The sequence below is a fragment of the Leifsonia sp. 2MCAF36 genome, assembly GCF_052115525.1.
In the GTDB taxonomy this organism is placed as follows: domain Bacteria; phylum Actinomycetota; class Actinomycetes; order Actinomycetales; family Microbacteriaceae; genus Leifsonia.
The window spans coordinates 1-56519 of sequence record NZ_JBFRGV010000002.1 but is presented as its reverse complement, the minus strand read 5'-3'; the positions used below and the strand labels follow the sequence as shown (position 1 = coordinate 56519).

The window sequence follows — 56519 nt, the reverse complement described above, 5'->3', positions numbered from 1 at the left end:
CGCCTCCAACTCGTCCGCGGTGATGCTGCCGGCCCAGAACGCCTCGACGGCCTTCTTGAGTTCGCGGCGGCGCCCGATGCGGGGGTAGCCGATGATCGTGCCCGCGGGGAAGGCGGGGCGCGCAGTGGTGTCGGTCATGCTGTTTCCTTCTGGGTGGTGGGGCGGTCGTGGTCGCCGGCCGGCAGGGCGCCGATCCGGTCCAGCACCGAGAGAACGGCCTCGTGCTGGTTGAACGTGTACAGGTGGAGTCCTGGGGCGCCGCCGTCGAGCAGGCGCTGACCGAGGCGGGCGGCCCAGGCGATGCCGATCTCGCGGCGGCCCTCGTCGGTCGGTTCGACCTCCAGCTCGATGGCGAGGTCGCTGGGCAGGTCCTCGCCGCTCAGCTCCAGCATCCGCTTCAGTCGGGCGGGGCTGGTGACGGGCATGATGCCCGGCAGGATGGGGAAATCGACCCCGGCCTCGGCGGCGCGCTGCGCGAAATGCAGGTAGTCCTCGGCGTGGAAGAACAGCTGGGTGATCCCCAGGTTCGCGCCCGCCGCCTGCTTCGCGAGCAGCGCGTCGATGTCCTGCGAGACGGAGTGCGACGACGGGTGGCCGTTCGGGAACGCCGCGACCGCGATCTGGACGTGCTCGCGGTGCTGCAGCACCGCGTGGGCGCGCAGCTCGGGCACGGACAGCTCGCCGTACGGCACCCGCTCGGCCTGGACGCGGTGGATGAGCTGCACGAGCTCTGCGGTCGTGCGGATGTCGCCGATCGGGTCCGCGCCCTCCGGAAGGTCGACCGGCGGATCGCCCCGGATCGCCAGGAAGCGGCGCACGCCGGCATCCAGGAACTCCCGGATCAGCCGGTTGGCCTCCTCGTGGGACGACCCAACGCACGTGAGGTGGGCCATCGGGCTGACGTCGGTGTGCTGCAGGATGTAGCGGAGCACGTCGAGGGATGCCGTACGCGAGGAGCCGCCGGCGCCGAACGTCACCGAGATGAAATCGGGGCGCACCGCCGCCAGCCGGTCGATGGTGGCCGGGAGCGCGGCCGCGGCGCGCTCGTTGCGCGGCGGGTACAACTCGAAGGAGTACCGGGACTCGGTACAGCTCATGGGATCCTCGGATGGTCGGACAGCGGCACGGGACACCCCGCCCCGCGCTCCAGGCACGGGGAGGGTTTCACGGGCGGGTGCCGGGCTCGGCTGTCGCACCACGTCAGCGGATCGCCCGCTTCGGTTGAGAGGAATCTAGCAACACGGAAGGCCGGACGGAATCGCCTGCGTCATGCTTCGACACAGTCGCTCCGTCCGGCCTCCCGGATCGGCCCCCCGCCGGCGGGCGGGCGCCGGCGGTTACGCGGTCGTGCCCACCTCGAACGGTTCGAACGCCGCGTGGTACTCCGGCATGATCCGCGCCGTCACGCGCGTCCCCTCCTCCACATACTCGGTCGAGATGACCCGGCCGCGCTCGTGCAGGGCGGAGATCAGGTCGCCGCGGTCGTACGGCACCACGAGCTCCACCTCCAGGGACGGGTCGGGCAGCAGCCGCGCGATGGCGGCGAGCACCTCATCGATGCCTTCGCCGGTGCGGGCGGAGGCGAAGATGGCGCCCGGCTCCAGGCCGCGCAGCACCAGGCGGTCGTCCTCGGCGATCAGGTCGGCCTTGTTGAAGACCACGATCTCCGGGATGTCGCGCGCACCGACCTCGCCGATGACATCGCGGACCGTCGCCAGCTGCGACGCCGGGTCGGGGTGCGAACCGTCGACCACGTGGACGATGACGTCGGAATCGGCGACCTCCTCCAGCGTCGAACGGAACGCCTCCACCAGCTGGTGCGGCAGGTTGCGCACGAAGCCGACCGTGTCGGCCAGTGTGTAGAGCCGGCCGTCGGCCGTCACACTGCGGCGGACAGTCGCATCCAGCGTCGCGAACAGCGCGTTCTCGACCAGCACACCGGCCTTCGTCACGCGGTTCAGCAGGCTCGACTTGCCGGCGTTCGTGTAGCCGGCGATCGCCACGGACGGCACCGAGTTGCGGTTCCGGTTCGCGCGCTTCGCCTCGCGCGCCGGCTTGAAGCCGGCGATCTGCTTGCGCAGACGGGCCATGCGCGTGTGGATACGACGACGGTCCAGCTCGATCTTCGTCTCACCGGGACCACGCGAACCCATACCGGCGCCCGCGCCACCCACCTGGCCACCGGCCTGGCGGGACATCGACTCGCCCCAACCGCGCAGGCGCGGCAGCAGGTACTCGAGCTGTGCGAGCTCGACCTGCGCCTTGCCCTCACGGCTCTTGGCGTGCTGGCTGAAGATGTCGAGGATCACCGCGGTGCGGTCGATGACCTTCACCTTCACCACGTCCTCCAGCGCACGACGCTGGCTCGGCGCCAGCTCGGTGTCGGCGATGACGGTGTCGGCGCCCAGGGCCGCGACGAGGCCGGCGAGCTCCTCCGCCTTGCCGCGTCCGAGGTAGGTGCTGGCGTCGGGATGCGGTCGCCGTTGCAGCAGTCCGTCGAGCACCGCCGCACCGGCGGTCTCGGCGAGCGCCGCCAGCTCGCGCATCGAGTTCTCCGCATCCTGAAGCGAACCCTGCGAGTACACGCCGATCAGCACCACGTTCTCGAGGCGCAGCTGCCGGTACTCGACCTCGGTGACGTCCTGCAGCTCGGTCGACAGCCCGGACACGCGGCGGAGCGCTGCGCGCTCCTCGCGGTCGAACTGCTCGCCGTCGTGCGAGCCGCCGTCGGCGCCCTCCGCCTGCAGCGCCTGGGCCCGGGAGCCGAGGCTCCCGCCGAACAGCGTCACCGACGCGCGGTTCTGCTCGGTCGCGAGCACGCGCGCGACCACGTCGTCAGCGTCGTGTTCGCGGATATCGGTCTTATCAGTCATTCAGTTCCTCTGATCTGGGTTAACCCTAGTTTGTTCGTGTCCTGTACGGTCTCGTTATGGCCAGCGGAGATCACTACTTTTCCCCGGCGCCCGAAAGCGAAGTCAACCTGCGGCCGTTCACCGCGCGCCTGGACGGACAGACGTACGAACTGGTGACGGCCAACGGGATCTTCAGCCCCGAGCGCATCGATGCGGGTACGAGAGTGCTGCTGGACCATGTCCCATCAGCGCCGCCCGGCGGGAATCTCCTCGACCTGGGCTGCGGCTGGGGACCGCTGGCTCTCACACTTGCTCTCGAATCCCCTCATGCGACGGTGTGGGCCGTCGACGTCAACAACCGAGCGCTGGATGTGGTGCGCAGGAATGCGCAGAAGCTCGGCCTCACTAATGTAAACCCGGTCACTCCGGATAATGTTCCCGACGACGTGCAATTCACGACGATCTGGTCCAACCCGCCGATCCGCGTCGGCAAGAACGAGCTGCACGCGATCCTGGAGCAGTGGCTGCCGCGACTGGAGCCCGGCTCGGACGCCTGGCTCGTCGTCCAGCGGAACCTCGGAAGCGACTCCCTGCACCGCTGGATCCAGTCGACCCTGCCCCAACTGACCACGACCCGCGTGGCCACCGCCAAGGGCTACCGCGTCCTCCGCGCCCGCGCCCACCCCTGACCGCGCGCCCTCCGCGCCGCACCTCCGCCCCTCCGCCCCACAGCCCCACCGTCGAGTACACACTTTGTGCACGCTCCGACGGCGTGGCGCGTGTAGAAAGTGTGGACTCGACGCTGGGGCGGATGGCGCTGGGGGGTGGGTCAGGTTAGGCGAGGTCCAGGGTTCCGGTGAAGGTGAGGGCGGCGGGGCCGGAGAGGCCGACGTGCTCGCCGTCCTCGGTCGGGAACATACGGACGCCGACCGTGCCGCCGGGCACATCCACGCGCCATTGGTTCGGTGCTCCCTCACCGGCCCAGTAGCGGACAGCGAGCGCCGCGGCAGCCGCCCCGGTGCCGCAGGAGAGCGTCTCGCCGCTGCCGCGCTCGTGCACGCGCATCCGGATGCGGCCGACGCCGTCCGTCACGAGGGGCTCGTGCGGGACGACGAACTCGACGTTCGCGCCGTGCTCGGGCTCGGGCTCCAGGTGCGGGATGTACGACAGGTCGGCGGCATCGAGCTCGGAGTCGTCGGCCACCGCGACCACCACGTGGGGGTTGCCCATGTCGATGCCGAGTCCCGGGCGAGCGACCGGGAGTTCCTTCGCGCGGACCAGGGGTTCGCCGCCGGCGAGGTCCCAGCGGCCGAGGTCGACCTGGAAGCCGTTCGTGCTGCGCTGCACGTCGCGGACGCCGGAGCGGGTGCCGATCGCGATCGTCCCGCCCTCCGGCAGCTCGGCGAGACCGGTCTCCAGCAGGTAGCGGACGTACACGCGGATGCCGTTCCCGCACATCTCGGCGGGCGACCCGTCGGCATTGTAATAGTCCATGAACCAGGTGGCTCCGTCGTCCTCGGCCAGGGCGGCCTCCCCCGCCGGCAGGTGCGCGGACCGGACCGCGCGGATGACGCCGTCGGCGCCGACGCCGAAGTGCCGGTCGCATATCTCCGCGATCTGGGCGGCGGTGAGCGGCAGCCGGCCCTCGGGGTCGGAGTACAGCACGAAGTCGTTGCCCGTGCCCTGACCCTTGGTGAAGTGGATGGTCGCCATGCTCCCCAGCCTATCGATTCGGATCCGACGCTTCGTCGACCAGCTCGAGCGCAGCATCCACAAGCCCGGCGTCGTCGTAGTCGAGCCAGTGGATGTCGGGGTAGCGCTTGAACCAGCTGACCTGCCGCCGGGCGTAGCGCCGGGTCAGCTGCTGGGTCTGCGCGATCGCCCCGTCGCGCGTGAGCTCACTGCGCAGCTCGGCGAGCGCCTGCGCGTAGCCGATCGCCCGTCGGGCGGTGACGCCGCGGTCGATCCCGTTCGGGATGAGCTCGGTCACCTCGGCGAGCAGGCCCTCCGCCCACATGCGCTCCACCCGGGCGTCGAGGCGCTCGACGAGTTCGTCGCGCGGTGCGGCCAGGCCGATGATGACCGTCGGGTCGTGCCAGGGTGCCGGTTCGTCCGGGAGCGCGCCGGTCACGGACGTTCCGGTGAGCTGGGCGACCTCCAGGGCGCGGACGAGACGGCGGCCGTTGCGGGAGCCGATGCGCCGCGCCGCCTCCGGGTCCACCTCGGCGAGTCGCTGAAACAGCATCCCCGGGCCGTGCTCGGTCAACTCGGCCTCGAGCCGGGCCCGCAGTTCCGGGTCGGTGCCCGGGAAGCGGAGGTCGAACAGGACGCTGGAGACGTAGAGCCCGGAGCCGCCGACGAGGATCGGCACCGCGCCGCGCTGCAGGATGTCTGCGATCGTCTCGCGGGCGACCGGCTGGTAGCGGGCGACGGTGGCCTCGTCGGTGACGTCGAGCACGTCGAACAGGTGGTGCGGGATGCCGCGCCAGTCGGCCGGATCGATCTTGGCGGTGCCGATGTCCATGCCCCGGTACAGCTGCATCGCGTCGGCGTTGACCACCTCGGCGGACCGTCCGCGGGCTCGCATCGCCTCGGCCAGCGCGAGCGACAGGTCTGTCTTGCCGGTCCCGGTCGGACCGACGATGGCGACCAGCGGAGGGGCCGGCGTCGCGCTCAGCGCTGCCCGTCCGTCGGGTCGTAGATCGGCATCGTGCCTACGCCGGGCGACGTGAGCGGCTCGCGAGTGCGGAGCGTCGGCAGCCCGAGCAGCACCGGGCCGGCGCCGGCGGTGGATGTCGCGCCTCCGTGAGCCGGGACGGCGCACGACTCGGCCTCGGCGCGGTCCCACGCCTCCCCCGCTCGTGTGCGCCGGATGCGCAACGGCGCGCCGTCGTCGGCGTCGGCGATCAGGTAGTGGGGTGCCGCCTGCGTGATGCGCACGGTCACGACATCACCGGGCCGCGGCAGCTCCGAGCCGGCCGGTACCTCGAAGTGGACAAGCCGGCTGTCTCGGGCGCGACCGCTGAGACGGTGGGTGTCCGCGTCTTTCCTGCCCTCGCCGTTGGCGACGAGGAGCTCGACCTCGCGGCCGATGAGTGTGTGGTTCTCTTCGAGGGAGATCCGCTCCTGGAGTGCGGTGAGGCGCTCGTAGCGGTCTTGCACGACCTCCTTCGGCACCTGGTCTGCCATGGTGGCCGCCGGTGTGCCCGGGCGGATCGAGTACTGGAACGTGAACGCCGACGCGAAGCGCGCCGCCTCCACCACTCGCAGTGTCTCCTGGAAGTCGTCCTCGGTCTCACCGGGGAACCCGACGATGATGTCGGTGCTGATGGCCGCGTCCGGGAGCTTGGCGCGGACGCGGTCGAGGATGCCGAGGAACTTGTCCGATCGGTAGGAACGACGCATGAAGCGCAGGATGCGGTCGGAGCCGGACTGAAGGGGCATGTGCAGCTGCGGCATCACGTTGGGCGTCTCGGCCATCGCGTCGATCACGTCGTCGGTGAACGCCGCCGGGTGCGGGCTGGTGAAGCGGATGCGCTCCAGCCCCTCGATCTGACCTGCCGCACGCAGCAGCTTGCTGAAGGCCTGACGGTCGCCGAACTCGACCCCGTACGAGTTCACGTTCTGACCGAGCAGCGTCACCTCGATGGCGCCGTCGTCCACGAGGGCCTGGATCTCGGCGAGGATGTCGCCGGGACGGCGGTCCTTCTCTTTGCCGCGGAGGGAGGGGACGATGCAGAAGGTGCAGGTGTTGTTGCAGCCGACCGAGATGGAGACCCAGCCGGAGTAGGACGAGTCGCGCTTCGTGGGCAGCGTCGACGGGAAGGTCTCGAGCGATTCCAGGATTTCGATCTCGGCAGCGTCGTTGTGGCGGGCACGCTCGAGGAGGCTGGGCAGCGACCCCATGTTGTGCGTGCCGAACACGACATCGACCCAGGGCGCCTTCTCGAGGATGACGTTCTTGTCTTTCTGGGCGAGGCACCCGCCGACGGCGATCTGCATGCCGTGGTGTCGTCGTTTGACGCTGGCCAGGTGCCCGAGGTTGCCGTAGAGCTTGTTGTCGGCGTTCTCGCGCACCGCGCATGTGTTGATCACGACGATGTCAGCCTCTTCGCCGTTCGCGGGCACATAGCCGGCCGCCTCGAGGGACCCGCTGAGTCGCTCCGAGTCGTGCACGTTCATCTGACAGCCGAATGTCCGCACCTCGTACGTGCGCGGCCGTCCATCGGCGCTGACCGCCGCCTCGGACGGCTCGATGACGCTGCGCTGTTCCAGGATGCTCATGATGGCGTCCAGTCTACGTTTCTCGTGCGCCGCTCTTGGAAGCCGCTATTGGGAGCCGCTCTTGCAAACCGCTATTGGAAACGGACGCCGGAGCCTCCGCGCGACCGGCGCCCGGCGAAGGCGGCGTCCATCGCCTTGCGGACGACGTCGGAGGCGTAGCCCTTCCGGGACAGAAACCCGTGCAAGCGTCGGCGAGCCGTCTCGTCGTCGTACGACGACAGCTGGCCCATCCGCTTGACCGCGAGTTCCGTCGCCCGCTCGAGTTCGTCGTCGTCGCCGATGTCGGACAGAGCCGTCTCGATCAGCAGAGGATCGATATGCCGACGCTTGAGCTCCTGCTCGATCGCCGTGCGCCCGAGTCCCTTGCGGCTGTGCTGGGTGAACGCCAGCGACGTCGCGAGCGACGCATCGTCGATCACGCCCATCGCCTCGAGCCGGTCGAGCTCCGGGGCGTATACCTCGGGGTCGATCTCCCGCTTGTTCAGGAGCTGTTCGAGCTCCCAGCGCGACATCCCACGGCGCGCGAGCTGTCGGATGGCCACTCCCGTCGTCTTGCGCGTCTGTCGTTCGGTTTCTTCGTCGATCTCGTCACCGGTGCCGGCGCCGAGAGCCGACGCGGCAGATGCCGCGGGCTCCCCGCCCCACGTGTTGTTCCAGCCGCCGGCAGATGGCCTCTCGGCGCTCGCCAGTTCGACCACGGGGCGAGCAGCAGACCGCCGGGACGGGTGGTCTTCACCACCGCACCCACGATCGGGCGCCGCACGCCGCAGCGGCGTGACAGGAGCGAGCCGCTCCCCCTCTTCCCCCTCGGGCGACGACGGGAATCTCACCACCACGCGGAACTCCTCTGGGAGGCGACAGGCACGATCACGCGCCCTTGCGGGCCTTCAGCTTGTCTTCGATGGATCCGACGTTGGTCGGCTCTTCGGCCACGGCGTTCGGGTCGGCGATGATTCCGAGCTTGATCTTGATCTTCTGTTCGATCTCCGCTGCCACGTCGGGGTTCGCGATCAGGAAGTTGCGCGAGTTCTCCTTGCCCTGACCGAGTTGGTCGCCCTCGTAGGTGTACCAGGCGCCCGACTTCTTGACGATCGCGTGCTCCACACCGAAGTCGAGGAGGCTGCCCTCGCGGGAGATGCCGACCCCGTACAGGATGTCGAACTCAGCCTGCTTGAAGGGCGGCGCCATCTTGTTCTTGACGACCTTGACACGCGTCCGGTTACCGACCGCGTCGGTGCCGTCTTTCAGAGTCTCGATGCGACGGATGTCGAGGCGGACCGACGCGTAGAACTTGAGCGCCTTACCGCCGGCGGTCGTCTCGGGGCTTCCGAAGAACACACCGATCTTCTCTCGCAGCTGGTTGATGAAGATCATCGTGGTGTTGGTCTGGCTGAGACCGCCGGTGAGCTTGCGGAGAGCCTGGGACATCAGTCGGGCCTGGAGACCCACGTGGGAGTCACCCATCTCGCCCTCGATCTCAGCACGCGGCACGAGCGCTGCGACGGAGTCGATCACGATGAGGTCGATCGAGCCGCTTCTCACGAGCATGTCGGCGATCTCGAGCGCCTGCTCACCCGTGTCGGGCTGCGACACCAGGAGAGCGTCGATGTCGACGCCGAGCTTCCGGGCGTATTCCGGGTCGAGGGCGTGCTCCGCGTCGATGAAGGCGGCGATGCCACCGCCGCGCTGCGCGTTGGCGATCGCGTGCAGGGTCAGGGTCGTCTTACCCGACGACTCCGGGCCGTAGATCTCGATGATGCGGCCGCGCGGGAGACCCCCGATGCCGAGTGCGACGTCCAGTGCGATCGACCCGGTCGAGACGACCTCGACGGGGGCGCGCTCGTCGCTGCCCAGTCGCATGACCGAGCCCTTGCCGAACTGGCGGTCGATCTGCGCGAGGGCGGTCTCGAGCGCCTTTTCGCGGTCTGCGGGTGATGGCATGTGCGTTCTCCTTCGTGGGCTTCGGTACGGTTCGACTCTAGGAGTGACGTCCGACACTCGAAGCGGTGGACGCGCATTCTGTGGACAACCGGTTTTCGACTGCCGTTGTGAAGAAGTGTAGCCAGGTCCGAACATATCTTCGAGAGTTCGGAATCGGCGTGTCGCAGCTTGTCAGCGCTGCGGAGCTTCGGTTCAGCGCTGCGGAGCAGGCTTCCCGGCTCCGTACCAGCGCGAGGACGGCACGCCCGTCTCGCGACAGAGGGCGAGCCACACCTCGCGGGGAGGTAGCCCTGCTGCGATCGCCTCATTCCCGGTGCGCCCGCCGAGTTCGGCGAGGACGAGGTCGGTCAGCAACGTCTGGCCGTACGAGCTGCCGAACTCATCCGAGACGGCGCGCTGGAACTCGCTGAGCTTCATGGTTCCTTATTTCGAGAGAACAGCTGGATGGGAAAACGAAGGACGCCCCGCGAACCGCGGGGCGTCCTCAAGAGTGTTCGGAATCAGCGGGCGACCAGGTCCGAGTCCAGAGCGGAGACGAACTCGTCCGGAATGGTGTCCGGAATCACCGGCTCGAGGCCTTCGAGGACCGCGATGCGGTCACCGACCTCGCGCATGATGACCGAGACCGGGGTCTCGAGCGCGTCTGCCACCGAGGCGAGGATTTCGCTCGACGCCTCTTTCTGTCCGCGCTCGACCTCGCTGAGGTACCCGAGCGCCACGCTCGCCTTGCTGGCGACCTGGCGAAGCGTACGACCCTTCTGCAGGCGGAAGTCCCTGAGCACGTCGCCGATTTCCTGACGTACAAGAATCATTCGGAGCCTCCCTCTCTTTGCCCTGCCGACGTATCGATGGGATACGAATGTACCGCATCCCTGTCCTCCACGATATCGAGGACCACTGGGCTTTTCTTGTGAATGCAACAGGTGTAACCAGACCGAAACACCGCGTATTCCCGCGGTAACCCGGGATCTTCACCCAACCGTTATGTCGAGCTCCGACGCGAGCGCCCGGACCGCCTCCGCGACGGTCCGGCGACGGATGGTGTCCCGGTCGCCGGAGAGCTCGAGCGTCACCGCGCGGGTCCCCTGCGCCGACGACACGCCGACGTACACGGTGCCGACGGGGCGCCCGCCCTGTGGGTCCGGACCGGCCACTCCTGTGGTCGAGACGCCGACGTCCGCCGGCCGTCCGCCGACCGCCAGCCGGCTCCGCACTCCGTCCGCGAGCTGCCGCGCCACCTCGGGGTGAACAGGCCCTTCGGTGGCCAGGACGTCCGCATCCACCCCGACCAGTGTGTGCTTCAGCTCGGTCGCGTAGACCACCGCGCCACCGAGGACGACCGCGGAGGCGCCGGGAACGCTGGTCAACTCGGCGGTGAGCAGGCCGCCGGTCAGGGACTCGGCGACCGCGATGGTCAGCTGCCGCTCGATGAGTTCCCTGACGACGTCGACGGTCGCTGAGGACGCCACCGGAGCCCGGTCAGGCGAGGGCACGCTTCGCCCTCCGCCCCTTCCACGCCTGCCAGAGGTAGTCGATCCCGGTCCAGACGGTCAGGATCACGGCGGCGGTCATCAGGATGCCGTTCGCCCAGAAGACCCAGTCGCCGAATACGGTCCACAGCGGCAGCAGTGCGGCGGAGATGGCCACCGACTGGACGATGGTCTTGATCTTCCCGCCACGCGAAGCCGCGATGACGCCCTGCCGGATCACGGCGAAGCGGTACACGGTGATGCCGACCTCGCGGACGAGGATGACGACCGTCACCCACCAGGGCAGCTCGCCGAGGATGGACAGCGCGATGAGGGCACCGCCGGTGAGCACCTTGTCGGCGATCGGGTCGAGGAGCTTGCCGAGATCGGTGACCATCCCGTTCCGGCGCGCCAGAGCTCCGTCGACGCCGTCCGTCGCGATGGCCAGGATGAACAGCACGGCCGCAGCCCAGCGCAACCAGCCGTCGTCACCGCCGTCGGACAGCAGCATCCAGACGAAGAGCGGGGCGAGAAGGATGCGCACCACCGTGATGGCGTTGGGCAGGTTCCAGTTGCTCACGCGCTTCGCTCCGCCATCCGAGGCGGCGGGCGGAGGCGTGTGGGGCACCGACATCGCGGTCTTCACTCCCTGTCGGTCAGCTGCCAGGCGTCCTCGTCCGAGTCGCCCTCGACCTCAGGATAGCCCGCCGTCATCTCGGCGACGGGGTCGGCGCCGTAGCGGTCCTCACTGTCGCCGAACGCCGCGCCCGCCTGCGGAGCAGGCAACCCGACGGCCGGACCAGCGCCTACACCGGCTGCGGCAGGAGCAGCCGCCGGTGCCGCGGCGGCCGACGGCGGCTCTTCGCCGCGCAAGCGTGCGATGACCTGCGGCAGCTGCTCCGCCGTCACGAGCACGTCACGGGCCTTCGAGCCCTCCGACGGCCCGACGATCTCCCGGGACTCCAGCAGGTCCATCAGGCGGCCCGCCTTGGCGAAACCGACGCGCAGCTTGCGCTGCAGCATGGACGTCGATCCGAACTGCGACGACACGACCAACTCGGCGGCGGCGAGCAACAGCTCGAGGTCGTCGCCGATGTCGGAGTCGATCTGCTTCCGCTCGGCCCCGACCGTGACATCCTGCCGGTACTCGGGCCGCGCCTGCCGGGTCACGTGCGCGACGACCTTCTGGATCTCGTCCTCGTTCACCCACGCGCCCTGGACGCGCACCGCTTTGGAGGCGCCCATCGGCAGGAAGAGGCCGTCGCCCTGGCCGATGAGCTTGTCCGCTCCCGGCTGGTCGAGGATGACGCGGGAGTCGGTGACGCTGGTGACCGCGAAGGCGAGGCGCGACGGCACGTTCGCCTTGATCAGACCGGTGACCACGTCGACCGACGGACGCTGCGTCGCGAGCACCAGGTGGATGCCGGACGCACGGGCCAGCTGCGTGATGCGGACGATCGAGTCTTCGACGTCGCGTGGCGCCACCATCATCAGGTCGGCGAGCTCGTCCACCACGACGAGGAGGTAGGGGTAGGGCTTGAGCGTGCGCTCACTGCCGGCGGGGAGGACGATCTCGTTGTTGACCACCGCGCGGTTGAAGTCGTCGATGTGGCGGAAGCCGAAGCTCGCCAGGTCGTCGTACCGCATGTCCATCTCTTTCACGACCCACTGCAAGGCCTCCGCGGCCTTCTTGGGGTTCGTGATGATGGGGGTGATCAGGTGCGGGACTCCGCCGTAGATCGTGAGCTCGACGCGCTTCGGGTCGATGAGCACCATCCGCACCTCCGACGGCTTGGCGCGCATCAGGAGGCTCGTGATCATCGAGTTGACGAAGCTCGACTTGCCGGAGCCCGTGGAACCGGCGACCAGCAGGTGGGGCATCTTCGCCAGGTTCGCGACCACGAACCCGCCGCCGACGTCTTTGCCGACGCCGATGGTCATCGGGTGCGTGCTCTTGGCCGCGGCCGGGGAGCGCAGGATGTCGCCCAGCGACACGATCTCGCGGTCCGAATTCGGAATCTCGACGCCGATCGCGCTCTTCCCCGGGATGGGCGAGAGGATGCGGACCTCGTTGCTCGCCACCGCGTAGGAGAGGTTCTTGCTCAGAGCCGTGACACGCTCCACCTTCACGCCCGGACCCAGCTCGATCTCGTACTGCGTGACCGTCGGTCCGCGCGAGTAGCCGGTGACCTTCGCGTCGACGCCGAACTGGGTCAGCACCTCGGTGATGGCGGCGACGATCTCGTCGTTTGCACCCGAACGCGTCTTCGCGGGCGTGCCGGCGGAGAGCATGGATGCCGACGGCAGGTTGTAGGGCGCGGTCGGCTGCGGCAGGGCAGGAGGCTCGGCGGCGTCTTCGTCGAAGTCGCCCACTCCGGCCTGGAAACCGGGCAGCACCGCGCCCGCCCCGGGGATCCCGCCCGCGGTCGGAAGGGGCGCGAGGGCGGTCGGCGGTTGCTCACCGGTGAACCGCTGCAAGGCGTCTTCAGCGTGCGCGAGCTCGCTGAGCACCTCGGTGTTGTAATGATCGCTGGCCGGGTCCGGCTCGAGGGCGCTGTCGAACTCGCCCTTCCCGCGCTGCGGAGCTCCGAAGACCTCGCTGAGGCCGTCCCGGGCGGAAGAGTCGTAGTCCGGGTCTTCCTCGCGCTGCGACTTGTTGCGACGCCACCACGGCAGGTTCGCCTCGGTCTCGGGCTGGTCGTCCACTCCGTCGAGTTCGACCTGCTTGGACTTCGCCCCTTTGGCCGCCTCCTTCGCCTCGAGGCGTTCGTCTTCGGTCGGGAGTTGGGCGCCGAACAGGTAGGCGTACAGCTCACGGATGCGTTCGGGCAGCTTGTTCGGCGGGGTCTTCGTGATGATGAAGAGACTCAGGATGAGCAGCAGGATGACGACCGCACCGGCCCCGTATGGCGTGATCACGAGCGAGAGCGGAGCCGCGATCAGCCAGCCCAGGACGCCGCCGGCCTGCGCCAGTGCGATCATGCCGTCGCTGGGCGACGGGTGCGGGCTGAACAGATGGCAGAGCCCGGAGACCGTCAGCAGCAGGATGCTGAGCCCGATCCCGATACGCGTGTTGTCGTGCACCGAGCTGGGATGCCGGAACAGCCAGGCGGCGAACAGCACCATCACGACCGGCAGCGCGAACGCGACCCGGCCGAACAGGCCGCCGAAGGTCCAGGCGTCGAGGGTGCGTGCGACCTGGTCATTGATGAGGAACCACTCGACCACGGCCCCGGCGATCGCCAGGAGGACCAGGAAGAACGGAAAACCGTCGCGCCGCTCCTCTTTGCTGAACTTCTCCGGTCCGAGCGCGCGGAAGGCAGCGCCGGTGAGGTGCGCCAGACCCATCCAGGCTCGGATGAGCGGACTGGGTCCCGCATCGGCGGCCGGGTAGGCGACCGTCTTCTGCTGCGCGGTCTTCGACGCCGGCTTGCGCGCGGTCGACCCGCCGCGACCGGAGCCCCGGGCGCGAGAATTCGACTTGGTGCTCGTGGCCATGGGCACAACGGTACGTCGTGCCCCCGTCATCGTGCGGCTCCCGCGCCTGGATTGTGGAAAATCCGGCGTGTCAGCGAACTGTGCGAACCATCGTGTCGGCGTCGTCGCGCGAGGCGACCGTGACGTACCCCTCGCTCACATACAGTCGCTGAGCGAAGTTGCCGCGCTGGACGCTCAGACTCACTCGGGCATGCCCTCGGGCCGCCGCCGTCGTCGCGAGCTCACGCAGCAGCGCCCGCCCGGCTCCGCGAGCGCGCCACTGCGGATAGACGCCCAGGATGAGCTCCGGCACGCCGACCGCGACGAAGCCGTGGCCGGGCGCATTCGCCGGAAAGAGCCGCGCCCAGCACGCGCCGACGGGAACGCCTCCGGCGTCCTCCGCGACGCAGCCGAAGTCACCCGGCCGTTGCCAGCCGGCGACGTACCGCGTCACCGCGCGATCCTCCAGCACCGTCACGCGGCTGCGCGAGAGGACCGGGTTCCAGTTCGCCGCCTCCACCAGCATGTCGGCCAGGACGCGTGCGTCCTGGCCGGTCGCTGGACGGATGCGGAACGGGTACATGCGCAAACGCTACCCGCCGCGGTGTTTCCGGGAGGTTACGATCCGGCCCCCGTGCCTATGCCTCGCGCTTATGCCTCGATGACGAGCGGCACGATCATCGGCCGGCGGCGGTAGCTGGTGTTCACCCAGCGGCCGACCGTGCGCCGGACGATCTGCGACAGCGCGTGCGAGTCGCGGACCCCGTTCTGCGCCGCCTCCGCGAGCGCGGCGGCGATCTTCGGCTTCACGTCGTCGAAGATCGCGTCGTCTTCAGCGAACCCGCGGGCGTGGACTTCCGGCCCCGTGACGATCCGGCCGCTGGCGGCCTCCACCACGACGATGATCGAGATGAAGCCCTCTTCGCCGAGGATGCGGCGGTCCTTGAGGTCGGCGTCCGTGATTTCGCCGACACTTGAACCGTCGACGTACACGAACCCGAGGTCGAGCTGGCCGACGATGCGGGCGACGCCGTCGCGCAGGTCGATGACCGAGCCGTCCTCTGCCAGGATCGTGTTCTTCTCGGGTACGCCGGTATCCATCGCGAGGCGCGCGTTGGCGACCAGGTGGCGGTACTCGCCGTGCACTGGCATCACGTTCTTGGGCTTCAGGATGTTGTAGCAGTACAGCAGCTCGCCGGCGGCCGCGTGCCCCGAGACGTGCACCTTCGCGTTGCCCTTGTGGACGACGTTCGCGCCCAGCTTGGTGAGCCCGTCGATGACCCGGTACACCGCGTTCTCGTTGCCCGGGATGAGACTCGAGGCGAGGATCACGGTGTCACCCGAGCCGACCTCGATCTGGTGATCCATGTTCGCCATGCGCGCCAGGACGGCCATCGGCTCGCCCTGCGAACCGGTCGACATGTAGACGATCCGGTCGTCGGGCAGGTCGGAGGCCTTCTTGTAGTCGATCAGCACACCCTCCGGCACCTTGAGGTACCCGAGCTCGGCCGCGATCGTCATGTTGCGGACCATCGAACGGCCCAGCAGGGCGACCCGGCGGCCGTTGGCGGCGGCCGCGTCGAGCACCTGCTGCACGCGGTGCACGTGGCTCGAGAAACTCGCGACGATCACCCGGCGCGGTGCCCGCGCGATGACCGAGTCGAGCACCGGACCGATCGACCGCTCGAGCGGCGTAAAGCCGGGGACGTCCGCGTTTGTCGAGTCGGCGAGGAACAGGTCGACGCCCTTCTCGCCCAACCGCGCGAAGGCGCGCAGGTCGGTGAGACGGTCGTCGAGGGGCAGCTGGTCCATCTTGAAGTCGCCGGTGTGGAGCACGACGCCGGCGGGCGTGGTGATCGCGACGGCGAGCGCATCCGGGATGGAGTGGTTGACGGCCACGAACTCCAGCGAGAACGGCCCGAGCTGTTCGACCTGGCCCTCCTTGACGGTGAGCGAGTACGGCTGGATGCGGTGCTCCTTGAGCTTCGCCTCCACCAGCGCCAGCGTCAGACCGGAGCCGATCAGCGGGATGTCGCGCCGCAGCTTGAGCAGATACGGGACGGCGCCGATGTGGTCTTCGTGGCCGTGCGTGAGCACGACGCCGACGACGTCGTCGAGCCGGTCGCGGACCGGTGCGAAGTCGGGGAGGATGAGGTCGACGCCGGGCTGGTCCTGCTCCGGGAAGAGCACACCGCAGTCGACGATGAGGAGCTTGCCCTCGTACTCGAAGACGGTCATGTTGCGGCCGATCTCACCCAGTCCGCCCGTCGGGATGACGCGGAGCGTTCCGGGTTCGAGCGCGGGTGGCTGGGAAACGGGGTTGGGCATCTGCCCTCTCTTTCTCTTTCGGATGCGGGGCTTCTCGCGCCCGCGGATGTCTTCGTCCGCCGCCTGGGCGGCCGTCAGCGTGTGGTCCCGGCGATCTTCGGGAGCGCTCCGCCCGCGGCCGCATTGCGGTCGGGACGGAAGTTGGAGAAGTCGACGCCGGGGATGTCTTTCACGAGGTCGAGCTCGTCCTCGATCTGGGCGGCCTCCCACTCCTCCGGGCCGACGAGCGGCAGGCGCACGCGCGGGCTGGAGATGCGGCCGAGGCCGTGCAGGATGTACTTCGCCGCCACGGTGCCGGGCACGTGGGTCATCACCGCGCGCACCAGCGGTTCGAGCTTCTTATGGGCAGCGGTCGCCGTCGCCAGGTCGCCGGCGTTGACCGCATCGACGATCTGCCGATACGGCGTGGCGGCGACGTTCGCCGTCACGCCGATGAGTCCGCTCGCTCCGATCGCGAGGTGCGGGAGCACGTTCGCGTCGTCGCCCGAGAAGTACATGAGGTCGGTCTGGTTCAGCACCCGGCTGACCTCGCTGAAGTCGCCCTTCGCGTCTTTGATCGCGAGCACGTTGGGGTGCTTGGCGATGCGCAGGATCGTCTCGTACTTGATCGGGACGCCCGTGCGACCGGGGATGTCGTACAGGATGACGGGGAGATCGGTCGAGTCGGCGATCATCCGGAAGTGGGTCAGGATGCCCGCCTGCGTCGGCTTGTTGTAGTACGGCGTGACGATCATCACGCCGTCGGCGCCCGCCTTCTCGCTCTGCTTGTAGAGCTGGATGGCGTGCGCGGTCTCGTTCGAGCCTCCGCCGGTGATGATCTTGGCGCGACCGTCGGCGACCGACTTGCCGACCTCGACCAGCCGCAGCTTCTCGTGGTCGGTCAGTGTGGAGGTCTCGCCCGTGGTCCCGGTGACCACGATGCCGTCCGCCCCGGCCTGGATGACGTCGTCGATGTGCTTCTCGACGCCGGTCCAGTCCACTTCGCCGTCGGCGGTGAAGGGGGTGACCAGGGCGACGAGCACCTGGCCGAACGGGTTCGCGGAGGATGGCATGCAACCAGGCTATCGGGTCGTCGTCACGCGGTGTCACATTCTAGGCGCTGTGCACAACCCGGGCGTAGCGTCCGGTGCTGTGAACGGATTCGCGGCGCTCGGCATCCTGCTCGGCCTCGTGGCGGTCGCCACGGCAGCGGGCCTCGTCTGGCGCGCCACCACGGGTCGCGCCCGTTCCACGCGCGGCGACCAGGTGGTCGCGGCCGAGGACGTCGGAGCCGACGCGTTCGGAAGACGTGCCACGCTCCTCCAGTTCTCCACCGAATTCTGTGCGCCCTGCCGCCCCGCCGCCCGGGTACTGGGCGCACTCGCGGACGACTTCGCCGGCGTCAGGCACGTGGAGGTGGACCTCACCGACCACCCGGAGCTGGCGGACCGCTTCGGCATCCTGCAGACCCCGACGACCCTCGTGCTCGACGACGCCGGCGTGGTCCGCGCACGAATCGGCGGCGCCCCTCGCACGGACGATCTCCGCACCACCCTCCACCGCATCCTCGGGAGCGACCATGCCTCAGCCTGACCAGACCCCAGCCGGCGCACCTGCCGGCGCACCACGACCCGGGGCTCGCGGCATCGATCCGCGCTCGCCCCGCTTCGGTGCAGGCATCACCGCCGTGCTCCTGCTGGCCGACATCTTCCTCTCCCTGGTCGGAGCGACGGCCGCCGCCGCCATCCTGCTGCTCGCCATCGCGCTCCTCTTCGCGTGGGGCGCCGTCGCCGGCGTGCAGCGGCACCCGTACGGCGCTCTCTTCCGGGCGCTGATCCGCCCTCGACTCGCGGCTCCCACGGAACTCGAGGACCCGGCCCCGCCGACCTTCGCGCAGGCGGTCGGTCTCCTGGTCACCGGCGTCGGTCTCGTGGTGTTCGCCGCAGGGGTTCCCCTCGCGCTGCCCGTCGCAGCCGCGCTCGCGTTTGTCGCCGCGTTCCTCAACGCGGTCTTCGGGTACTGCCTCGGCTGCCAGCTCTATCTCCTGCTGGTCCGGGTGCGCGGCAGCCGATCGCGCGGCGCAGCCGGGAATCCGCCGAATGCCGGGTGAGCGTGTCGGAGCTCCTCAGTAGGGTGGACCGAGCCCGGCCGCGCACGGCGGCGGCGCGTCCCGAGGAGGCCTCCATGGCAGTCACCAGCGAATCCACCACCGTCTGGAACGGCGATCTGAAGACCGGCTCCGGCGTCGTCACGCTCGATTCCTCGCACGCCGCCGAGCTGTCGGTGAACTGGAAGGCACGCTCCGAGGGCGGCGCCGAGGTCACCACGCCGGAGGAGCTGCTCGGCGCGGCGCACGCTGCCTGCTTCTCGATGGCGTTCTCCAACGTCCTCGCCCAGTTCGGCCACGCGCCGGAGAGCATCCAGACGACCGCGGCGGTCACCTTCGACCCGGCGCAGGGCATCACCGGCAGTCACCTGCGGGTCGGGGCCACCGTTCCCGGGCTGTCCGAGGACGACTTCCAGCGTCTGGCGGAGGAGGCGAAGAGCACGTGCCCCGTCTCGCGTGCGCTGGTCGGCATCCCGATCACCCTCGACGCCACCCTCGCCTGAGCGGCGGCGCATCGACATGAGGGTGCTCCTGGCGGGCGCCTCCGGGATGATCGGCAGTGAGTTGCGGGCGCAGCTGGCCGCCGCGGGACATACGACGCGCCGACTGGTGCGGCGTGAGCCCACCGGGCCGGATGAGTTCCGCTGGGACCCGGCCGAACGGTCGGTCGCGGCCGAACTCTTCGACTGGGCGGACGGTGTGATCAACCTCTCCGGATCGTCGCTGCAGCGCCTGCCGTGGACCCGATCGACCAAGCGCCGCATCCTCTCGTCCCGACTGCAGGCCACAGGCACGCTCGCCGAGGGGATGCGGCGTGCCGCGGATCCCCCTGCCGTCTTCGTCAGCGGGTCGGCGGTCGGCTACTACGGCGACCGTCCGGGCCAGAGGCTGACCGAGGCGGCGACCAAGGGCACCGGCTTCCTGACGGACGTCGTCGACGCGTGGGAGGCTGCGGCCCGACTGGCGCCGTCCGCGACCCGCGTGGCCCTGGCCCGCACCGGCGTCGTCGTCGGCCGCGGCGGTGCGCTCGCGCCTCTCCTGCCGCTCGCGAGAGCAGGACTCGCCGGTCCGCTGGGCGGCGGACGGCAGCACTGGCCCTGGATCAGCCTCCACGACGAAGCGGCGGCGCTCATCCATCTGCTCGACTCGACACTCGACGGGCCGGTAAACCTGGCGGCACCGCACCCGGCGACGGCCGGCGAGCTGGTGAAGGCGCTCGCCCAGGCGGTGCGGCGACCCTACTTCTTCCCGGTTCCGCGCTTCGCGATCGAGCTGGCCTTGCAGGATGCCGGACGCGAGCTCCTGCTCGCCGATCAGCTCGTCGTGCCGGAGAAGCTGCTCGGCGACGGGTTCGTTTTCCGGGACGCCACCGTCCAGGATGCGATGGACCGGCTGATGGAAGTGCGCGCCGCCTAACGCGCGGGCTGGCCGCCGGTCTTCGCCGCTGCGCGCTCCAGCCGGATCGCCTGCCGGAGCGCCTCACGCGCCCGACGGCGATCCCCCGACGCGTCGTACGCCAGGCCGAGCCGGAACCACGCACGCCAGCTCTCGGGCGCGGCGTCCACCTCTGCGCGGTACTGCGGGAACTGCTCGTCGGCCGCATCCCGCAGGGGCCGCCCGCTGGCCCGGGTCGGGAGGTCCTCCACGGGGAGGTTGCCCTCGGCGTGCAGTTGCCGCACCAAGCGCTCGGTCCGAGCACCGAAGAGCAGTTCACGACCGATCGCCCACGCCGCGATCAGCGGCAGCACGAAGAGTGCGACACCCATCGCGATCCCCACGGGCTGCCCGGTGGCGACCAGCAGCACGGCGCGCTGGGTCACCAGGACCAGGTACACCAGCAGGAGCAGCGCCATGAAAATGGCGGCCAAACGGTTCCTCATCGTGCGTGCCTCACCTGGCCGGGTCTGTGCCGTCATCGCCGGCGTCACGCACGGTCCGCCGGGGCGGCTCGCCGCTCGGCTCCGCGATCCCGAGGTCGATCAGCTTGTCGAGGCCAACGGTCACACCCGTCGTGGAGGCGGCCGCGCGCACGGCGAGCAGGATGCCGGTCTCGTACGCCTCCTGACCGATCGTGTCATGGCGGATGGTGAGCTGCTCCCCCGGACCACCGAGGATCACCTGCTGCTGCGCCGCGACGCCGCGCATCCGGAGGCTGTGGATCGGGACGCTCGCGACCTGCTGCCCCCTGGCGCGCTGGTCCGAGTGCGGTGCCTCCACGGGGCCCATGGCGGCGCGCGTGGCGCCGATCAGCTCCGCCGTGCGGACGGCCGTGCCGGAGGGCGAGTCCACCTTGCCCGCGCCGTGGGCCTCGATGATCTCGATGGAGTCGAAGAAGCGGGCAGCCACGGAGGCGAAGGCCGTTCCGAGGGCGGAGCCGAGCGAGAAGTTGGGGATGACCACCGCGCCGCTGCCCTCGTGCTGGGCGACGCGCCGCTCCAGGTCGAGGATGCGGTCCGCCGACCATCCCGACGTCCCGACCAGCACCTTCAGACCGTTGTCGACCGCGAAGGCGACGATCAGCGGACTCACCTGCGGCAGCGTCATATCCACCAGCACGTCGGCGCCGAGCATGTCCTCCAGCGGCGAGCGGGAGTCCAGTCGAGCCACCAGCTCCAGGTCGTCCGCCTGCTCGATGAGGCGCACCGCCACACTTCCCAGTTTTCCGGTCGCCCCGGCGACGGCCACGCGAATGCTCACTCACCCACCCTACCTGCGGCGCTGCCGCAACCGGCGGTCGATCGGCCGCGCCGATCCGCGGGGCTACGCTGGGTCGATGGTGTCTTTCGCAGACGTCGCCGTCACCGACGCGACCGCCCACCGGATGCTCTCCGACTACTTCGCCGAGCGGGCGGAGACCTTCCCGTCCGCGCAGGGTGCGTACCGCACGTCGTTCCCGGACCCCGGCCAGTTCGTCGCACCCAACGGCGTCTTCCTCCTCGCGTACGACGACGGGGTCGAGGTCGGCTGCGGAGGCGTCCGCGAGCTGCGCGTCCCGCTCGACGAGAGCGAGGACGGACCGGTCGTGCGTTACGAGATCAAGCACCTGTGGGTCTCGCCCTCGCGCCGCGGCAGCGGTTACGGGCGGGCCATCCTGGCGGAGCTGGAGCTGCGGGCCCGCGGTTTCGGTGCGACCGAGGTCGTGCTCGACACCAATGAGAGCCTCGAGGCGGCCGGCGGCCTCTACCGGTCGCACGGCTACGAGAGCATCCAGCCGTACAACGACAACCCGAACGCGACCGACTGGTTCCGTAAGCCGCTCGAGCCGCTCAGCTGACGGCGCCCGTCGCGCGAGCTAGACCGGCTGCAGCTCGGGAAGCCCGGTGCGCAACTCCACCGGCAGATGCCCGAGGTCGTTGTGCACGACCAGAACCGGGGGCTTCGCCGACCGCACGCGGATGATCGTCAGACCGCAGTTGGCCTGGTTGAGCCCCAGCCAGCGCCAATCCGGAGCGTCGAAGACGTGCCGAACGAACCATCCGATCACGAAGTTATGGGTCACCAGCAGGTCGTGACGGTCGCCCATCGCCGGCGTCAGGAACTCGTGCACCGCGTCGTCCATCTGGGCATGCCCGGCCTCGATCTCGGCCTCCGTCACCGGGCCGAAGAACGACTCGAACGCCTTCGGCATGTCCGGCGTCGGGCCCGACGGGATGCAGTCGAACAGCAGGCTGGACGGCTGGGGCTTCAGCGCCGGCATCCGCTCCGCCATGATCGCGGCGGTCTCCGTCGCGCGATTGAGCGGCGAGTGGTACATCGACGTGAAGGGGATGCCGCTCAGCCGTTCCGCGATCAGCTGCGCCTGGCGCTTGCCGCGCGGCGAGAGGGGGCCGTCCGGCATCCCGTGCTCGGCGTCCTGCTGCTCGCCGTGGCGCACCAGGTAGATGTAGTGGGGCACGAAGGTGGACCTTTCGGTGATGGAGCGGAAGAGGGCGGATCAGGGAGCGAGACCGGCGAACGTGTCGTCGGTGACGCTCCCCACCGCAGCGATGGAGATCGGTCGCCCCGCCAGGTCGGTGGCGAGGTCTCGCACGTCGTCGGCGGTGACGAGGTGCAGGCGGCGGAGGCTCTCATCGAGGTCGGCGAACTCGCCGAGCGTGATCTCGGCACGGCCGAGGCGGGACATCCGGGTGTCGGAGTCCTCCAGCGCGAGGGCCGCGCCGCCGGAGAGCTGGCCGACCGCGCGACGCAGTTCGTCCGCGGTCACGCCGTCCGATGCCAGTCTGCGCAGCTCGTCGAGCATGAGCTCGGTGACCTGTCGCGCCTTGGCGGGCGCGCATCCTGCGTACAGGCCGAACACGCCGGCGTCCGAGTACGAGCCGGAGAAGGAGTACACGGCGTAGGCCAGGCCGCGGCGCTCGCGCACCTCCTGGAACAGCCGGCTCGACATCCCGCCGCCGAGGATGGAGTTGAGGACGCTCATCGTCGTCCGGCGCTCGTCGGTGGCGACGATGCCCGGCATCCCGATGAAGAGGTTGGCCTGCTCGGTGGGGCGCTGCACGGTCATGACCGCGCTGCCACGCTCGATGGTCGCGAGGGAGCCGGCGCGACGGTCCACGGGCCGGGCGGCGAGCTCGAGGTCCCAGCCGGCGGCGACCAGCGCACGCTCCACACCGGCGACGAGCAGGTCGTGGTCGACAGCCCCCGCGGCCGTGACGACGAGATCCTGCGGACGGTAGTTCGCGCGGTAGTGCTCCCAGACCCCGTCGCGCGTTGCGGCGCGGATGGTGTCGGGGCGTCCGCCGATCGGACGGCCGAGGGGATGATCTCCCAGGACGGCCTGGAACATCCGCTCATTCGCAACATCGCCCGGGTCGTCCTCCGCCATCGACAGTTCTTCGAGGATGACGCCGCGCTCGTTCTCGAACTCGGCCGGGTCGAGGACCGACGACGTGAGCATGTCGCCGATGACGTCGACAGCCATCGCGAGGTCGCGATCCTGCACCTTGGCGTAGTAGCAGGTGTACTCCTTGGCGGTCATCGCGTTGTGCTCGCCGCCGACCGAGTCGAAGGACACCGCGATGTCGAGCGCCGTGCGTGTGCGCGTTCCCTTGAAGAGCAGATGCTCAAGGAAGTGCGTTGAGCCGAGTGAGCCGGGATGGCCGGGCTGCCCATCGCTCTCGTCGCGGGACCCGACGGCGACCCAGTAGCCGAGGGTGGCGCTGCGCGCACCGGGAACCTGCTCGCTGAGGATGCGGACGCCGCTGGGGAGTACTGTGCGGCGGACGAGGGCTTCACCGGAAGCGGCGAAGGTGAGGTCGGCCAAACCGAGCGGAAGGTCGACTGCGCTGTTCATCCCCTCCACCCTACGCCAGGCCGGTCCGAACTCTGTGACTGAGAAAACGAGGACAAACAGACTCGTCTGTCTACTGCTATACTGCTGAAAGCAAGCAGTCGGAGGCGGTCCCTCGCCTCCCGAGCAGAAGGAGTCGTGCCGGATGGTCGTAAGTGCCCGAGCGACCATCCGGCCGCCCGCACCGTCGAAGGTCAAGATCCTCGCCACCGCAGATGAGCTCTTCTACCAGGAGGGCATCCACACCGTGGGCGTCGACCGCATCATCGCGGGTGCGCGCGTCACGAAGGCCACCTTCTACAAGCACTACCGGTCGAAGGACCTGCTCATCATCGCGTACGTCGAAGGCCGCGACCGGCAGGTCCGCGAGTGGTTCGCCGAGCAGGAGGCCAAGAACGGCGACCCGCGCGACATCGCCCGCGCCCTCGTCGACGCGATCAACGAGGACGCGGTGAACCCCGACTTCCACGGCGACCCCTTCATCAACGCGGCCGCGCAGTTCTCGGACGAGAACGACCCGGTGCGTGTGGCCGTGACCGCGCACCGCGACTGGTACGCCGACCACATCGAGGAGCTGTTCCGCCAGATCGGCCACCCGCGCCCCGGCGACGCGGCCGACGACCTCATCCTGGCGCGGGACGGAGCCCTCGCCGGCGGCTACGTGGGCGACCCGATCGCCGCGGGCGCCGCGCTGCACCGCGCGCTCGACCGCATCCTCGCCGAGGCGTAGCCCGCCCGCCCGCGAGGCGGCGCGGGGAGTTGACGCGACACGCCGCGCGTCAGCGGCGTGGGGCGGCGTGTCGTGTCAAGTAGACGCGACGGGACCGCGCGCGGTCGCCGCGCCCACCCGCGGTCGCGCCCGGCACCCGCACGGGAACTATGGGACGCAACACGCCGCAAACCGTGACGGAAAACGGCGTGTTGCGTCCCATGGATGGCGGTCACGGTCCCACCCGCCTGACCGGGCGCGGAGTTGACGCGACGCGCCGTGCGCGCGACGCGTGTGGCGGCGTGTCGTGTCAACCAGACAGCGGCGGGCGCCGCGGGCTACTCGGAGACGCGGTCGAGGTCGAGCATCTGCGCGCGGGTGAGGCGGATGCCGGCAGCGGCCATGAGCGCATCCACCTGGTCGGGGCGGCTGGCACTGGCGACGGGTGCGACGATCGTGCGCTTCGCCAGCAGCCACGCGAGAGCGATGCTGGCCGGCGCCACCCGGTGCTCCCCCGCGATGCGGTCGAGCACGGCCAGCACACGCTGGCCGCGACGGTTGACGTACGCGGACGCGCGCACGCTCCGCGCTCCCGCGGTGAGGTCGCTCTTGCTGCGGTACTTGCCGGTGAGGAAACCGTTCGCCAGCGCGTAGTACGGCATGACCGCGAGCCCCTGGGCGGCCGCGACGATGCGCGGCGCGCTCTCGAACTCGGTGCGGTGCATGAGGTTGTACTGGTTCTGGATGCCGACGAACTTGGGCAGCCCCGAGGAGGCGAGGATGCGTGCCTCGATCAGGCGGTCCGCACTGAAGTTGGACGCGGCCAGGTAACGCACCTTGCCGCTCTCGATCAGCCACTCGGCCGTGGCCAGGCTGTCCTCCAGAGGCGTCTCCGGGTCGTCGTCGTGGAAGTACAGGACGTCGATGTAGTCGGTCTTCAGCCGTTCGAGCGACGCCTCGACGGCGCGGACGATGCTCACGGCCCCGAGGCCGGGGTTCTCGTGGTGGCGGCCGACTTTCGTCGCGACGACCACGCGGTCACGGTTGGCGCGCTCGCGCATCCAAGTGCCGATCAGCAGTTCGCTGCGGCCGCCGACGTAGCTGTCGGCGGTGTCGATGAAGTTGCCGCCCAGCTCGGTGAAACGATCGAGGATGGCGAGCGACGTGTCGCCGTCGGCCGTCCAGCCGAAGACGCTCGCGCCGAGCGACAGCGGGTACACCGTCAGATCGCTCTCGCCGATTCGGCGCGGGGCGATGATGGACAGCGGACCGGTGCTCTCGATCGCCGGATCGATGTCGACCACGCCGGTCGGCGGCTGGGCCGAGCCGGCCCGCGCGAGCTCGCGCGCGGAAGGACGCTCGGTCGTGCGAGCGGCGGGTGCGGCAGCGGCCGAGGCGGGAGCGGTGGACGCCGGAGCAGACGACGCCGGAGCAGACGACGCGGGAGCGGTCGAGGCCGGAGCGGACGAGGCCGGAGCGGACGAAGCTGCAGCGGCCGCCGCAGCCGCAGCGGCTTGGCGGGCAGCGCCGGAGCTGCGGAGTCCGACCGTTTCGAGCAGGCGCAGGGGAAGCAGCTGTGGCATTTCTCCCCCTCCCCGTGGTGCGACTCGACGCATTCCGTTGCGAGTCGTTCACCCGGAGCCACCGACCCTCGAATCGTTTCGAGAACCTTCAACTTCCTAGTGAACACTTGAAGATTACGGCATGCCTCCGACACCAAGACGACGAAACGGGTGAACCCCAGCGGAATCCTAGGTCACAGTTTCATCACGAACGACGGAGCACTGCCCGAGCGTGTGCGAGCACCGGTCCGTCGACCATCCGCCCGGCGTAGCGGAAGGCTCCGCCACCCGCCGCTTCGGCCGCCGCGAGCAGCTCGCGCGCCGCCTCAACCTCGGCCCGATCGGGCCGGTAGGCGGCCCGGATCGTCTCCACCTGACCGGGGTGGATGCACGCGGTCGCGGCGAATCCGACGGCGGCCGCATCCTCCGCTTCGGCGGCCAGACCGTCGAGGTCCGCGATGTCGAGATGCACGGTGTCGATGGCGTGCACCCCCGCGGCGCCCGCGGCCAGCAGCACCGCCGAGCGGGCGAACCGGGCGACGTCGCGGTAACGGCGATCGGGATGTCTGCTGGAGGTTCCTCCGAGCGAGGCGACCAGATCCTCGGCACCCCACATCAGGCCGAGGACGCCGGGCGCGTTCGCCAGGTCGGGCGCGGCGAGCACACCGGCAGCGGTCTCGCAGAGAGCGATGACGTCGTAGTCCGTGAGCCCGGCGAGGTCGGACGCGCGCTCCGCCTTGGGCAGCATCGCTGCGCTATAGGGTGTCGCGGCGAGTGCCGAGAGGTCAGCGTCGTGGTCGTCGCTTCCAGCAGGATTCACCCGGACGATGACCCGCGCGGGGTCGAGATCGGACGCGACCAGCGCCTCCCGCGCCGCCGTCCGCCGCGCAGGGTCGACCGCATCCTCCAGGTCGAGGATCACTGCATCCGCCCGTTCCAGCGCCTTCGCGTACCGCTCGGGCCGGTCGGCCGGGCAGAACAGCAGCGCAGGGCCCCACGGGAAGGCCTCCGGTGTGCGCTCGCTCACAGGATGCCGTCCGCCGCGTCCCGGCACCACACCATCACCTGGCGGGTCGCCGTCGCGACGACGACGCCGTCCTGATTGCGGCCGGTGTGCGCGAGGGTGACGATCCCCTGGCCCGGGCGGGACGCGGACAGCCGCTTGCCGAGCACGACCGTCTCCGAATACAGCGTGTCGCCGTGGTGGAGCGGATGCGGGAACGCCACCTCGCTGAAGCCCAGGTTCGCGACGATCGTGCCCTGGGTGAGCTGCGTGACCGAGGCGCCGACGATGGTGGCGAGCGTGAACATGGAGTTGACGAGGCGCTCCCCGAACGGCTGGCCGGCGGACCAGGCCGCGTCGAGGTGCAGCGCCTGGGTGTTCATGGTGAGCGTGGTGAATAAGACGTTGTCCGCCTCCGTCACCGTACGGCCCGGCCGGTGCAGGTAGCGCGTCTCCGGCTCGAACTCCTCGTAGAAGAGCCCGCGCTGCACGACCTCCCTCACGACGCCGCCACCTCGACGGCGAGCGGGGCGCCGGTCGCCGCGACCACCTCGTCCACCGTCACACCGGGGGCGGTCTCGCGGAGCACCAGCCCGTCCGGCGTCACGTCGATGACCGCCAGGTCGGTGATGATGCGGTCGACGCATCCCGTTCCGGTCAGCGGGAGGGTGCACGCGCGGAGAATCTTCGGCCGGCCCTCCTTGTCCACGTGCTCCATCATGACGATGAGCCGCTTGGCGCCGAAGACGAGGTCCATCGCGCCGCCCATCCCCTTCACCATCTTGCCGGGGATCATCCAGTTGGCCAGGTCGCCCGTCTCTGACACCTCCATGGCGCCGAGCACGGCCAGGTCGACGTGGCCGCCGCGCACCATCCCGAACGACAGCGACGAGTCGAAGAAGGCGGCGCCGCGATTCACGGTCACCGTCTCCTTGCCCGCGTTGATGAGGTCGGGGTCGACGGCGTCGTCGCCGGGGTACGGCCCGACACCGAGAACGCCGTTCTCCGAGTGGAGGATCACCTCGACGCCCTCGGGGATGTAGTTCGGGATGAGCGTGGGCATCCCGATGCCGAGGTTGACGTACTGACCGTTCTCCAGCTCGCGGGCCACCCGGGCGGCGAGCTCCGTGCGTGTGAGGCTCATCGTGCGTTCCCTTCCCCGGAACCGGTTCCGGCACTGGCACCGGCCGCAGCGGCGGCCACCGTCCGGCGCTCGATCCGCTTCTCCACTCCCGGCGCGTGCACCACCCGCTGCACGAAGATGCCCGGGCAGTGCACCTGGCCGGGGTCCAGTTCGCCCGGTTCGACGAGCTCCTCGACCTCGGCGATCGTGATGCGGCCGGCCATCGCGGCGAGCGGGTTGAAGTTCATCGCGGCGGCATGGAAGACCAGGTTGCCGTGCCGGTCGCCCTTCGCCGCGTGGACGAGGGCGAAGTCGGGGCGCAGCGACCGTTCCAGCACGTACTCGGCGTCGTCGAACGTCCGCACCTCCTTGGGCTCGCTGGCCACGGCGACGGATCCGTCGGCCGCGTACCGGCGGGGCAGCCCACCGGTCGCGATCTGCGTTCCGACACCGGCCGGCGTGAAGAACGCGGGGATGCCGGCTCCGCCCGCGCGCAGCTTCTCGGCCAGCGTGCCCTGCGGCGTGAGCTCCACCTCCAACTCCCCCGACAGGAATTGGCGTGCGAACTCCTTGTTCTCGCCGACGTACGAGCTGATCATCTTGGCGATGCGGTGCTCGGCGAGCAGCAGCCCGAGCCCCCAGTCGTCGACGCCGCAGTTGTTGCTGACCACCTCGAGGTCGGTCGTCCCGTCGTCGAGCAGCGCCTGGATGAGCGCGCTCGGGATGCCGCACAGCCCGAAGCCGCCGACCGCGAGCGTGCTGCCGTCCGGGATGTCGGCGACCGCCTCCTTGGCTGTCGCCACCGTCTTGTCGATCATCCGTCCTCCTCTTCCTCGAGGTTGCCCGCCGCGTTCAGGTTAGGCGGTGAAGCCCAGCGCCCGCGAGATGACCATCAGCTGGACCTCGCTCGTGCCCTCGCCGATCTCCAGGATCTTCGAGTCGCGGTAGTGCCGGGCGACCGGGTTCTCGTTGAGGAAGCCGTAGCCGCCGAAGATCTGGGTCGCGTCGCGCGCGTTGTCCATCGCCGCCTCGCTTCCGACCAGCTTGGCGATGGAGGCCTCCATCTTGAACGGCTTGCCCGCCATCAGCTTGAAGCAGGCGTCGTAGTAGGCGAGCCGGGCGGTGTGCACGCGGGCCTGCATCCGGGCGAGCTTGAAGGCGATGTACTGGTTGGAGCCGATCGGCCGGCCGAACACGTTGCGGCTCTGCGCGTACCGGATGGACTCCTCCAGGCAGCCCTGGGCGGCACCGGTGCACAGGGCGGCGAACGCGACGCGGCCCTCGTCGAGCGTTGCGACGAAGTTGGCGTACCCGCGGCCGCGCTCCCCGAGCAGGTTCTTCTCGGGCACGCGCACGTCGGTCAGCGTCAGCGGGTGCGTGTCGGAGGTGTGCCAGCCGACCTTGTCGTAGACCGGCTCGGCGACGAAGCCGGGTGTGCCGGTCGGCACCATGATCGCCGAGAGCTCCTTCTTGACCGAGCCGTCGGCGCGCGTCGACTCGCCGGTGACCGCCGTGATGGTCACGAGCTTCGTGATCTCGGAACCGGAGTTCGTTATGAACTGCTTCGTCCCGTTGATCACCCACTCGCCGTCCCGGAGCTCGGCCGTCGTCTTGGTGCCGGACGCGTCCGAGCCGGCCTCGGCCTCCGTGAGCCCGAACCCGGCGAGCGCCTCGCCGCGTGCGAGCATCGGCAGCCACTCCTGCTTCTGCTCCTCGGTGCCGCTCCGGAAGATCGGCATGGCCCCGAGACCGACGCCGGCCTCCAGCGTGACGCCGATGGACTGGTCCACCCGTCCCAGCTGCTCCACGGCGAGGCAGAGCGAGAGGTAGTCCTTGCCCTGCCCGCCGTACTGCACCGGGAACGGGAGCCCGAACAGGCCCATCCGGCCCATCTCGGCGATGATGTCGTACGGCAGGCTGCGCTTGGTGTCGTACTCGTACGCGGCGGGCGCGACGACGGTGTCGGCGAAGTCGCGCACCTCGTCGCGGAGGCGGCGCTGCTCGTCGGTGAGCTCGAAGCCGGCGACGTCGGTGTCGGCGGGCCGGTCCATCTGCATGGTCATGCGGTTCCTGTCTTTCGTGTAGCGGCTCTCGTGGGGCCTATCGCTGTGCGGCGGCCGGTGGTGCCGGGGCCGCGTCCGCCTGGGGAGCCGGTACGTCGGCTCCGGGCGGCACATCTGTGGAGGGTGTGGACGCGTCGGCCGCGTCGGCCGCGTCGGCATCCACCCGGGCGACCAGCTGGTCGAGTCGCACCAGGTCCCCCGGCGCGACGTGCACGGTCACGGTGCCGGCGACGGGCGCGACCAGGCGGTGCTCCATCTTCATGGCCTCGACGACGACGAGCGTGTCGCCCGTCTCGACGCGCGCGCCGGGCTCCACGGGAACCGCGACGACGGTCCCCGGCATCGGCGAGCGGAGTTCGGGATGCGCGGCCGCGTCACCGCGGTCGAGCGCGGCGAGCCGGTCGGCGAGGCGTTCGGCGCGGTCGCGGAACCGGAGCGCGCGAGCACGGCCATCGCGTGCCAGCCACACGGTCGCACCGTCGCGGGCCAGGTCGAAGCGCAGCATCCGGCCGTCGTAGTCCAGGAGGGCGACGGTTGGCTCCCCGACAGACGCAGGCTCGCGAAGCCGCAGCGACGCGGGACTCGCGGCGCCGTCACCGATCGCGACCATCGCCCCCTCCGCCGGTCCGGCGACAGTCACCGTGACCCCGTCCACGTCGTAGCGCACCGGACGCGCGCGGCCGAGCCGCCATCCCGTCGGCGCCGCCCAGACCGGGCCCACCTGAGCGGGCGGTTGCTGCGCGCGGTCGAGGTGCGCCAGCAGCGCTGCGGCCGCCAACTCGTCCTCGGTGGCCGGCGTCGGCGTCCGCTCCGAGAACCGCCGGTCGATCAGCGTGGTGTCCATCCGGCCGGCGACCACGTCGTCGTCGGAGATGAGGTCGACCAGCCACGCGACGTTCGAGACCGACCCGAGGATGCTCGTGCCGGCCAGCGCGCCGCGCAACCGCGCCAGCGCCTCCGCACGGTCCTCGCCCCAGGCGATCACCTTGGCGAGCATCGGGTCGTAGTCGGTCACGATCGGGATGCCCGCCGCGATGCCGCTGTCCACGCGGACGCCCTCACCGACCGGCTCGCGCAGCGCAAGGACACGGCCCGCGGCCGGGAGGAAGCCGCGCTCGGGGTCCTCGGCGTAGACCCGGGCCTCGACCGCGTGGCCGCGCAACCGGACGTCGTCCTGCCCGAAGGCGAGCGGGTCGCCTGCGGCGATGCGCAGCTGCTGCTCCACGAGGTCCAGGCCGGTCACGAGTTCCGTGACGGGATGCTCCACCTGCAGCCGTGTGTTCATCTCCATGAAGAAGAACTCGTCCGGCGCCTCGGCGGAGACGAGGAACTCGACCGTCCCGGCGCCCGTGTAGCCCACGCTGGCCGCGACCCGGCAGGCCGCCGCGCCGATCCGCTCCCGCGTCGCCGCATCGAGCAGCGGCGACGGCGCCTCCTCGATCACCTTCTGGTGGCGGCGCTGCAGCGAGCACTCGCGCTCCCCCAGGTGCACGATCCCGCCGTGCCGGTCGGCGAGCACCTGCACCTCGATGTGGCGCGGGGAGGCGACGAGCCGCTCCAGGAACAGGGTGTCGTCGCCGAACGCCGCAGCAGCGACGCGCCGGGCCGTCCGCAGCGCTTCCGGAAGCTCCGCGGCGGAACGCACGGCCTGCATCCCCTTGCCGCCACCGCCCGCCGACGGCTTGACGAGCACCGGGAAGCCGATGTCGTCGGCCGCCGCGATCAGGTCGTCGTCGGTCAGGCCCGGCTCGGCGATCCCGGGGATGATGGGGACGTCGTACTCGGCCACCGCGTGCTTTGCGGTGATCTTGTCGCCCATCACCTCCAACGCGTGAACGCCCGGACCGACGAAGACGATACCGGCCTGCGCGCATGCCTCGGCGAGCGCAGGGTTCTCGGAGAGGAACCCGTACCCGGGGTGCACGGCCTCAGCTCCCGTGCTGCGCGCCGCCTCCACGATCGCCTCGATGCTGAGGTAGCTGTCGCGGGCGGGCGCGGGGCCCAGGCGGACGGCGACGTCGGCGAGCGCGACGTGCGGCGCATCCCGGTCGGCGTCGCTGTAGACGGCGACCGAGCGGATGCCGAGACGCGTGAGCGTGCGGATGACGCGGCAGGCGATCTCGCCACGGTTGGCGACCAGCACGGTGCGGAAGGGGACGCTGGAGGCGGAAGCGTGAGGAGCAGTGGCGTTCGAGGTCATGGCGGTCACATCCGGAAGAGCCCGAAGGCGGTGTCGGGGAGCGGCGAGCGGGAGACGACGTCGAGCGCGAGCCCGAGCACCGTGCGGGTCTCGGCGGGGTCGATGACGCCGTCGTCCCAGAGCCGCGCGGTCGAGTAGTACGGGTTGCCCTGCTCCTCGTACTGCGCCGTGACCGGTGCACGGAAGGCGGCCTCCTCGTCGGCGGGCCAGTCCTCCCCGCGCGCCTCCAGCTGGTCGCGCTTGACGGTGGCGAGCACGCTCGCCGCCTGCTGGCCGCCCATCACCGAGATGCGCGCTGCCGGCCACATCCACAGGAATCGCGGAGAGTACGCCCGGCCGCACATCGAGTAGTTGCCTGCCCCGAACGACCCGCCGATGACGACCGTGAGCTTGGGGACCCGGGTGGTCGCAACGGCGGTGACCATCTTCGCGCCGTTCTTGGCGATCCCACCGGCCTCATAGTCGCGGCCGACCATGAAGCCGGAGATGTTCTGCAGGAAGAGCAGCGGGATTCCGCGCTGGTCGCACAGCTCGATGAAGTGCGCGCCCTTCAGGGCGGACTCGCTGAACAGCACGCCGTTGTTGGCGACGATACCGACCGGATGCCCGTGGATGTGCGCGAAACCGGTCACCAGCGTGGTGCCGTACTCCGGCTTGAACTCGTCGAAGATGCTGCCGTCGACGATCCGCGCGATGACCTCGTGCACGTCGTAGGGCGCCTGGACGTCGACCGGGACGACGCCGTACAGCTCGGCGGGGTCGGCGGCCGGCACGACGCTGTCGAGCACCGGCCACGCCGGCGAGAGCGGGAGCGGCAGGGTCGCGACGATGTCGCGGACGATCGCGAGCGCGTGCTCGTCGTCTTCGGCGAGGTGGTCCACCACTCCGGACGTGCGGGCGTGCAGGTCGCCGCCGCCCAGCTCCTCGGCCGTGACGACCTCGCCGATCGCGGCCTTCACCAGCGGCGGTCCCCCGAGGAAGATCGTGCCCTGGTTGCGTACGATCACGGTCTCGTCGCTCATCGCAGGAACGTACGCGCCGCCCGCCGTGCACGAGCCGAGCACCGCAGCGATCTGCGGGATCTTCGCGGCGGACAGCCGGGCCTGGTTGTAGAAGATGCGCCCGAAGTGGTCGCGGTCGGGGAAGACCTCGTCCTGCATGGGCAGGAACGCTCCGCCCGAGTCCACCAGGTAGATGCAGGGCAGCCGGTTCTCGAGGGCCACCTCCTGCGCGCGCAGGTGCTTCTTCACCGTCATCGGGTAGTAGGTGCCGCCTTTGACGGTGGCATCGTTGCAGACGACCATCACGTGACGTCCGGCGACCAGGCCGATCCCGGCGATGACGCCGGCCGCCGGGCTCTCGTCGCCGTACATCCCGGTCGCCGCGAGCGGAGCCAGTTCGAGGAACGGGCTGCCCTCATCGAGCAGGGCGTCGATCCGGTCGCGCGGCAGGAGCTTGCCGCGGGCGACGTGTCGTTCCCTGGCGCGCTCCGGTCCTCCGGCCGCTGCCGTGGCGAGCCGTCGTCTCAGGTCCGCCACGAGCTCGCGCTGGGCTGCGTCGTTCTGCTCGAACCGGGCGTCCGTGGCGGGCGCCTCACTGGTCAGGGTCGGCATGCTGCTCCGTGTCGTCGTCGACAAGTCCCGGGCGGGACAAACCGGTTAGTGGTGACTAACTCGGTTTTAGGTTAGTGTTCATTAACCGAAAAGTCCAGCACCGCCGCCCGGACGGCCCGACGACATCGAGGACGATGACCCAGCTCGACCCCGCCGCTCCCCCCGAACTCTCCCTTGAGCACAGCCGCCCGACGCAGCGCAGCCAGGCGAAGGCCGACCGCCGCGCCGCCCTGCTGGAGGCCGCCGCCGGCCTGTTCGCCGAGCGCGGCTTCAACGGCGTCTCCATCGAAGACCTCGGCTCGGCCGTCGGCATCAGCGGTCCTGCGGTCTACCGTCACTTCCCGTCCAAGCAAGCGGTGCTGGAGGCGCTCCTGGTCGGCGTCAGCGAGGGCCTGCTCTCGGGCGGCCAGCAGGTGGAGGATGCGGCAGCGGACGCGGCGTCGGCCCTCCACTCCCTGATCGGCTTCCACGTCGACTTCGCCCTCAGCGAGCCCGACACCATCCGCGTGCAGGACCGAGACCTGGATGCGCTGACCGACGCCGCCCGCCGCGAGGTGCGACGCCTGCAGCGCCGGTACGTGGAGGTGTGGATACGCGTGCTCGGCGAGCTGCACCCCGCCCTCACCGAAGACGAACTCCGCGTGCGCGTGCAGGGCACCTTCGGCCTCCTGAACTCGACCCCGCACACCGCCCGCATCGGAGCGGCTCAGGTGGCGCCGGATGCGGTCCGCCCGGTCCTCGAGCGGATGGCCTGGTCTGCCCTGACCTCCCCCTGAGCCGCGGCCGCCCGTCCGTCCGCCGGTCACCGGCATGGGCTACAGTCCCAAGAAACGGCGGCACCGGCCCGACGAAGGAGCGACGTGGGCGACGACACCCCCCGGCTGAGGCGGCACCATCGGGTCCTGCGGGTGATCGGCGGCGTGCTCGCCGTGCTGCTCGTGCTGGTGGTGATCGCCGGCGGTGTCGGGGTGTGGACGGTGACGCGCTCGTTCCCGCAGACCGCAGGCTCCGTCGACGTCCCCGGGCTGACGAAGCCGGTGACGGTGTACCGGGATGCGGCCGGCATCCCGCAGCTGGAGGCATCCACCGCAGACGATCTGTTCCGCGCACAGGGGTACGTGCACGCGCAGGACCGGTTCTGGGAGATGGACTTCCGCCGTCACGTCACCGCGGGGCGGCTCTCGGAGATGTTCGGCGCGAGCCAGGTGCCGACGGACACCTTCATCCGCACCCTCGGCTGGCGGCAGGTCGCCGAGCAGGAGGTGAAGCTCCTCGACCCGACCGCGCTGCGCTACTACCAGGACTACGCGGACGGCGTGAACGCCTACCTGAAGAACCACTCCGGCGCCGAGCTGTCGCTGGAGTACGCCGTGCTGGGGCTGCAGAACCCGGCGTACCGGCCGGAGCCCTGGACGCCCGCCGACTCCGTCGCCTGGCTGAAGGCGATGGCCTGGGACCTCCGCTCCAACCTGGAAGACGAGATCGACCGCGCCCTGCTCGCCACGAAGCTGAAGCCGGAGCAGGTGGCCGAGCTGCACCCCGGCTATCCGTACACCGGACACCCGACCATCACCGATCAGGGCGGCGGGGAACCGCGGACCGTCACTCCGGATGCGGATCCGGGCGCGATCGCGTCGTCGGCCGGTGCCGCCTCCACCCCGTCCGTCGACCCGGCCGCCTACGCATCCCAGTTGGAGCAGGTGGCGGCGAACGTGGATGCGCTCCCCCGGCTGATCGGCCCGGCGGGCGACGGCATCGGCTCCAACTCCTGGGTGATCGGTGGCGCGCACACCGCGAGCGGGAAGCCGCTGCTCGCCAACGACCCGCACCTCGGCGCCGCGCTGCCGTCGGTCTGGTATCAGATGGGACTGCACTGCGCGACGGTGAGCGCTGCGTGCCCCTTCGACGTGGCCGGGTTCAGCTTCTCCGGCTTCCCCGGCATCATCATCGGGCACAACGACCGCATCTCGTGGGGCTTCACCAACCTCGGGCCGGACGTCGCCGACCTCTTCGTCGAGAAGGTCACCGGGAACACCTACGAGTACGACGGCAAGCAGGTGCCGCTGCAGAAGCGCACCGAGCACATCCACGTCGCCGGGGGCGCGGACGTGACGATCACCGTGCGGTCGACGCTCCACGGGCCAATCGTCACCGACATCGGCGACGCGTACGCCGTCATCGCCAAAGACCAGGCAGGCAAGATGGGTGTGCCCGCGCCGCAGTTCCAGCTGTCGCTGGCGTGGACCGCGCTGACGCCCGGCACCACCGCGAACGCCATCTTCGCCTTCGACACCGCACGCGACTGGGCGAGCTTCCGGGCGGCCGCGCAGTCCTTCCAGGTGCCGTCGCAGAACCTCGTCTACGCCGACGTCGACGGGAACATCGGCTACCAGGCGCCCGGGCTCATCCCGATCCGGGCGGCCGGCGACGGCACGGTTCCGGTACCGGGGTGGACCAGCCAGTACGGGTGGACGGGTGCCATCCCGTTCGAGCGATTGCCCTCGGACTACGACCCGCCCTCCGGCTACATCGTGACCGCGAACAATGCCGCGGTCGGTCCCGGCTTCCCCGCGCTCATCACGGCGGACTGGGACCAGGGCTACCGGGCGAACCAGATCGAGCTGCGCCTGTCACAGCTGTTCGGCGAGGGGAAGAAGGTGACGGCCGCCGACATGTCGGCGATCCAGTCCGACACCTACGACGCCAACGCCGCCAACCTGGTTCCGGTGCTGCGCGAGGTGGCGCGCAAACCGGACGCCAGCGCCAACCTGCAGCAGGCCGCGAGCCTGCTCGCCGACTGGAACTACCGCGACGATGCCAAGAGCGCAGGAGCCGCGTACTTCGCCGTGTTCTGGCGGGAACTGCTGAACGACATGTTCGCTCGGAAGCTGCCGGCGGCCACGGCGCCGACAGGAGGCGACCGCTGGTTCACGGTCGTCGGCTCGCTGCTGTCGGAGCCGGACTCCCCGTGGTGGGTCGACCGCCATCTGGGGACCACCGACCGTGACACGATGATCGCCTACGCGGCCGACCAGGCCTGGGGGAAGACCCGGGAACTCCTCGGCGGCGACCCGGCGTCGTGGCGGTGGGACCGCCTCCATACCCTGACCCTGGAGAACGCCAGCCTCGGCGAGTCGGGCGTGGCACCCATCGAGTGGCTGTTCAACCGCGGTCCCTGGCACGTCGGCGGCGGCACCAGCGTCGTGGACGCGACCGGGTGGGATGCGACGCTCGGCTACGAGGTCGGCCGGCTGCCGTCGATGCGCATGGTGGTCGACCTGGCGGACTTCGACGCGAGCACCTGGGTCAACCTGACCGGAGCATCCGGGCACGCCTTCGACGCGCACTACACCGACCAGACCGACCTGTGGGCCACCGGCCGGACGCGGCCGTGGCCGTTCTCGACGGCGGCCCTGAAGAAGGCGGCCGATCAGACGCTGACGCTGCGGCCCGCCCTCTGACGGCGACGAGTCGCGAGTCGTTGCTCGTATCCACGTCGAGTTGCGACCTGATGTCGCGACTCAACTGAGCGGCCGTCAGCGCCCGAGATCGCGCTCCGGCGATCCCACGTACAGCTGCTGCGGGCGACCGATCTTGGTCTGAACGCTCCGGACTCGGTGCTGTCGGCCGGCCGCTCGCCCACAGGCGCGATCAAGGTCGCCGGGGCACCGCTCCGCAGCGACGTGGCGTTCCCAAAGGGGTTCTACCTCCGAGTCGTCGATGGGCAGCGGTGGCTGCGCGGGTACCGCTGCGACGACGAGTATCGTTTCGCGCCCTGGGATCGGTTCGCCTTCCGGCGGCCGGCGGGCTGAGTCGTCGGCCGGGGAACCGCTGCAGAGGCCGCAGGTGGGCGGTCGTAAACAGGGCAGTGAACATCCGGACTGGGAAGACGGCGGCCTCAATGATGATGGCCTCAGGAGTCCGCTTCTCCGAACCGAGAAGAGCACCTCATCTAGACTGTGATCTCGCGATTTCGCGTGACAGTCGGCGTTCGTGCCTTGAGCAAGTAAGACCGAAAGGAACCTCATATGGGGCTGGCGGGCGTGGTCGTCGGCGCATTGCTGTTGCTGGTGCTGTTCATCGTTGCCATCATCTTTTGGGCCCTCGTCTCACCAGTACTGAAAGCCCGCAAGCATCACAATGAGGACAACGAAAAGTCGGACTTCGAGGGCATTTAGGTCACACCCGAACCGAGCTGTCTACCCATTCATTAGAGTCCAAGCGTCCGTCTGGGCACAACGACAAATGAATGGAGCAGCATGAAGCTGAAGAGTGTTCTGAGAATCGGAGTCGCGGCGGCGGTAATCGCGTTGGTGCCTGCGACCGTGGCGTCGGCACGGCTGGATCCGATGTCGCTGTCCTCCAGAGCTGCATCGCGACGATGACGGCCGGCGTGCTCGCATGCTTGTCTGGTGCGATCGGCGCGTTGGCCACTATCCGGGAAGACCGCCTTTTCGCCTACTTCAAGAATCGATAGACGCGGGAGGGGCCAACTAATGACCCGCGAAGCCGCCCACCGACGCGCTCAGCGGCCCAGGTCGCGCTCCGGCGATCCCACGTACAGCTGCTGCGGGCGGCCGATCTTGGTCTGCGGGTCGAGGTTCATCTCGCGCCAGTGCGCGATCCATCCCGGCAGCCGGCCGATCGCGAAGAGCACGGTGAACATCCGCGTCGGGAAGCCCATCGCCTTGTAGATCACACCCGTGTAGAAGTCGACGTTCGGGTACAGCTTGCGGTCGACGAAGTACTGGTCGCCGAGCGCGACCTCCTCCAGCTCCTTCGCGATGTCGAGCAGCGGGTCGTGCACGCCGAGGGCCTGGAGCACCTCGTCGGCCGACTGCTTCACGAGCTTCGCGCGCGGGTCGAAGTTCTTGTAGACGCGGTGACCGAAGCCCATGAGCTTGACGCCGGACTCCTTGTTCTTCACGCGCTCGACGAACTTCTGGACACTCTCGCCGGAGTCGCGGATGCCCGCGAGCATCTGCAGCACGGCCTCGTTGGCGCCGCCGTGCAGCGGGCCGTAGAGCGCGTTGATGCCGGCGGAGACCGAGGCGAACAGGTTGGCCTGCGTGGAGCCGACCAGCCGGACCGTCGACGTGGATGCGTTCTGCTCGTGGTCCTCGTGCAGGATCAGCAGCCGCTCCAGCGCGCGGGATAGCACCGGGTTCACCTCGTACGGCTCGGCCCGGGTGCCGAAGTTGAGGCGCAGGAAGTTGTCGACGAAACTCAGCGAGTTGTCCGGGTAGAGGAACGCCTGGCCGAGGCTCTTCTTGTGCGCGTACGCGGCGATGACCGGCAGCTTGGCCAGCAGGCGGATGGTGGAGAGCTCCACCTGCTCGGGGTCGCTCACGCTGAGCGAGTCCTGGTAGAAGGTCGACAGCGCGGAGACGGCGCTCGACAGCACCGACATCGGGTGTGCGTCGTGCGGCAGCGCGTCGAAGAAGCGGCGCAGGTCTTCGTGCAGCAGCGTGTGGCGACGGATGTTCTCGTCGAACTCGGAGAGCTCCGACTCCGACGGCAGCTCGCCGTGGATGAGCAGCCAGGCGACCTCGAGGAACGTGGACTTCGCGGCCAGCTGCTCGATCGGGTAGCCGCGGTAGCGCAGGATGCCCTGGTCACCATCGATGTACGTGATGGATGAGCGCGTGGCAGCCGTGTTGACGAAGCCGTAGTCGAGACTGGTGAGGCCCGTCTCGCGGGTCAGTGTCGAGAAGTCGATGCTCGAGGCGCCGTCGACGCTGGGCCGGATCGGGAACTCGGCGACGCCACCGGGGTACCGGAGCTGGGCTGTGGCCAACTCCGACTCCGCCTCCGCCTGGGCCTGCTCGGTGGCAGTGCTCTCGGTGCCAGTACTTTCGGTGCCGAGTCCGCTCACAACGCCTCCTGGTGGGATTATCCGGTCCTGGCACCGATCGTGGCGGCGCCGGTGAAAAACCGTGCCGGTACAGCCTAACGAACGCTGGCGACAACTGTCGCATCGGGCAAAGGCCGGGGCAAGCGGTTAGAGGGTCTCTCCAAAAGCCCGGAGGCGCACCGCCGCCGAGGCGACGCGTTCGTCCGTCGCGGTGAGCGACAGCCGGATGTGCTGCGGGAAGAAGTCGCCGTAGAAGTGCCCTGGTCCGGCCAGGATGCCGAGGTCGGCCAGCCGTCCGATGCTGTCCCAGGCGTCGCGTCCCTCGGTCGCCCAGAGGTACAGGCCGCCCTCGCTGCGGTCGACGCGGAAGCCGGCCGCCTCGAGCGCCGGCTTGAGGAGGTCGCGCCGGCCGCGGTACCGCTCCTTCTGCTCCCGCACATGCTCGTCGTCGCCGAGAGCCGTCACCATCGCCGCCTGCAGCGGCGCCGGCAGCATCAGCCCGGCGTGCTTCCGGACGTTGACCAGGCGGGTGACGATCGTGCGGCAGCCGGCGACGAAGGCGGCGCGGTAGCCGGCCAGGTTCGACTGCTTGCTCAGCGAGTAGACGGCGAGCACGTTCTCACGGTTCTGGCCGATGACGCGCGGGTCGAGGATGCTCGGGACGCGCTCCGCATCCCACGGCTCGTCCCAGCCCAGCTCGGCGTAGCACTCGTCGCTGGCGATGTAGGCGCCCAGTTCCCGCGCTCTGGCGACAGCGGCCCGCAGTTCGGGGACGGTCAGGATGCGGCCGTCCGGGTTGCCGGGCGAGTTCAGCCAGACCAGGCGGGTGCCCTCCGGCCACTCCCCCGGGTCGTCGCTCGCGACAGCGGTGGCGCCCGCGATCGCCGCGCCGATCGCGTAGGTCGGGTACGCGGCCCGTGGATGCACGACGATGTCGCCCTCGCCGAGGCCCAGCATGAACGGAAGCAGCGCGACGAGCTCTTTCGAGCCGATGGTCGGCAGGACATTCTCCACGGTCAGCCCGCGGACCCCGCGACGCCGCTCGAACCAGTCGACGATGGCCTCCCGCAGGGCCGGGGTGCCGACCGTCTGCGGGTAGGCGTGCGCGTCGGTGGCGCGGGCGAGCGCCTCCCGGATCAGGTCGGGCGTCGGGTCGACCGGCGAGCCGATCGACAGGTCGACGATGCCGTCACGGTGCGTCCGTGCGCGCTCGGCGTACGGCGCCATGAGGTCCCAGGGGTAGTCCGGGAGCTCCTGCAACGCCATCGTCAGTGGGCCTGCGGAGGCAGCGCGGCGATGACCGGGTGGTCCTTCTGGATCACGCCGACCTTCGAAGCGCCGCCGGGCGAGCCGATGTCGTCGAAGAACTCCACGTTGGCGCGGTAGTAGTCCTTCCACTCCTCGGGCAGGTCGTCCTCGTAGTAGATGGCCTCGACCGGGCAGACCGGCTCGCAGGCACCGCAGTCGACGCACTCGTCGGGGTGGATGTACAGCGACCGTTCGCCCTCGTAGATGCAGTCGACGGGGCACTCATCGATGCACGCCCGGTCCTTCACATCGACGCACGGGAGAGCGATGACATAGGTCACAGTGGTTCGGATCCCTTCACGAGAGCTACCCTGCTAGCTTATGCCGTCGCGGGACGCCCGTCGTCCGCGCACGTCCGGCCACGCGATCACGATGGCGGCGACGAGGATCGTGCCGACGAGCCACACCTGACCGGCGAGGTCGTTCGGGATGAGCACCGAGCCGCCCGCGCTCTGCTGGCTGAAGAGCAGGATGACCGCGATCGCGCCGAGCGCCGCCAGGAGGGCCGGGAGGCGGCTGTGGCCGAGCAGGCGCAGGCCGACGAGGAGGGCGGTGATCGCCAGCAGCGACGCGATCAGGCCGAGCGGTATGCCGATGCCCCAGGTGACCGAGATCTGGTGGGCGATCGTCCCGATGGCGCCGAACACGGCCCCGATGAGCACGAGCAGGATGGCGCTGACGATCCGGCTGAGCATTCTCGAATCCTAGCTGGACACTTTCCGGGTCGTGACATACGGTGGATGGGTAAGGTTAGCCTTACCAACATCCACCCCCCGATCGTCGACAAGGTCCCCTGTGCTCGCGAACTACCTGATCGGCCTCCGCGAAGGCCTCGAGATGGCGCTCATCGTCACCATCCTCATCGCCTACGTCGTGAAGGTCGGCCGGTCCGATGTGCTCTCCAAGCTGTGGATCGGCGTCGGCATCGCCCTCATCATCCCGCTCGGCATCGGCGCGGCGCTCACCTGGGGGCCCTACGGCATGAGCTTCGAGGCGCAGGAGATCCTGGGCGGCTCGCTCTCGCTCGTCGCGGTCGGCTTCGTGACCTGGATGGTGTTCTGGATGGGCAAGACCGCCCGCACCATGAAATCCACCCTCCACAACCGCCTCGACTCCGCCCTGGTCGGCGCCGGCTGGGGCGTCGTCCTGCTGGCCATGCTCAGTGTGGGCCGGGAGGGCATCGAGACCTCACTGTTCGTCTGGGCGACCGTCGCAAGCACCGGCGGCACGTGGGAGCCGGCGGTCGGCGCCCTGCTCGGCCTCCTCACCGCCGCCGTGCTCGGCTTCCTGCTGTACCGCGGCATGGTGAAGATCAACCTCGGCTCCTTCTTCACCTGGACCGGCGCCTTCCTCATCCTGGTCGCCGCCGGTGTGTTCGCGTACGGCCTGGGCGACCTGCAGGAGGCCGGCCTGATCCCGGGCGGCAGCGTCCACGCCTACGACATCAGCGGCGCCATTCCCTCCTCCAGCTGGTACGGCACACTGGCCGCCGGCATCGTCAACTTCAACCCGTCGCCGTCCTGGCTGCAGGTCGTCGGCTGGGCCGCGTACCTCGTCGTGGTCGGTTTCTTCTACATCCGCCAGCACCGTGCCACCGGCCGGCCCGCCGCCGCGAAGCCGGCGCCGGCGACCACCGCCGCCCCGCACGCGCCGATCGCCTCCTGACCCGTCCCACCACTCGAGAAAGCACAGCACACCCATGCCCCGACTCCGTCCGCTCGCTGCCGTCACCGGATCCCTGGCCGGCGCAGCCGCCCTCGCCGTCGCCCTGACCGGCTGTGTCCCGAACAAAGCGGACGCCACCGCCGAGGCGATCGCCGTCTCGCTGACGGACTCGAAGTGCACGGTCTCGACCAACACGGCGAAGGCCGGTCCGATCACCTTCCAGGTGACCAACAACGGCACGGATGTCAACGAGTTCGAGCTGCTGGCGACCGACAAGCTGCGGATCGTCGGCGAGAAGGAGAACATCGGACCCGGCACGACGGTCAACTACGTCGTCCAGCTCGCCGAGGGCGACTACTTCTCGGCCTGCCGCAAGGGGATGGTCGGCCAGCCCAACCATGTCGCCGCCTTCACCGTCACACCGGGCTCGGGCGCAGCCGTGTCGCAGAGCGAGAGCAAGCAGGTCGCCCAGGCGGTCAGCAACTACACCGGGTACGTCAAGGACCAGGCCGGTGCCCTCCTCACCGCCACCAAGGCGTTCGCCGCCGTCTACGCGGCAGGCGACGCCGACGCGGCCCGCGCGCAGTACGCCTCCGCGCGCGCCGACTACGAGCGGATCGAGCCGACTGCCGAGCAGTTCGGCGACCTCGACCCGGCGCTCGACCTCCGCGAGGCCGACCTCGAGCAGGGGCAGGAGTGGACCGGCTGGCACCGGATCGAGAAGGACCTCTGGGCCCCCGCCGGCTACACCGCGGCGGACGCAGCGACGCGCACCCAGCTCGCCGACGAGCTGGTCTCGGACACGCAGAAGCTGTACGACCTGGTCCACGCCAAGGGCTTCACGCTCACCATCGACCAGATCTCCAACGGCGCCATCGGGCTGATGGAGGAAGTCGCCGGCTCGAAGATCACCGGCGAGGAGGAGGCCTTCTCGCACACCGATCTGCAGGACTTCCAGGCGAACCTGGAGGGCGCGCAGGTGGCGTACGGGGTCGTCCGTGACCTCGCGTCCACCAAGGGCAGCAACGGCAAGGAGGTCGTCGCGAAACTGGACAGCGAGTTCGCCGCCGTCGAGAAGACCCTGGCCCAGTACAAGACCGGAGACGGCTTCGTCAGCTACACGCAGTTGAGCACCGACCAGGTCAAGGAACTCTCGGACCAGGTGAACGCGCTCAGCGAGCCGCTCAGCCACCTCACCTCGATCATCGTCAAGTAACGCCGTGACGGAAACCCCCTCGGACGACACCGCCTCGACCGACACCGACGCCCGTCCCGGTCTCTCCCGTCGCGGGATGCTCGGACTGGCCGGCGCGACCGTCGGTGCGGGCCTGGTCGGCATCGGCGCGGGGGTCGCGGCCGACCGCGCCGTGCTCGGCGCGGCCCCCGGCGGCTCCACGACCTACCCCTTCTACGGCGCGCACCAGGCCGGCATCACGACGCCGGCGCAGGACCGCCTCCACTTCGCCGCCTTCGACACCGTCGCCGGCCTCGACCGCGACGGTCTGGTCGAGCTGCTCCAGGACTGGACGACCGCTGCTGCGCACATGACGCAGGGCCGCCCTGCGGGCAAGTACGGGCCCGCCTCCGGCCCCACGGATGCGCCGCCCGACGACACCGGCGAGGCGCTCGACCTGCCGCCGGGCGGCCTCACCCTCACGTTCGGCTTCGGCCCCAGCCTGTTCCGGACCGCCACCGGCGAGGACCGCTTCGGCATCGCCTCGCGGCGTCCGGCAGCGCTCGTCGACCTGCCGCGGTTCCCCGGCGACGCCCTGGTGGATGCGGTGAGCGGCGGCGACCTCTGCGTGCAGGCCTGCAGCGACGATCCGCAGGTGGCGGTGCACGCCATCCGCAACCTCTCCCGCATCGCGTTCGGCCGGGCGGCGATCCGCTGGTCGCAGCTCGGGTTCGGGCGCACCTCATCCACCTCGCGGGCACAGGCGACGCCGCGCAACCTGTTCGGGTTCAAGGACGGCACGGCCAACATCAAGTCCGAGGACCAGTCCGTAGTCGAGGACCAGGTCTGGGCCGACCGCGCAGACGGCGCCTCCTGGATGGCGGGCGGCTCGTACCTCGTCGCCCGCAAGATCCGCATGGTGATCGAGACCTGGGACCGGCAGCAGCTCGGAGAGCAGGAGCGCATCATCGGCCGGGACAAGGGTGAGGGGGCTCCACTCTCCGGCGGCACCGAGTTCACGTCGCCGAACTTCCTCGCGCTGGCGAAGGACGGCGGGACGAAGATCGACCCCGACTCGCACGTGCGCCTCGCGCATCCCACCATGAACGGCGGCGCCCAGCTGCTGCGCCGGGGCTACAACTTCGTCGACGGCAACGACGAACTCGGGCGCCTCAACGCCGGACTGTTCTTCATCGCCTTCCAGCGCGACCCGCGGACCCAGTTCATCCCCATCCAGCGGCGGCTCGCAGCCAAGGACCTGATGAACGAGTACGTCCGCCACGTCGGGTCGGGCATCTTCGCCGTGCCGCCCGGCGCGAAGCAGGGGTCGTTCGTGGGTGCGGGGCTGTTCGCCTGAGGTCGCCTCAGGTCGCCTCAGGGCGTCGCGGTGGGCGTCGGTGACGGCACGGCACCCCGCGACACGGAGTAGTTGGCCACCCAGCCGTTGCTGCCGGCGTCGGTGACCACCACCAGCACGCCGTAGGTGCCGTCGCTGAACGTGCCCGTCCCTCCCCCGTTGTCCCCGCGCGCACCGAAGTCGCCACTGAAGCCGGCAGTCGTGAGCTGCTTTTCGATGGAGGTGTAGGCGTCGCCGCCGGACACCTTGACGGTGACGTTCCACACCTTGTCCTTGCCCGCACCGAGAGCCGCGGCAAAGACGACCTGCCCGTCGGCCAGCGGAACGGCCTTCGGGAAGTCGGACGGGATTGACGTGCCGCCGATGTCCACGTTGCCGCCGGTCACGTTCTTCACGGCCGTCTGGAAGCTGCAGCCGGCCAGCGCGGGAGTGGCGCCGAGCAGCAGTGCGGCGGCGAGCGGAAGGGCGACGAGGCGGCGGTTCATGCTCCCATTCTCCCTGACGCGGGCGGCCGTCGGGCTACCGGGATCTCCAGGGTCGAGCCCGATTGCGTCCCGGGCAACGGCGGAGAACCCGCCCCGAATCTCCGACCGACCGCGGTAGGTCGGAGATTCGGGCGGTATCCGGCCCGAATCTCCGCCCCGGCCGCGCGAATCTCCGACGGAGGCAGACGGAGGAGAACACGCAGCAAGGACACCGGTTAAGCCACAAACGGTGGAGATCCTGGCCAGTGCGGCCCGGATCTCCTCCGTGTAGATGCGCGGCTCCGACGAGCGGACCGGCGGGGTTCAGACCGCCGCGGCGTCCTGGCGCTTCAGGCGGGCGGTCGCGCGGCCGCGCGCGGTCGCGTCCAGCTCCACCTTGCGGATGCGGACAGCCGTCGGAGTCACCTCGACGCACTCGTCGTCGCGGGCGAACTCGAGGCACTCCTCGAGCGTCAGCTGCCGCGAGGGCGTCATCGACTCGAAGTTGTCGGCCGTCGACTGACGCATGTTCGTCAGCTTCTTCTCCTTGGTGATGTTGACGTCCATGTCGTCGGCGCGCGAGTTCTCGCCGATCACCATGCCCTCGTAGACCTCCTCCGTGGGGTTCACGAAGAACGTCATGCGCTCCTGCAGGGCGATGATGGCGAACGGCGTGACCACTCCGGCGCGGTCGGCGACGATCGAGCCGTTGCTGCGCGTGACGATGTGGCCGGCCCAGTCGTCGTAGCCGTGCCCGATGGCGTTGGCGATGCCGGTGCCACGGGTGGTGGTCAGGAACTCGGTGCGGAAGCCGATCAGGCCACGGGACGGCACGATGAACTCCATGCGCACCCAGCCGGTGCCGTGGTTCGACATGTTCTCCATGCGGCCCTTGCGGCCGGCGAGGAGCTGGGTGATCGCGCCGAGGTACTCCTCGGGAGAGTCGATGGTGAGGTGCTCGTACGGCTCCTGCAGCTTGCCGTCGACGCGCTTCGTGACGACCTGCGGCTTGCCGACGGTCAGCTCGTAGCCTTCACGGCGCATCTGCTCGACGAGGATGGCCAGCGCCAGCTCGCCGCGGCCCTGCACCTCCCAGGCGTCGGGACGGCCGATGTCGAGGACGCGGAGCGAGACGTTTCCGACCAGCTCGCGGTCGAGGCGGTCCTTGACCATGCGGGCGGTCAGCTTGTGACCCTTCACCTTGCCGACGAGCGGCGAGGTGTTCGTACCGATGGTCATCGAGATCGCGGGCTCGTCGACATGGATCGCCGGGAGCGGACGCACGTCATCCGGGTCGGCCAGCGTGTCGCCGATCATGATGTCGGCGAAGCCGGCGACGGCGACGATGTCGCCGGGACCGCCGGACTCGGCCGGGTACCGGTCGAGCGCCTTCGTCATCATGAGCTCGGTGACGCGGACGTTGTGCACGTCGCCGTCGTGACGCACCCAGGCGACGGTCTGCCCCTTGCGGAGCGTGCCGTTGAAGATGCGGAGCAGGGCGAGGCGGCCGAGGAACGGCGACGCGTCGAGGTTCGTGACGTGCGCCTGCAGCGGGGCCTCGGGGTCGTAGCTGGGCGCCGGGATGTGCTCCAGGATCGCCTCGAACAGCGGCTCGAGGTCGTCGTTGTCGGGAAGCTCGCCGTTCTCCGGACGGTTGCGGCTGGCGGCACCGGCACGGCCGGACGCGTACACCACCGGCACGTCGAGGATGGCGTCGAGGTCGAGGTCGGGCACGTCGTCCGACAGGTCGCTGGCGAGACCGAGGAGCAGGTCCTGGCTCTCGCTGACGACCTCTTCGATGCGCGCGTCGCCGCGGTCGGTCTTGTTGACCGCGAGGATCACGGGAAGCTTGGCCTCCAGCGCCTTGCGCAGCACGAAGCGGGTCTGCGGCAGCGGGCCCTCGGACGCATCCACCAGCAGGACGACGCCGTCGACCATGGACAGGCCGCGCTCGACCTCGCCGCCGAAGTCGGCGTGGCCGGGGGTGTCGATCACGTTGATGGTGATCGGGCCGTTCGTGGCGTGCTTGCCCTTGTACGAGATCGCCGTGTTCTTGGCGAGGATCGTGATGCCCTTCTCACGCTCCAGCTCGTTGGAGTCCATGGCCCGCTCTTCGACATGCTCGTGGTCGCCGAACGAGTTGGTCTGTCGGAGCATGGCGTCGACCAGCGTGGTCTTGCCGTGGTCGACGTGGGCAACGATCGCGACATTGCGCAGATCGTCGCGGCGGGCGACGGCGTTCTCGGACATGCGTGAAGACTCGACTCTCGTCAGAAGGAAGAAGGGGAACGACCCATTCTATCGTGGATCGGTCCCCTTCTCCTGTGTCCGCTGTCAGCGAGAGTTCGCGGCTCGCCGGGAGCGCGTTACAGACCCTGCGAGACCGGCGGCTCGGGCTGCTGCAGCTCGACCGGAACGACCGGGCCCGGGGCGGGCTCGTCGGATCCGGCGGCCAGCAGTTCCAGCCGCAGGGCGCGGCGGGCGCGCTGCTGATCGGGGTCCGGGAGCGGCACCGCGGCCAGGAGGCGCTGCGTGTACGCCTCCTTCGGGTAGCGGAGGATCTCGTCGCGGGTGCCCACCTCGACCAGCCGGCCGTGGTGCATCACCGCGATGCGGTCGGCGAGCACGTCGATGACGGCGAGATCGTGGGTGATGAACAGGCACGCGAAGTTCATCTCCTTCTGCAGCGCCTGCATCAGCTCCAGCACACGCGCCTGCACCGAGACGTCGAGGGCACTCGTCGGCTCGTCCGCGATCAGCACCTGCGGCTTCAGCGACAGGGCGCGGGCGATTCCGACGCGCTGCTTCTGGCCGCCGGAGAGCTCGTGCGGGAACCGGCTGCGGTAGGCCCGCGGCAGCTCGACGCTGTCGAGCAGGCGGTCGACCTCGCGGGACAGCTCGGCGCCCTTGATCCCCTTGCCGAGTCGCAGCGGCTCGGCGATCGAGTCGGAGATCTGGAGGCGCGGGTTCAGCGACGACGACGGGTCCTGGAAGACGATGCCGACGTTGCGGTGCAGCTTGCGGATCTCGTCCCGGCCGGCGGAGCTGATGTCCTGACCGGCGACGACCAGCTTGCCGGAGTGGATCGGCAGCAACGCGATCGCCGCCCTGCCCAGCGTGGTCTTGCCCGACCCCGACTCGCCCACCAGTCCGACGACTTCGCCCTCGTGGATCTTCAGATCGATGTCGCTCGCGGCCCGGAACGCGGGCACCCGGCCGTGCTTCGGGTACTCGATGGACACGTTCTGGAAATCGACGACGACCTGCCGCTTGTCCATCTCGGACTTCTCGTGCTCGGCCTGCGCTGCGCGCTCGTTGGCACGGATGCGCTCGGCGAACACGGCATCCGGGTTCGCGGTGCCGGCTGCAAGGGCGGCCGTGGTGTCGATCTCCCCGTCCTCGCGCTGCCCCAGGTGCGGGACGGCGTCGAGCAGGGCGATCGTGTACGGGTGCTGCGGGTTCGCGAAGACGTCTTTGACCGTGCCCGCCTCGACGATGTCACCCTTGCGCATCACGACGATGTTGTCGGCCAGGTCGGCGACGACGCCCATGTCGTGCGTGATCAGCAGGATGGCGCTGTCCAGCCGGTCGCGGAGGCTTCGCAGCAGCTCCAGAATCTCGGCCTGCACGGTCACGTCGAGCGCAGTGGTCGGCTCGTCCGCGATCAGCAGCTTGGGGTCGCAGGAGATCGACTGCGCGATCATGGCGCGCTGGCGCTGGCCGCCCGACAACTGGTGCGGGTACGAGTTGAACGCCTTCTTCGGGTCGGGGAGCTCGACCATCGCGAGCAGCTCGAGCGCGCGCTCCTTCGCCTCGTGCGGCGACATCCCGAAGTGGATGCGGAGCGTCTCGATGATCTGGGAGCCCACGGTGTACACCGGGTTCAGTGCGGTCATCGGCTCTTGGAAGATGACCGCGACCTGGCGGCCGCGCACCCGCCGCATCTGCGGCTGGCTGAGGTTGGTCAGCTCGCGGCCGTCCAGCTTGATCTCACCGCGGACACGGGAGTTCTCCGGCAGGAGGTCGAGGATCGCCATCGAGCTCGCACTCTTGCCGGAGCCGGACTCACCGACGATGGCGAGCACCTCGCCCGCGTGGATCTGGTAGTTGAGCTTCTTCGCGGCCGGCACCCACACGCCGTCCACGCCGAAGTCGACGGAGAGGTCGGTCACCTCGAGGACGGGGCCGCCGGTCGAGGCCGTCGCCCGAGCCGCAGTGGTCTCGGTCATGATTCGTGGTTCCTTTCGGGGGCGTTCGGGAGGGATGAGAGCATGGACCCATGCCCTACGTCTCCCCCGAACGCGAGGTTTTCGTGTCCCGGTTCAACCGGGTCCTTGCCGTCCTGATCTGGGCGGCTGCTGCGGCCCTGACCGTCGGCCTGCTGATCAGCGTCCACGACGCCCGGCTGCTCTACATCGTGCCCGGCGTCCTGTTCGCGTTCATCGCGTGGGCCATGCTGTGGCATCCGCGCCTCACGGTCGACGATGACGGGCTCACCGTGGTGAACGTGACGAGCACCATTCGCATCCCGTGGGAGGCGCTCATCAACGTCGACACCAGGTTCGCGCTGACGCTCTACACACCCGGACACCGCTTCCCGGTGTGGTCCGCCCCAGCGCCCGGCACGGCCAGCACATTCCGCGCCACCCGCAACGAGACGCGGGGACGCGTCGGCCACCCGAGCGTCGCGGACAGTGTGCGCCGGCCCGGCGATCTTCTCTCCACCGAATCGGGAGCGGCCGCCGAGGCGGTCCGCCGCCGCTGGCAGGAGCTGCAGGACTCGGGCGCTGTCGACGCGGGTCGCGCCGACGAGACGCCGGTCGGCGTCCGCTGGCACCTCGCGTCGCTCGCCGTGCTGGTGGTGCTGTTCGCGGGCACCGTCGCCGCGCTGCTCCTGGCCTGAGCTCAGGAGCCGCGCGACGCGGGTGGTCGTCACAGCACGTCCTCCGCGAGGGCCACTCCGGTCCGCGGCGTGCGGTCGTCGCCTTCGCCGTCCTCCCGCTCCTGCTCGCGCATGGTGCGGAGGTTGAACCGGCGGTGGCGCGGGTCGAACGCGTCGCGCAGACCGTCGCCGACGAAGTTGACGAGCAGGGCGAGCGTCACGATAAATCCACCCGGCCACCAGAACAGCCACGGACGCGTCTGGAACGCCGACTGGTTCGAGCTGATCAGGAGGCCCAGCGAGACGTCCGGCGGACGGATGCCGTAGCCGAGGTACGACAACGCGGTCTCGAGCAGGATGGCCGACGCCATGATCAGCGTCGAGGCCACGATGACGACACCGATGGCGTTCGGCAGGATGTGCTTGAAGATGATCCGGGAGTCGGACGCACCGGCAACCCGGGCCGCCTCGACGAACTCGCGCTCACGCAGCGAGAGGAACTCGCCGCGCACCAGGCGGGCGATGCCCATCCACGAGAAGAAGCCGAGCATCAGCGCCAGGAAGAACGCGCCGAGCCCACCGAAGGCGTGACCGACGACCGAGCCGATGACCAGCGCAGGGATGACGATGAAGACGTCGGTGATGCGCATCAGGATCGCGTCGACGACGCCGCGGAAGTACCCGGCGACGGCACCGACGACGACACCCACGACGCTCGCGATGAGGCCGAGGACGACCATCACCAGGATCGAGTTCTGGATGCCGCGCATGGTGAGCGCGAAGTAGTCCTTGCCGATGCGGTCCTGCCCGAACGGATGCTCCCATGTCGGCGAGCCCTGCTTCACCTGGTCGTTCAGCTCGATGTAGTTGTACTTCCACCAGCCGTGGATGGGGCCGAGGCCGATGGCCGAGATCGAGAAGAGCAGGATCAGGATGAACAGGATGGCGCTGGCCACGGCCACCTTGTTGGAGCGGAACCGCTTCCAGACCAGCTTGCCCTGACTGACCGGAGGCGCGCTCGGCGCCTCCAGCTCGTCGGCGATTCGTGTGTTGTCGACGGACATTATCGGACCCTCACTCTCGGGTCGAGTGCGGCGTACGCGAGGTCAGCCAGGAAGTTGAACAGGATCGCCATCGCCGCGATCACCAGGAAGTACGCCATGACCGGGTTCAGGTCACCGCGCTGCAGCCCCAGGTTGAACAGCGAGCCCATCCCGGGGATCGCGAACACGTGCTCCGTGATGACCGCGCCACCGAGCAGCGCGCCCACGTCGAACGCGACGAGGGTGGTGATCGGGATCAGCATGTTGCGGAACGCGTGGCGCACCACGACCGTCCGCTCCGGCAGGCCCTTCGCGCGCGCCGTGCGGATGAAGTCCTGGTTGAGGACCTCGAGCATGCCCGCCCGCGAGTACCGGGTGTACGACGCGAACGAGATCAGCAGCAGCGCGATGGTGGGAAGGACCAGGTGCGTGAACGTGTCCAGCCCGGTGACCCACATATCGCCCTCGAGACCCGGCGTCGTGGAGCCGACGGTCGCGATCGGGCGGCCGTTGGTGTCCTGGAAGTACTGCGGCCAGGCCTGCATGAAGCGGTCCACGATGATCAGGAAGCCGGACACGACGGTGACGATGACCGCGATGCGCATGTTCTGCCCCCGGTCGTAGCCGCCGACGAACCAGCCGATCGCGAGGCTCACCACAATGGCGACGATGGCGAGGATCACGATCGTCGCAACAGTCGAGACGTTGAACAACGGCTGCAGTGCGAAATAGCAGACCAGGCTGACCGCTCCCGCGATGGCCGCCGAGATGAGGGCTCGACGGTTGTGCAGGCCGGAGATCAGGGAGGTCGCCCCGATCACGGTCGCGGCGATCAGGATGATCATGACCACCGGTCCGAGGCCGGGAACCAGGAACCAGTTCGTCACCGACATCAGCAGCAGGACAGCGGCGGTCGCGACGGTCGCGACGGCGAACGTGACGAGACGCCGTCGGCGGTCACCTCCGACCAGCGATTGCCAGATGAGGCCGGCCACCACCCCGATGATCACGGCCACCCACCACGGGATCGTCGGATGCGCGAGGAAGTTGTTGAAGCCGATCGCGACGAACTCCTTGAGGAGCACCGCCACCAGGAAGGCCGGCAGGGAGTACAGGAAGAAGCTCAGGAACGTGACGACATTGTCGAGCCCGCTGTACTGCCGGAGGGCGGTGACGATACCGATCGTGACACCGAGGAGGATCGCCAGGATCAGGGCGAACGTCACCAGCTGCACCGTCGACCCGAGGGCCTGCGGCAGGATGTCGACGACCTTCGCGTTCGACACCGTCGAGCCGAGGTCGCACGCGTTCGCGAACGGGATGAGGCACTTCGCCGCACCGCCGAGCCACAGCAGCCAGCGCAGCGGCGGCGGCACATCCAGCTGCAGCAGCTGGACGCGCGCATTGATGAGCTGAGTCTTGTTGGGGGAATTGCTGCTTCGGAGATCCTGGAGCGGGTCGGCGCTGTAGGCCACCAGCATGTACATCAGGAATGAAGCAGCGATGATGATGAGCACTGAGACGAGAAGGCGCCTCAGGATGAAACTCGCCATAGGTTCAAAACCTTCACTGACAGGACGCGCCGATCGGGGTGCGGCGGGGGGTGCCGCCAGGCGCGTTGTTCCAAGGGTGGACGGATCGCGTCCACCGACTACATGATACGGGGCGCCGGCGGAAAACCGACGCCCCGCCGCAGAGAGAGTGCCCGGGGTTCACCCGGGCACTCTCTCTTACGGAGCTGTTACTTCGTGGAGGTGGACTTGACCGACCACTGCCAGAAGTTCCAGAACGGGCCGTTCTGGTTGCCGTTGTACTTGACACCGTCGACGCGGTTCGTCGCGCCGAACACGCCAGGCAGCTGGAACAGCGGCAGGCCGTAGCCGTCGGCGAAGGACTGCTTGTCGATCTGGTACTCGATCTTCGTCAGAGCATCCTTGTCGAGGGTGGTCTGCGACTTGAGAGCCAGGTCGTTGGTGCCCTGGTAGCGGTTGTAGTTTCCGCCACCCTGTGAGGCGAACACCTGCGGCAGCTGCGTGGTGCCTGCACCCGGGCTGATCCAGCCGAAGAGCGAGGCGTCGTAGTTGCCACCCGGGAGCAGCTTGCTCCAGTCCGGCGAGCCGGCGTCCACGACCTTGATGCCGGCCTTGGCGGCCGAGGCCGAGATCGCCTGGAACTCGTCGACACGGTTCGGGTTGTTGGTGTTGTAGAGGATCCGGACGGTCGGGGTCGCACCGGCGAGGAGCGCCTTGGCACCGTCGATGTCGACCTTGGCGAACTTGTCCGAGCCGTTCTGCTTGACACTGCCCGCGTACTGCTCCTGGTTCGGCAGGAAGATCTGCGAGTCCAGGACCTTGGCCTTCGGGTCGACCGGGGTGACGATCGAGTCGAGGATCTGCTGACGCGGGATGGTCTTCAGGAACGCCTCACGGACCTTCGGGTCCGCGAACACCGGCGAACCGAAGTTCAGGTCGAGGTGGTCGTACGACGCCTGCGCACCGGTGAGGATCTTCGCGCTGGTCTGCTTGAGCGCGCTGATCGTGTCGGCGGACGCCTGCGGGTTGATGATGTCGACCTCACCGTTCTGGAGCGCGGTGACCTGCGCGTTCGCGTCCGGGATGATGCGGAACACGATCTTGTCCACGCTGGGCTTGAGTCCGCCCGCGTAGTACTTGTTCTGCGTCATGGTCAGCGACTGACCGGGGGTCCACGACGAGACGACGAACGGGCCGGAGGAGACCAGCAGGTCCTTGTCGGTCGGGAACGCGGTGACGTCGTAGCCGGTGTTGACGAAGTCAGCAGCCTTCTTCAGCGTCGGGTCGACCGGCTGCGGGTTCGCGGGGTCGCCCTTCGGCAGGCCCTTGAGCAGCTTCGTCAGGTCTGCGGCCGAGGAGAGGCCCGCCTTCTTGGCGACGATGTGCGCGGGCTGCGCGATCGGGTTGACGAGCTCCCAGTCCACGTACGGCGTGGCGTACTTGAGGGTGATCGTGCGGTTGTCGTTGCTGACCGTCGGGAAGTCGGTGGCGTCGATACCCGCGGTCGAACCGGCGATCTGGAAGTACTGCGTTCCGCTCGTGACGTCGCCCGAGTCGCTGAACTTCGCCGAGTCGTAGTGACCGGAGGCGATCGCCCAGGCGAGGATCATGTCGTCAGCGGTGACCGGCTGGCCGTCGGACCACTTGTCGTCCTTGTTGAGCGTGTACTTGACGGTCAGCGGGCTGTCCGAGGTCTTCTCGAACGTACCGAACTTGTCGTCGTGCACGATCTTGTAGTTGTTGTCGATGTACTGGAACCCGGTTCCGTACGAGCCGTTCAGGTAGCCGACCTGGCCGTTGGTGTCCAGGTTGCCCTGAGGCGTCTGCGAGTTGAACGAGGTGAAGTCGTTGACGACTGCAACCGTCACGGTGCCGCCCTTGGCAGCGGACGAGTTGCTGGTGCTGCCGGACGTGGTGCAGGCCGACAGTGCGAGAGCTGCGACGCCTGCGACGGCGACCGCGCTGACCGCGAACCTCACCCTTCTTCCGTTGATGTGCAATGTTCCTCCTGTGCAAAGTGTGCGACGGTGCAGGCATACGAGAGCGCCTGTCCCGCGCGGGATAAGAATGACCCTAGGTATCGTTGGGAGCGATTGCAAAATAGCCGGGCAAAACGTTACATAGTGGTAACTCAGTCGGCGAATTCGTGCACGAAGCACACAAAAACGACGGAATCAGTCGTGCAATGCAACGATCACGCCGCTCCTCATCCGACCTGGCAGGATGCTGCTATGAGTGAGACGCGGACCTGGAGCGGCGAGACCGCTGTCGCCGGGAACGACCGGCCACGCCTGTGGTGGGAGATAGCCATCGTCCTCGGGCTCTCCCTGGGTCAGTCGGCCGTCTACTCCATCGTCAGCATCATCGACCGCGCGACGCAGGCCACCCCGCTCTCGAAGCAGACCGCGCAGGTGAACCCGAGCCAGTCCAGCCGTGAAGTCTTCGACTTCCTCTACCAGGTGCTCGGCAACCTCTTCCCGCTGTTCGCCGTCGCGCTGGTGATCTACCTGCTCTGGCAGCCGCAGCGCAGCGGCTTCCGCCGAATCGGCTTCGACCTGACCCGGCCGGCGCGCGACCTCGGCGGCGGGGCGCTGCTGTTCCTGGTGATCGGCATCCCGGGCATTCTCTTCTACGCGGTCACCCGGCTCCTGGGGATCACGGTCACGGTCCAGGCGTCGACCCTGGATGCGCACTGGTGGACGGTGCCGGTGCTCATCCTCGCCGCCCTCCGTGCCGCCCTGCAGGAGGAGGTGATCGTCGTGGGCTACCTGTTCACCCGGCTGCGTCAGCTGGGCTGGGGGAAGTGGACGATCATCCTCGCGGCGGCGCTGCTGCGGGGCAGCTACCACCTGTACCAGGGCTTCGGGCCGTTCGTGGGCAACGCGATCATGGGCGTCGTCTTCGGTTGGTGCTACACCCGCTGGGGCCGCGTAATGCCCCTCGTGATCGCGCACACGATCATCGACATCGTCTCGTTCGTCGGCTACCCCCTCGCCGTCGCCCTCTGGCCGTCCATCTTCGCCTGACCCGCCCCCACCGTCGAGTACACACAAACTGCACGCTTTCGGCAGGCTGGGTCTAGTGGTGGATGCAACGGGCTGATCCGGGAGGATTCTGCTCATGGTCGGGACACGGTTGTCGGTGGTGGAGCGCGGCAAGATTGAGGCGTTGTGGGGGCAGGGTTTGCGGATTCCGCAGATCGCTGTGGTGTTGGGGCGGATCGCTGTGGTGTTGGGGCGG

General features: G+C 69.3%; 53 protein-coding genes (1 of these 53 running past the window's edge). 15 read left to right on the top strand and 38 right to left on the bottom strand.

Translation table 11 applies throughout. The features are described 5' to 3' along the window. The 3 genes from metE to hflX all read right to left on the bottom strand — a co-directional run. Nucleotides 1-138, bottom strand: the beginning of a protein-coding gene (metE, locus tag AB4079_RS03795; RefSeq protein ID WP_441785959.1) for a 5-methyltetrahydropteroyltriglutamate--homocysteine S-methyltransferase. Its footprint begins 2214 nt before the window's first position; 138 of the gene's 2352 nt are visible here — the first part of the coding sequence; its start codon is at nt 136-138; the stop codon falls past the left edge of the window. Further along, on the bottom strand, nt 135-1097 hold the full coding sequence (locus AB4079_RS03790; protein ID WP_441785958.1) for a methylenetetrahydrofolate reductase: 963 nt from the start codon (nt 1095-1097) through the stop codon (nt 135-137). Before AB4079_RS03790 ends, metE begins: the two co-directional genes overlap by 4 nt. A 240-nt stretch (nt 1098-1337) precedes the next feature. After that, nucleotides 1338-2873, bottom strand: a complete 1536-nt coding sequence (gene hflX, locus AB4079_RS03785) for a GTPase HflX (protein ID WP_441785957.1) — start codon at nt 2871-2873, stop codon at nt 1338-1340. A 56-nt stretch (nt 2874-2929) separates the two neighbouring features. Between hflX and AB4079_RS03780 the strand changes: the two genes are divergently transcribed. Further along, on the top strand, nt 2930-3541 hold the full coding sequence (locus AB4079_RS03780; protein WP_441785956.1) for a class I SAM-dependent methyltransferase: 612 nt from the start codon (nt 2930-2932) through the stop codon (nt 3539-3541). A 145-nt stretch (nt 3542-3686) separates the two neighbouring features. Here the strand turns inward: AB4079_RS03780 and dapF are convergent, their stop codons facing one another. The 13 genes from dapF to dapA all read right to left on the bottom strand — a co-directional run bounded on the left by dapF (nt 3687) and on the right by dapA (nt 17403). Beyond that, nucleotides 3687-4565 carry a diaminopimelate epimerase gene (gene dapF, locus AB4079_RS03775; protein WP_441785955.1) on the bottom strand — a complete coding sequence of 293 codons (879 nt, stop codon included), beginning with the start codon at nt 4563-4565 and terminating at the stop codon, nt 3687-3689. Nucleotides 4566-4575: 10 nt separating this feature from the next. Beyond that, on the bottom strand, nt 4576-5529 hold the full coding sequence (gene miaA, locus AB4079_RS03770; protein WP_441786255.1) for a tRNA (adenosine(37)-N6)-dimethylallyltransferase MiaA: 954 nt from the start codon (nt 5527-5529) through the stop codon (nt 4576-4578). Then, the gene (miaB, locus tag AB4079_RS03765) at nt 5526-7136 is read right to left on the bottom strand and encodes a tRNA (N6-isopentenyl adenosine(37)-C2)-methylthiotransferase MiaB (RefSeq protein WP_441785954.1); all 1611 of its coding nucleotides are present in this window, start codon (nt 7134-7136) and stop codon (nt 5526-5528) included. Before miaB ends, miaA begins: the two co-directional genes overlap by 4 nt. Before the next feature lie 71 nt (nt 7137-7207). Beyond that, a complete protein-coding gene (locus AB4079_RS03760; RefSeq protein WP_441785953.1) occupies nt 7208-7972 on the bottom strand; it encodes a regulatory protein RecX in 765 nt (254 codons plus the stop codon). A 31-nt stretch (nt 7973-8003) separates the two neighbouring features. Beyond that, the gene (gene recA, locus AB4079_RS03755; protein WP_441785952.1) at nt 8004-9077 is read right to left on the bottom strand and encodes a recombinase RecA; all 1074 of its coding nucleotides are present in this window, start codon (nt 9075-9077) and stop codon (nt 8004-8006) included. Between the two features lie 192 nt (nt 9078-9269). Next, nucleotides 9270-9494 (bottom strand): DUF3046 domain-containing protein, encoded by a 225-nt coding sequence (locus AB4079_RS03750; RefSeq protein ID WP_441785951.1) that lies wholly within the window; start codon nt 9492-9494, stop codon nt 9270-9272. Nucleotides 9495-9577: 83 nt separating this feature from the next. Beyond that, nucleotides 9578-9889: a helix-turn-helix domain-containing protein gene (locus AB4079_RS03745; RefSeq protein WP_431218302.1), complete on the bottom strand. Its 312-nt coding sequence runs from the start codon at nt 9887-9889 to the stop codon at nt 9578-9580. A 159-nt stretch (nt 9890-10048) separates the two neighbouring features. Next, nucleotides 10049-10570 carry a CinA family protein gene (locus tag AB4079_RS03740; RefSeq protein WP_441785950.1) on the bottom strand — a complete coding sequence of 174 codons (522 nt, stop codon included), beginning with the start codon at nt 10568-10570 and terminating at the stop codon, nt 10049-10051. Continuing rightward, nucleotides 10557-11180 (bottom strand): CDP-diacylglycerol--glycerol-3-phosphate 3-phosphatidyltransferase, encoded by a 624-nt coding sequence (gene pgsA, locus AB4079_RS03735; RefSeq protein WP_441785949.1) that lies wholly within the window; start codon nt 11178-11180, stop codon nt 10557-10559. Before pgsA ends, AB4079_RS03740 begins: the two co-directional genes overlap by 14 nt. Nucleotides 11181-11188: 8 nt before the next feature. Beyond that, nucleotides 11189-14044 carry a DNA translocase FtsK 4TM domain-containing protein gene (locus tag AB4079_RS03730; protein ID WP_441785948.1) on the bottom strand — a complete coding sequence of 952 codons (2856 nt, stop codon included), beginning with the start codon at nt 14042-14044 and terminating at the stop codon, nt 11189-11191. Between the two features lie 70 nt (nt 14045-14114). Then, nucleotides 14115-14606 (bottom strand): GNAT family N-acetyltransferase, encoded by a 492-nt coding sequence (locus tag AB4079_RS03725; protein WP_441785947.1) that lies wholly within the window; start codon nt 14604-14606, stop codon nt 14115-14117. A 68-nt stretch (nt 14607-14674) separates the two neighbouring features. After that, entirely contained in the window at nt 14675-16351 is a 1677-nt protein-coding gene (locus AB4079_RS03720; protein WP_441785946.1) for a ribonuclease J, read from the bottom strand. Nucleotides 16352-16425: 74 nt separating this feature from the next. Next, on the bottom strand, nt 16426-17403 hold the full coding sequence (dapA, locus tag AB4079_RS03715) for a 4-hydroxy-tetrahydrodipicolinate synthase (RefSeq protein ID WP_441785945.1): 978 nt from the start codon (nt 17401-17403) through the stop codon (nt 16426-16428). A 79-nt stretch (nt 17404-17482) separates the two neighbouring features. Here dapA and AB4079_RS03710 point away from each other — a divergent pair, with 79 nt between their 5' ends. The 4 genes from AB4079_RS03710 to AB4079_RS03695 all read left to right on the top strand — a co-directional run bounded on the left by AB4079_RS03710 (nt 17483) and on the right by AB4079_RS03695 (nt 19853). Further along, nucleotides 17483-17923 carry a TlpA family protein disulfide reductase gene (locus AB4079_RS03710; RefSeq protein ID WP_441785944.1) on the top strand — a complete coding sequence of 147 codons (441 nt, stop codon included), beginning with the start codon at nt 17483-17485 and terminating at the stop codon, nt 17921-17923. Continuing rightward, entirely contained in the window at nt 17910-18440 is a 531-nt protein-coding gene (locus AB4079_RS03705; protein WP_441785943.1) for a DUF4395 domain-containing protein, read from the top strand. Before AB4079_RS03710 ends, AB4079_RS03705 begins: the two co-directional genes overlap by 14 nt. A gap of 74 nt (nt 18441-18514) precedes the next feature. Continuing rightward, nucleotides 18515-18940: an OsmC family protein gene (locus AB4079_RS03700; RefSeq protein ID WP_441785942.1), complete on the top strand. Its 426-nt coding sequence runs from the start codon at nt 18515-18517 to the stop codon at nt 18938-18940. A 16-nt stretch (nt 18941-18956) separates the two neighbouring features. Beyond that, entirely contained in the window at nt 18957-19853 is an 897-nt protein-coding gene (locus tag AB4079_RS03695; protein ID WP_441785941.1) for a TIGR01777 family oxidoreductase, read from the top strand. On the opposite strand, the gene AB4079_RS03690 is transcribed toward AB4079_RS03695, so the two are convergent. Further along, entirely contained in the window at nt 19850-20317 is a 468-nt protein-coding gene (locus AB4079_RS03690; RefSeq protein ID WP_441785940.1) for a tetratricopeptide repeat protein, read from the bottom strand. The genes AB4079_RS03695 and AB4079_RS03690 overlap by 4 nt on opposite strands. Nucleotides 20318-20327: 10 nt before the next feature. Next, nucleotides 20328-21134 (bottom strand): 4-hydroxy-tetrahydrodipicolinate reductase, encoded by an 807-nt coding sequence (gene dapB / locus AB4079_RS03685; protein WP_441785939.1) that lies wholly within the window; start codon nt 21132-21134, stop codon nt 20328-20330. 76 nt (nt 21135-21210) lie between these two features. Here dapB and AB4079_RS03680 point away from each other — a divergent pair, with 76 nt between their 5' ends. Beyond that, the gene (locus tag AB4079_RS03680; protein ID WP_441785938.1) at nt 21211-21711 is read left to right on the top strand and encodes a GNAT family N-acetyltransferase; all 501 of its coding nucleotides are present in this window, start codon (nt 21211-21213) and stop codon (nt 21709-21711) included. An 18-nt stretch (nt 21712-21729) separates the two neighbouring features. Here AB4079_RS03680 and AB4079_RS03675 read toward each other — a convergent pair whose 3' ends face one another. Together AB4079_RS03675 and AB4079_RS03670 are read right to left on the bottom strand one after the other, a co-directional pair. Beyond that, the gene (locus AB4079_RS03675; RefSeq protein WP_441785937.1) at nt 21730-22332 is read right to left on the bottom strand and encodes a histidine phosphatase family protein; all 603 of its coding nucleotides are present in this window, start codon (nt 22330-22332) and stop codon (nt 21730-21732) included. 39 nt (nt 22333-22371) lie between these two features. Further along, nucleotides 22372-23730 carry a M16 family metallopeptidase gene (locus AB4079_RS03670; RefSeq protein WP_441785936.1) on the bottom strand — a complete coding sequence of 453 codons (1359 nt, stop codon included), beginning with the start codon at nt 23728-23730 and terminating at the stop codon, nt 22372-22374. Nucleotides 23731-23872: 142 nt separating this feature from the next. Between AB4079_RS03670 and AB4079_RS03665 the strand changes: the two genes are divergently transcribed. Further along, entirely contained in the window at nt 23873-24457 is a 585-nt protein-coding gene (locus AB4079_RS03665; RefSeq protein ID WP_441785935.1) for a TetR/AcrR family transcriptional regulator, read from the top strand. Nucleotides 24458-24774: 317 nt separating this feature from the next. Here the strand turns inward: AB4079_RS03665 and AB4079_RS03660 are convergent, their stop codons facing one another. The 8 genes from AB4079_RS03660 to AB4079_RS03625 all read right to left on the bottom strand — a co-directional run bounded on the left by AB4079_RS03660 (nt 24775) and on the right by AB4079_RS03625 (nt 34000). Next, entirely contained in the window at nt 24775-26019 is a 1245-nt protein-coding gene (locus tag AB4079_RS03660) for an aldo/keto reductase (RefSeq protein ID WP_441785934.1), read from the bottom strand. 184 nt (nt 26020-26203) lie between these two features. Then, nucleotides 26204-27025, bottom strand: a complete 822-nt coding sequence (locus tag AB4079_RS03655) for an HpcH/HpaI aldolase/citrate lyase family protein (RefSeq protein ID WP_441785933.1) — start codon at nt 27023-27025, stop codon at nt 26204-26206. Beyond that, complete coding sequence (locus AB4079_RS03650; RefSeq protein WP_441785932.1) at nt 27022-27504, bottom strand: MaoC family dehydratase; 483 nt, start codon at nt 27502-27504, stop codon at nt 27022-27024. The genes AB4079_RS03655 and AB4079_RS03650 overlap by 4 nt, the downstream gene beginning before the upstream one ends. Then, nucleotides 27501-28145 carry a CoA transferase subunit B gene (locus AB4079_RS03645; protein WP_441785931.1) on the bottom strand — a complete coding sequence of 215 codons (645 nt, stop codon included), beginning with the start codon at nt 28143-28145 and terminating at the stop codon, nt 27501-27503. Before AB4079_RS03645 ends, AB4079_RS03650 begins: the two co-directional genes overlap by 4 nt. Then, entirely contained in the window at nt 28142-28942 is an 801-nt protein-coding gene (locus AB4079_RS03640) for a CoA transferase subunit A (protein WP_441785930.1), read from the bottom strand. Before AB4079_RS03640 ends, AB4079_RS03645 begins: the two co-directional genes overlap by 4 nt. Nucleotides 28943-28981: 39 nt before the next feature. After that, nucleotides 28982-30187, bottom strand: coding sequence for an acyl-CoA dehydrogenase family protein (locus tag AB4079_RS03635; RefSeq protein ID WP_441785929.1), 1206 nt, complete (start codon nt 30185-30187; stop codon nt 28982-28984). 37 nt (nt 30188-30224) lie between these two features. Continuing rightward, nucleotides 30225-32387, bottom strand: coding sequence for an ATP-binding protein (locus tag AB4079_RS03630; protein ID WP_441785928.1), 2163 nt, complete (start codon nt 32385-32387; stop codon nt 30225-30227). A gap of 5 nt (nt 32388-32392) precedes the next feature. Beyond that, nucleotides 32393-34000 (bottom strand): carboxyl transferase domain-containing protein, encoded by a 1608-nt coding sequence (locus tag AB4079_RS03625; protein ID WP_441785927.1) that lies wholly within the window; start codon nt 33998-34000, stop codon nt 32393-32395. 134 nt (nt 34001-34134) lie between these two features. Between AB4079_RS03625 and AB4079_RS03620 the strand changes: the two genes are divergently transcribed. The 3 genes from AB4079_RS03620 (at nt 34135) to AB4079_RS03610 (ending at nt 38178) form a co-directional block, all read left to right on the top strand. Further along, nucleotides 34135-34776 (top strand): SACE_7040 family transcriptional regulator, encoded by a 642-nt coding sequence (locus AB4079_RS03620; protein ID WP_441785926.1) that lies wholly within the window; start codon nt 34135-34137, stop codon nt 34774-34776. Nucleotides 34777-34860: 84 nt separating this feature from the next. After that, nucleotides 34861-37461, top strand: a complete 2601-nt coding sequence (locus AB4079_RS03615; RefSeq protein ID WP_441785925.1) for a penicillin acylase family protein — start codon at nt 34861-34863, stop codon at nt 37459-37461. A 567-nt stretch (nt 37462-38028) separates the two neighbouring features. Next, complete coding sequence (locus AB4079_RS03610) at nt 38029-38178, top strand: hypothetical protein (protein WP_441785924.1); 150 nt, start codon at nt 38029-38031, stop codon at nt 38176-38178. A 347-nt stretch (nt 38179-38525) separates the two neighbouring features. On the opposite strand, the gene AB4079_RS03605 is transcribed toward AB4079_RS03610, so the two are convergent. The 4 genes from AB4079_RS03605 to AB4079_RS03590 form a co-directional block, all read right to left on the bottom strand. After that, entirely contained in the window at nt 38526-39797 is a 1272-nt protein-coding gene (locus AB4079_RS03605) for a citrate synthase (protein ID WP_441786254.1), read from the bottom strand. A gap of 204 nt (nt 39798-40001) precedes the next feature. Further along, the gene (gene dapC, locus AB4079_RS03600; protein WP_441785923.1) at nt 40002-41120 is read right to left on the bottom strand and encodes a succinyldiaminopimelate transaminase; all 1119 of its coding nucleotides are present in this window, start codon (nt 41118-41120) and stop codon (nt 40002-40004) included. A 2-nt stretch (nt 41121-41122) separates the two neighbouring features. Further along, on the bottom strand, nt 41123-41443 hold the full coding sequence (fdxA, locus tag AB4079_RS03595; protein ID WP_121261659.1) for a ferredoxin: 321 nt from the start codon (nt 41441-41443) through the stop codon (nt 41123-41125). Nucleotides 41444-41476: 33 nt separating this feature from the next. Then, on the bottom strand, nt 41477-41857 hold the full coding sequence (locus AB4079_RS03590) for a hypothetical protein (protein WP_441785922.1): 381 nt from the start codon (nt 41855-41857) through the stop codon (nt 41477-41479). Nucleotides 41858-41957: 100 nt separating this feature from the next. Here AB4079_RS03590 and efeU point away from each other — a divergent pair, with 100 nt between their 5' ends. Genes efeU through efeB form a run of 3 tightly spaced genes read left to right on the top strand, consistent with a single transcriptional unit; the run spans nt 41958 to nt 45358 of the window. Next, nucleotides 41958-42827 (top strand): iron uptake transporter permease EfeU, encoded by an 870-nt coding sequence (efeU, locus tag AB4079_RS03585; protein ID WP_441785921.1) that lies wholly within the window; start codon nt 41958-41960, stop codon nt 42825-42827. 34 nt (nt 42828-42861) lie between these two features. Then, entirely contained in the window at nt 42862-44043 is a 1182-nt protein-coding gene (gene efeO / locus AB4079_RS03580; RefSeq protein WP_441785920.1) for an iron uptake system protein EfeO, read from the top strand. Nucleotides 44044-44047: 4 nt separating this feature from the next. Then, a complete protein-coding gene (gene efeB, locus AB4079_RS03575) occupies nt 44048-45358 on the top strand; it encodes an iron uptake transporter deferrochelatase/peroxidase subunit (protein ID WP_441785919.1) in 1311 nt (436 codons plus the stop codon). 17 nt (nt 45359-45375) lie between these two features. Here efeB and AB4079_RS03570 read toward each other — a convergent pair whose 3' ends face one another. From AB4079_RS03570 to AB4079_RS03560, 3 genes are all read right to left on the bottom strand, one after another. Further along, the gene (locus AB4079_RS03570; protein WP_441785918.1) at nt 45376-45843 is read right to left on the bottom strand and encodes a hypothetical protein; all 468 of its coding nucleotides are present in this window, start codon (nt 45841-45843) and stop codon (nt 45376-45378) included. Between the two features lie 303 nt (nt 45844-46146). Then, a complete protein-coding gene (gene typA, locus AB4079_RS03565; RefSeq protein WP_441785917.1) occupies nt 46147-48072 on the bottom strand; it encodes a translational GTPase TypA in 1926 nt (641 codons plus the stop codon). Nucleotides 48073-48188: 116 nt separating this feature from the next. Next, a complete protein-coding gene (locus AB4079_RS03560) occupies nt 48189-50051 on the bottom strand; it encodes an ABC transporter ATP-binding protein (protein WP_441785916.1) in 1863 nt (620 codons plus the stop codon). A gap of 50 nt (nt 50052-50101) precedes the next feature. Here AB4079_RS03560 and AB4079_RS03555 point away from each other — a divergent pair, with 50 nt between their 5' ends. Beyond that, nucleotides 50102-50725 carry a PH domain-containing protein gene (locus AB4079_RS03555; protein ID WP_441785915.1) on the top strand — a complete coding sequence of 208 codons (624 nt, stop codon included), beginning with the start codon at nt 50102-50104 and terminating at the stop codon, nt 50723-50725. 29 nt (nt 50726-50754) lie between these two features. Here the strand turns inward: AB4079_RS03555 and AB4079_RS03550 are convergent, their stop codons facing one another. From AB4079_RS03550 to AB4079_RS03540, 3 genes are all read right to left on the bottom strand, one after another. Continuing rightward, entirely contained in the window at nt 50755-51768 is a 1014-nt protein-coding gene (locus AB4079_RS03550) for an ABC transporter permease (RefSeq protein ID WP_441785914.1), read from the bottom strand. Beyond that, on the bottom strand, nt 51768-53300 hold the full coding sequence (locus tag AB4079_RS03545) for an ABC transporter permease (RefSeq protein WP_441785913.1): 1533 nt from the start codon (nt 53298-53300) through the stop codon (nt 51768-51770). Before AB4079_RS03545 ends, AB4079_RS03550 begins: the two co-directional genes overlap by 1 nt. Nucleotides 53301-53488: 188 nt before the next feature. Then, entirely contained in the window at nt 53489-55279 is a 1791-nt protein-coding gene (locus AB4079_RS03540; RefSeq protein ID WP_441785912.1) for an ABC transporter family substrate-binding protein, read from the bottom strand. A gap of 231 nt (nt 55280-55510) precedes the next feature. Between AB4079_RS03540 and AB4079_RS03535 the strand changes: the two genes are divergently transcribed. Beyond that, complete coding sequence (locus tag AB4079_RS03535) at nt 55511-56305, top strand: CPBP family intramembrane glutamic endopeptidase (RefSeq protein WP_441785911.1); 795 nt, start codon at nt 55511-55513, stop codon at nt 56303-56305. Nucleotides 56306-56519 lie beyond the last annotated feature (214 nt).

What these genes read in the sequence shown, in the direction of transcription:
- AB4079_RS03680 (WP_441785938.1), top strand. Translation starts at nt 21,211, where the DNA reads ATGGTGTCTTTCGCAGACGTCGCCGTCACCGACGCGACCGCCCACCGG.
- AB4079_RS03660 (WP_441785934.1), bottom strand. Translation starts at nt 26,019, where the DNA reads ATGCCACAGCTGCTTCCCCTGCGCCTGCTCGAAACGGTCGGACTCCGC.
- AB4079_RS03640 (WP_441785930.1), bottom strand. Translation starts at nt 28,942, where the DNA reads ATGATCGACAAGACGGTGGCGACAGCCAAGGAGGCGGTCGCCGACATC.
- AB4079_RS03550 (WP_441785914.1), bottom strand. Translation starts at nt 51,768, where the DNA reads ATGTCCGTCGACAACACACGAATCGCCGACGAGCTGGAGGCGCCGAGC.
- AB4079_RS03670 (WP_441785936.1), bottom strand. Translation starts at nt 23,730, where the DNA reads ATGAACAGCGCAGTCGACCTTCCGCTCGGTTTGGCCGACCTCACCTTC.
- AB4079_RS03750 (WP_441785951.1), bottom strand. Translation starts at nt 9,494, where the DNA reads ATGAAGCTCAGCGAGTTCCAGCGCGCCGTCTCGGATGAGTTCGGCAGC.
- pgsA (WP_441785949.1), bottom strand. Translation starts at nt 11,180, where the DNA reads ATGTCGGTGCCCCACACGCCTCCGCCCGCCGCCTCGGATGGCGGAGCG.
- AB4079_RS03690 (WP_441785940.1), bottom strand. Translation starts at nt 20,317, where the DNA reads ATGAGGAACCGTTTGGCCGCCATTTTCATGGCGCTGCTCCTGCTGGTG.
- AB4079_RS03790 (WP_441785958.1), bottom strand. Translation starts at nt 1,097, where the DNA reads ATGAGCTGTACCGAGTCCCGGTACTCCTTCGAGTTGTACCCGCCGCGC.
- AB4079_RS03700 (WP_441785942.1), top strand. Translation starts at nt 18,515, where the DNA reads ATGGCAGTCACCAGCGAATCCACCACCGTCTGGAACGGCGATCTGAAG.
- dapF (WP_441785955.1), bottom strand. Translation starts at nt 4,565, where the DNA reads ATGGCGACCATCCACTTCACCAAGGGTCAGGGCACGGGCAACGACTTC.
- AB4079_RS03745 (WP_431218302.1), bottom strand. Translation starts at nt 9,889, where the DNA reads ATGATTCTTGTACGTCAGGAAATCGGCGACGTGCTCAGGGACTTCCGC.
- efeO (WP_441785920.1), top strand. Translation starts at nt 42,862, where the DNA reads ATGCCCCGACTCCGTCCGCTCGCTGCCGTCACCGGATCCCTGGCCGGC.
- AB4079_RS03545 (WP_441785913.1), bottom strand. Translation starts at nt 53,300, where the DNA reads ATGGCGAGTTTCATCCTGAGGCGCCTTCTCGTCTCAGTGCTCATCATC.
- AB4079_RS03555 (WP_441785915.1), top strand. Translation starts at nt 50,102, where the DNA reads ATGCCCTACGTCTCCCCCGAACGCGAGGTTTTCGTGTCCCGGTTCAAC.
- AB4079_RS03705 (WP_441785943.1), top strand. Translation starts at nt 17,910, where the DNA reads ATGCCTCAGCCTGACCAGACCCCAGCCGGCGCACCTGCCGGCGCACCA.
- AB4079_RS03635 (WP_441785929.1), bottom strand. Translation starts at nt 30,187, where the DNA reads ATGACCATGCAGATGGACCGGCCCGCCGACACCGACGTCGCCGGCTTC.
- AB4079_RS03625 (WP_441785927.1), bottom strand. Translation starts at nt 34,000, where the DNA reads ATGCCGACCCTGACCAGTGAGGCGCCCGCCACGGACGCCCGGTTCGAG.
- hflX (WP_441785957.1), bottom strand. Translation starts at nt 2,873, where the DNA reads ATGACTGATAAGACCGATATCCGCGAACACGACGCTGACGACGTGGTC.
- AB4079_RS03665 (WP_441785935.1), top strand. Translation starts at nt 23,873, where the DNA reads ATGGTCGTAAGTGCCCGAGCGACCATCCGGCCGCCCGCACCGTCGAAG.
- AB4079_RS03620 (WP_441785926.1), top strand. Translation starts at nt 34,135, where the DNA reads ATGACCCAGCTCGACCCCGCCGCTCCCCCCGAACTCTCCCTTGAGCAC.
- AB4079_RS03780 (WP_441785956.1), top strand. Translation starts at nt 2,930, where the DNA reads ATGGCCAGCGGAGATCACTACTTTTCCCCGGCGCCCGAAAGCGAAGTC.
- AB4079_RS03560 (WP_441785916.1), bottom strand. Translation starts at nt 50,051, where the DNA reads ATGACCGAGACCACTGCGGCTCGGGCGACGGCCTCGACCGGCGGCCCC.
- AB4079_RS03570 (WP_441785918.1), bottom strand. Translation starts at nt 45,843, where the DNA reads ATGAACCGCCGCCTCGTCGCCCTTCCGCTCGCCGCCGCACTGCTGCTC.
- AB4079_RS03535 (WP_441785911.1), top strand. Translation starts at nt 55,511, where the DNA reads ATGAGTGAGACGCGGACCTGGAGCGGCGAGACCGCTGTCGCCGGGAAC.
- AB4079_RS03630 (WP_441785928.1), bottom strand. Translation starts at nt 32,387, where the DNA reads ATGACCTCGAACGCCACTGCTCCTCACGCTTCCGCCTCCAGCGTCCCC.
- AB4079_RS03695 (WP_441785941.1), top strand. Translation starts at nt 18,957, where the DNA reads ATGAGGGTGCTCCTGGCGGGCGCCTCCGGGATGATCGGCAGTGAGTTG.
- AB4079_RS03645 (WP_441785931.1), bottom strand. Translation starts at nt 28,145, where the DNA reads ATGAGCCTCACACGCACGGAGCTCGCCGCCCGGGTGGCCCGCGAGCTG.
- dapA (WP_441785945.1), bottom strand. Translation starts at nt 17,403, where the DNA reads ATGCCATCCTCCGCGAACCCGTTCGGCCAGGTGCTCGTCGCCCTGGTC.
- AB4079_RS03590 (WP_441785922.1), bottom strand. Translation starts at nt 41,857, where the DNA reads ATGCTCAGCCGGATCGTCAGCGCCATCCTGCTCGTGCTCATCGGGGCC.
- AB4079_RS03725 (WP_441785947.1), bottom strand. Translation starts at nt 14,606, where the DNA reads ATGTACCCGTTCCGCATCCGTCCAGCGACCGGCCAGGACGCACGCGTC.
- AB4079_RS03720 (WP_441785946.1), bottom strand. Translation starts at nt 16,351, where the DNA reads ATGCCCAACCCCGTTTCCCAGCCACCCGCGCTCGAACCCGGAACGCTC.
- recA (WP_441785952.1), bottom strand. Translation starts at nt 9,077, where the DNA reads ATGCCATCACCCGCAGACCGCGAAAAGGCGCTCGAGACCGCCCTCGCG.
- dapC (WP_441785923.1), bottom strand. Translation starts at nt 41,120, where the DNA reads ATGGCGTTGCAGGAGCTCCCGGACTACCCCTGGGACCTCATGGCGCCG.
- miaB (WP_441785954.1), bottom strand. Translation starts at nt 7,136, where the DNA reads ATGAGCATCCTGGAACAGCGCAGCGTCATCGAGCCGTCCGAGGCGGCG.
- AB4079_RS03730 (WP_441785948.1), bottom strand. Translation starts at nt 14,044, where the DNA reads ATGGCCACGAGCACCAAGTCGAATTCTCGCGCCCGGGGCTCCGGTCGC.
- AB4079_RS03610 (WP_441785924.1), top strand. Translation starts at nt 38,029, where the DNA reads ATGGGGCTGGCGGGCGTGGTCGTCGGCGCATTGCTGTTGCTGGTGCTG.
- typA (WP_441785917.1), bottom strand. Translation starts at nt 48,072, where the DNA reads ATGTCCGAGAACGCCGTCGCCCGCCGCGACGATCTGCGCAATGTCGCG.